Annotated in this window: 56 protein-coding genes (1 of these 56 running past the window's edge); 25 read left to right on the top strand and 31 right to left on the bottom strand. The window is 71.0% G+C overall.

Translation table 11 applies throughout. The features are described from left to right. Positions 1-70, bottom strand: the 5' end (the start) of a protein-coding gene (locus ABD691_RS06915; protein ID WP_344678604.1) for a hypothetical protein. The gene continues 203 nt to the left of window position 1, outside the view; only the first 70 of its 273 coding nucleotides appear in the window; it begins with the start codon at positions 68-70; its stop codon lies off the left edge, out of view. Positions 71-208: 138 nt separating this feature from the next. Then, complete coding sequence (locus ABD691_RS06910; RefSeq protein WP_344678603.1) at positions 209-1,129, bottom strand: aminoglycoside phosphotransferase family protein; 921 nt, start codon at positions 1,127-1,129, stop codon at positions 209-211. A 95-nt stretch (positions 1,130-1,224) separates the two neighbouring features. On the opposite strand from ABD691_RS06910, the gene ABD691_RS06905 reads away from it, so the two are divergent. Then, entirely contained in the window at positions 1,225-1,497 is a 273-nt protein-coding gene (locus ABD691_RS06905; RefSeq protein ID WP_344678601.1) for a hypothetical protein, read from the top strand. Here ABD691_RS06905 and mnhG read toward each other — a convergent pair. The 7 genes from mnhG to mbhE are packed head-to-tail and all read right to left on the bottom strand — an operon-like array spanning position 1,487 to position 7,468. Beyond that, a complete protein-coding gene (gene mnhG / locus ABD691_RS06900) occupies positions 1,487-1,840 on the bottom strand; it encodes a monovalent cation/H(+) antiporter subunit G (protein ID WP_344678600.1) in 354 nt (117 codons plus the stop codon). The genes ABD691_RS06905 and mnhG overlap by 11 nt on opposite strands. Beyond that, a complete protein-coding gene (locus tag ABD691_RS06895; protein ID WP_344678599.1) occupies positions 1,837-2,103 on the bottom strand; it encodes an MrpF/PhaF family protein in 267 nt (88 codons plus the stop codon). The genes mnhG and ABD691_RS06895 overlap by 4 nt, the downstream gene beginning before the upstream one ends. A gap of 3 nt (positions 2,104-2,106) precedes the next feature. Beyond that, positions 2,107-2,652 carry a Na+/H+ antiporter subunit E gene (locus ABD691_RS06890; protein ID WP_344678597.1) on the bottom strand — a complete coding sequence of 182 codons (546 nt, stop codon included), beginning with the start codon at positions 2,650-2,652 and terminating at the stop codon, positions 2,107-2,109. Then, positions 2,645-4,180 (bottom strand): Na+/H+ antiporter subunit D, encoded by a 1,536-nt coding sequence (locus ABD691_RS06885; protein ID WP_344678596.1) that lies wholly within the window; start codon positions 4,178-4,180, stop codon positions 2,645-2,647. The genes ABD691_RS06890 and ABD691_RS06885 overlap by 8 nt, the downstream gene beginning before the upstream one ends. Further along, complete coding sequence (locus ABD691_RS06880; RefSeq protein ID WP_344678595.1) at positions 4,177-4,590, bottom strand: Na(+)/H(+) antiporter subunit C; 414 nt, start codon at positions 4,588-4,590, stop codon at positions 4,177-4,179. The genes ABD691_RS06885 and ABD691_RS06880 overlap by 4 nt, the downstream gene beginning before the upstream one ends. Further along, entirely contained in the window at positions 4,587-5,129 is a 543-nt protein-coding gene (locus ABD691_RS06875) for an MnhB domain-containing protein (RefSeq protein WP_344678594.1), read from the bottom strand. The genes ABD691_RS06880 and ABD691_RS06875 overlap by 4 nt, the downstream gene beginning before the upstream one ends. Beyond that, on the bottom strand, positions 5,126-7,468 hold the full coding sequence (mbhE, locus tag ABD691_RS06870; protein WP_344678593.1) for a hydrogen gas-evolving membrane-bound hydrogenase subunit E: 2,343 nt from the start codon (positions 7,466-7,468) through the stop codon (positions 5,126-5,128). The genes ABD691_RS06875 and mbhE overlap by 4 nt, the downstream gene beginning before the upstream one ends. A 414-nt stretch (positions 7,469-7,882) precedes the next feature. Here mbhE and ABD691_RS06865 point away from each other — a divergent pair, with 414 nt between their 5' ends. From ABD691_RS06865 to ABD691_RS06855, 3 genes are read left to right on the top strand one after another with little or no spacing between them, the layout of a single operon-like run. After that, positions 7,883-9,592 (top strand): serine/threonine-protein kinase, encoded by a 1,710-nt coding sequence (locus ABD691_RS06865; protein ID WP_425565001.1) that lies wholly within the window; start codon positions 7,883-7,885, stop codon positions 9,590-9,592. Between the two features lie 45 nt (positions 9,593-9,637). Further along, positions 9,638-10,432: a purine-nucleoside phosphorylase gene (locus ABD691_RS06860; RefSeq protein WP_425565000.1), complete on the top strand. Its 795-nt coding sequence runs from the start codon at positions 9,638-9,640 to the stop codon at positions 10,430-10,432. A 1-nt stretch (position 10,433) separates the two neighbouring features. Next, the gene (locus ABD691_RS06855; protein WP_344678591.1) at positions 10,434-12,041 is read left to right on the top strand and encodes a phospho-sugar mutase; all 1,608 of its coding nucleotides are present in this window, start codon (positions 10,434-10,436) and stop codon (positions 12,039-12,041) included. 200 nt (positions 12,042-12,241) lie between these two features. Here the strand turns inward: ABD691_RS06855 and ABD691_RS06850 are convergent, their stop codons facing one another. After that, positions 12,242-13,042, bottom strand: a complete 801-nt coding sequence (locus tag ABD691_RS06850; RefSeq protein ID WP_344678590.1) for an SAM-dependent methyltransferase — start codon at positions 13,040-13,042, stop codon at positions 12,242-12,244. 132 nt (positions 13,043-13,174) lie between these two features. Here ABD691_RS06850 and ABD691_RS06845 point away from each other — a divergent pair, with 132 nt between their 5' ends. The 3 genes from ABD691_RS06845 to ABD691_RS06835 all read left to right on the top strand — a co-directional run bounded on the left by ABD691_RS06845 (position 13,175) and on the right by ABD691_RS06835 (position 15,924). Beyond that, entirely contained in the window at positions 13,175-13,627 is a 453-nt protein-coding gene (locus tag ABD691_RS06845) for a flavodoxin family protein (protein WP_344678589.1), read from the top strand. Positions 13,628-13,772: 145 nt separating this feature from the next. Then, positions 13,773-15,302, top strand: a complete 1,530-nt coding sequence (locus tag ABD691_RS06840) for a PstS family phosphate ABC transporter substrate-binding protein (protein WP_344678588.1) — start codon at positions 13,773-13,775, stop codon at positions 15,300-15,302. Between the two features lie 283 nt (positions 15,303-15,585). Beyond that, a complete protein-coding gene (locus ABD691_RS06835) occupies positions 15,586-15,924 on the top strand; it encodes a hypothetical protein (RefSeq protein WP_344678587.1) in 339 nt (112 codons plus the stop codon). A 142-nt stretch (positions 15,925-16,066) separates the two neighbouring features. On the opposite strand, the gene ABD691_RS06830 is transcribed toward ABD691_RS06835, so the two are convergent. The 6 genes from ABD691_RS06830 to ABD691_RS06805 all read right to left on the bottom strand — a co-directional run bounded on the left by ABD691_RS06830 (position 16,067) and on the right by ABD691_RS06805 (position 20,870). Then, the gene (locus tag ABD691_RS06830) at positions 16,067-17,206 is read right to left on the bottom strand and encodes a glycosyltransferase family 2 protein (RefSeq protein WP_344678586.1); all 1,140 of its coding nucleotides are present in this window, start codon (positions 17,204-17,206) and stop codon (positions 16,067-16,069) included. A gap of 85 nt (positions 17,207-17,291) precedes the next feature. After that, complete coding sequence (locus ABD691_RS06825) at positions 17,292-17,672, bottom strand: type II toxin-antitoxin system death-on-curing family toxin (protein WP_344678585.1); 381 nt, start codon at positions 17,670-17,672, stop codon at positions 17,292-17,294. A gap of 14 nt (positions 17,673-17,686) precedes the next feature. After that, a complete protein-coding gene (locus tag ABD691_RS06820; protein WP_344678584.1) occupies positions 17,687-17,893 on the bottom strand; it encodes a ribbon-helix-helix protein, CopG family in 207 nt (68 codons plus the stop codon). A gap of 106 nt (positions 17,894-17,999) precedes the next feature. After that, positions 18,000-19,277, bottom strand: a complete 1,278-nt coding sequence (locus ABD691_RS06815) for a glycoside hydrolase family 18 protein (protein WP_344678583.1) — start codon at positions 19,275-19,277, stop codon at positions 18,000-18,002. Positions 19,278-19,531: 254 nt separating this feature from the next. Next, a complete protein-coding gene (gene upp / locus ABD691_RS06810) occupies positions 19,532-20,155 on the bottom strand; it encodes a uracil phosphoribosyltransferase (protein ID WP_344678582.1) in 624 nt (207 codons plus the stop codon). A 19-nt stretch (positions 20,156-20,174) separates the two neighbouring features. Further along, positions 20,175-20,870, bottom strand: a complete 696-nt coding sequence (locus ABD691_RS06805; protein WP_344678580.1) for a TetR/AcrR family transcriptional regulator — start codon at positions 20,868-20,870, stop codon at positions 20,175-20,177. Between the two features lie 114 nt (positions 20,871-20,984). Here ABD691_RS06805 and ABD691_RS06800 point away from each other — a divergent pair, with 114 nt between their 5' ends. Then, positions 20,985-22,541, top strand: coding sequence for an FAD-dependent monooxygenase (locus ABD691_RS06800; protein WP_344678579.1), 1,557 nt, complete (start codon positions 20,985-20,987; stop codon positions 22,539-22,541). A 43-nt stretch (positions 22,542-22,584) separates the two neighbouring features. Here ABD691_RS06800 and ABD691_RS06795 read toward each other — a convergent pair whose 3' ends face one another. Then, a complete protein-coding gene (locus ABD691_RS06795) occupies positions 22,585-23,718 on the bottom strand; it encodes a glutathione-independent formaldehyde dehydrogenase (RefSeq protein WP_344678578.1) in 1,134 nt (377 codons plus the stop codon). A gap of 183 nt (positions 23,719-23,901) precedes the next feature. Between ABD691_RS06795 and ABD691_RS06790 the strand changes: the two genes are divergently transcribed. Then, positions 23,902-24,588: a hypothetical protein gene (locus ABD691_RS06790; RefSeq protein ID WP_344678577.1), complete on the top strand. Its 687-nt coding sequence runs from the start codon at positions 23,902-23,904 to the stop codon at positions 24,586-24,588. A 25-nt stretch (positions 24,589-24,613) separates the two neighbouring features. Here ABD691_RS06790 and ABD691_RS06785 read toward each other — a convergent pair whose 3' ends face one another. Next, positions 24,614-28,717, bottom strand: coding sequence for an nSTAND1 domain-containing NTPase (locus tag ABD691_RS06785; protein WP_344678576.1), 4,104 nt, complete (start codon positions 28,715-28,717; stop codon positions 24,614-24,616). A 130-nt stretch (positions 28,718-28,847) separates the two neighbouring features. On the opposite strand from ABD691_RS06785, the gene ABD691_RS06780 reads away from it, so the two are divergent. The 4 genes from ABD691_RS06780 to ABD691_RS06765 are packed head-to-tail and all read left to right on the top strand — an operon-like array spanning position 28,848 to position 32,468. Continuing rightward, complete coding sequence (locus ABD691_RS06780; protein WP_344678575.1) at positions 28,848-29,168, top strand: CU044_2847 family protein; 321 nt, start codon at positions 28,848-28,850, stop codon at positions 29,166-29,168. Between the two features lie 15 nt (positions 29,169-29,183). Beyond that, positions 29,184-30,164, top strand: coding sequence for a deoxyribose-phosphate aldolase (gene deoC / locus ABD691_RS06775; RefSeq protein ID WP_344678574.1), 981 nt, complete (start codon positions 29,184-29,186; stop codon positions 30,162-30,164). Further along, on the top strand, positions 30,164-31,603 hold the full coding sequence (locus ABD691_RS06770) for an aldehyde dehydrogenase family protein (RefSeq protein WP_344678573.1): 1,440 nt from the start codon (positions 30,164-30,166) through the stop codon (positions 31,601-31,603). Before deoC ends, ABD691_RS06770 begins: the two co-directional genes overlap by 1 nt. Beyond that, positions 31,596-32,468 (top strand): aldehyde dehydrogenase family protein, encoded by an 873-nt coding sequence (locus ABD691_RS06765; protein WP_344678572.1) that lies wholly within the window; start codon positions 31,596-31,598, stop codon positions 32,466-32,468. The genes ABD691_RS06770 and ABD691_RS06765 overlap by 8 nt, the downstream gene beginning before the upstream one ends. 3 nt (positions 32,469-32,471) lie before the next feature. Here ABD691_RS06765 and ABD691_RS06760 read toward each other — a convergent pair whose 3' ends face one another. After that, a complete protein-coding gene (locus tag ABD691_RS06760) occupies positions 32,472-33,077 on the bottom strand; it encodes an HAAS signaling domain-containing protein (RefSeq protein WP_344678571.1) in 606 nt (201 codons plus the stop codon). Next, complete coding sequence (locus ABD691_RS06755; RefSeq protein ID WP_344678570.1) at positions 33,074-33,427, bottom strand: PadR family transcriptional regulator; 354 nt, start codon at positions 33,425-33,427, stop codon at positions 33,074-33,076. The genes ABD691_RS06760 and ABD691_RS06755 overlap by 4 nt, the downstream gene beginning before the upstream one ends. Positions 33,428-33,549: 122 nt before the next feature. Here ABD691_RS06755 and ABD691_RS06750 point away from each other — a divergent pair, with 122 nt between their 5' ends. The 4 genes from ABD691_RS06750 to ABD691_RS06735 are packed head-to-tail and all read left to right on the top strand — an operon-like array spanning position 33,550 to position 36,072. Next, a complete protein-coding gene (locus tag ABD691_RS06750; RefSeq protein WP_344678569.1) occupies positions 33,550-34,170 on the top strand; it encodes a hypothetical protein in 621 nt (206 codons plus the stop codon). Then, positions 34,167-34,463 carry a transcriptional regulator gene (locus tag ABD691_RS06745; protein WP_344678568.1) on the top strand — a complete coding sequence of 99 codons (297 nt, stop codon included), beginning with the start codon at positions 34,167-34,169 and terminating at the stop codon, positions 34,461-34,463. The genes ABD691_RS06750 and ABD691_RS06745 overlap by 4 nt, the downstream gene beginning before the upstream one ends. Then, entirely contained in the window at positions 34,463-35,332 is an 870-nt protein-coding gene (locus ABD691_RS06740) for an ABC transporter ATP-binding protein (protein ID WP_344678567.1), read from the top strand. Before ABD691_RS06745 ends, ABD691_RS06740 begins: the two co-directional genes overlap by 1 nt. Further along, positions 35,329-36,072, top strand: coding sequence for an ABC transporter permease (locus ABD691_RS06735; RefSeq protein WP_344678566.1), 744 nt, complete (start codon positions 35,329-35,331; stop codon positions 36,070-36,072). Before ABD691_RS06740 ends, ABD691_RS06735 begins: the two co-directional genes overlap by 4 nt. 13 nt (positions 36,073-36,085) lie before the next feature. On the opposite strand, the gene ABD691_RS06730 is transcribed toward ABD691_RS06735, so the two are convergent. Next, a complete protein-coding gene (locus tag ABD691_RS06730) occupies positions 36,086-36,664 on the bottom strand; it encodes an SMI1/KNR4 family protein (protein ID WP_344678565.1) in 579 nt (192 codons plus the stop codon). A gap of 296 nt (positions 36,665-36,960) precedes the next feature. Between ABD691_RS06730 and ABD691_RS06725 the strand changes: the two genes are divergently transcribed. Then, positions 36,961-38,184 (top strand): primosomal protein, encoded by a 1,224-nt coding sequence (locus tag ABD691_RS06725; protein WP_344678564.1) that lies wholly within the window; start codon positions 36,961-36,963, stop codon positions 38,182-38,184. 4 nt (positions 38,185-38,188) lie between these two features. Here ABD691_RS06725 and ABD691_RS06720 read toward each other — a convergent pair whose 3' ends face one another. The 3 genes from ABD691_RS06720 to ABD691_RS06710 all read right to left on the bottom strand — a co-directional run bounded on the left by ABD691_RS06720 (position 38,189) and on the right by ABD691_RS06710 (position 40,846). Then, complete coding sequence (locus ABD691_RS06720; protein ID WP_344678562.1) at positions 38,189-38,773, bottom strand: RNA polymerase sigma factor; 585 nt, start codon at positions 38,771-38,773, stop codon at positions 38,189-38,191. A gap of 153 nt (positions 38,774-38,926) precedes the next feature. Further along, entirely contained in the window at positions 38,927-39,694 is a 768-nt protein-coding gene (locus ABD691_RS06715) for an IclR family transcriptional regulator (RefSeq protein WP_344678561.1), read from the bottom strand. 63 nt (positions 39,695-39,757) lie between these two features. Continuing rightward, positions 39,758-40,846, bottom strand: coding sequence for an adenosine deaminase (locus tag ABD691_RS06710; RefSeq protein WP_344678560.1), 1,089 nt, complete (start codon positions 40,844-40,846; stop codon positions 39,758-39,760). Between the two features lie 297 nt (positions 40,847-41,143). Between ABD691_RS06710 and ABD691_RS06705 the strand changes: the two genes are divergently transcribed. Continuing rightward, entirely contained in the window at positions 41,144-42,355 is a 1,212-nt protein-coding gene (locus ABD691_RS06705; protein WP_344678559.1) for a hypothetical protein, read from the top strand. 246 nt (positions 42,356-42,601) lie between these two features. Here the strand turns inward: ABD691_RS06705 and ABD691_RS06700 are convergent, their stop codons facing one another. The 6 genes from ABD691_RS06700 to ABD691_RS06675 all read right to left on the bottom strand — a co-directional run bounded on the left by ABD691_RS06700 (position 42,602) and on the right by ABD691_RS06675 (position 49,402). Then, entirely contained in the window at positions 42,602-43,885 is a 1,284-nt protein-coding gene (locus ABD691_RS06700; protein WP_344678558.1) for a thymidine phosphorylase, read from the bottom strand. An 11-nt stretch (positions 43,886-43,896) separates the two neighbouring features. Beyond that, on the bottom strand, positions 43,897-44,274 hold the full coding sequence (locus ABD691_RS06695; protein ID WP_344678557.1) for a cytidine deaminase: 378 nt from the start codon (positions 44,272-44,274) through the stop codon (positions 43,897-43,899). Between the two features lie 64 nt (positions 44,275-44,338). After that, positions 44,339-45,592 (bottom strand): ABC transporter permease, encoded by a 1,254-nt coding sequence (locus ABD691_RS06690; protein WP_344678556.1) that lies wholly within the window; start codon positions 45,590-45,592, stop codon positions 44,339-44,341. Next, positions 45,589-46,665, bottom strand: a complete 1,077-nt coding sequence (locus tag ABD691_RS06685; RefSeq protein WP_344678555.1) for an ABC transporter permease — start codon at positions 46,663-46,665, stop codon at positions 45,589-45,591. Before ABD691_RS06685 ends, ABD691_RS06690 begins: the two co-directional genes overlap by 4 nt. Beyond that, positions 46,662-48,182 (bottom strand): ABC transporter ATP-binding protein, encoded by a 1,521-nt coding sequence (locus ABD691_RS06680; protein ID WP_344678554.1) that lies wholly within the window; start codon positions 48,180-48,182, stop codon positions 46,662-46,664. The genes ABD691_RS06685 and ABD691_RS06680 overlap by 4 nt, the downstream gene beginning before the upstream one ends. 71 nt (positions 48,183-48,253) lie before the next feature. Continuing rightward, positions 48,254-49,402, bottom strand: coding sequence for a BMP family lipoprotein (locus tag ABD691_RS06675; RefSeq protein ID WP_344678553.1), 1,149 nt, complete (start codon positions 49,400-49,402; stop codon positions 48,254-48,256). Positions 49,403-49,822: 420 nt separating this feature from the next. Between ABD691_RS06675 and sdhC the strand changes: the two genes are divergently transcribed. From sdhC to ABD691_RS06650, 5 genes are all read left to right on the top strand, one after another. Further along, positions 49,823-50,257, top strand: coding sequence for a succinate dehydrogenase, cytochrome b556 subunit (sdhC, locus tag ABD691_RS06670; protein WP_344678551.1), 435 nt, complete (start codon positions 49,823-49,825; stop codon positions 50,255-50,257). A gap of 2 nt (positions 50,258-50,259) precedes the next feature. Then, positions 50,260-50,679, top strand: coding sequence for a succinate dehydrogenase hydrophobic membrane anchor subunit (locus ABD691_RS06665; RefSeq protein WP_344678549.1), 420 nt, complete (start codon positions 50,260-50,262; stop codon positions 50,677-50,679). A gap of 67 nt (positions 50,680-50,746) precedes the next feature. Then, positions 50,747-52,534 (top strand): succinate dehydrogenase flavoprotein subunit, encoded by a 1,788-nt coding sequence (sdhA, locus tag ABD691_RS06660; protein ID WP_344678548.1) that lies wholly within the window; start codon positions 50,747-50,749, stop codon positions 52,532-52,534. Then, complete coding sequence (locus ABD691_RS06655) at positions 52,534-53,313, top strand: succinate dehydrogenase iron-sulfur subunit (RefSeq protein ID WP_344678547.1); 780 nt, start codon at positions 52,534-52,536, stop codon at positions 53,311-53,313. Before sdhA ends, ABD691_RS06655 begins: the two co-directional genes overlap by 1 nt. Positions 53,314-53,420: 107 nt before the next feature. Further along, positions 53,421-53,939: a DinB family protein gene (locus ABD691_RS06650; RefSeq protein WP_344678546.1), complete on the top strand. Its 519-nt coding sequence runs from the start codon at positions 53,421-53,423 to the stop codon at positions 53,937-53,939. Here the strand turns inward: ABD691_RS06650 and ABD691_RS06645 are convergent. Beyond that, positions 53,928-54,155 (bottom strand): SCO4848 family membrane protein, encoded by a 228-nt coding sequence (locus ABD691_RS06645; RefSeq protein ID WP_344678545.1) that lies wholly within the window; start codon positions 54,153-54,155, stop codon positions 53,928-53,930. The genes ABD691_RS06650 and ABD691_RS06645 overlap by 12 nt on opposite strands. A gap of 105 nt (positions 54,156-54,260) precedes the next feature. Here ABD691_RS06645 and ABD691_RS06640 point away from each other — a divergent pair. Continuing rightward, the coding region (locus tag ABD691_RS06640; RefSeq protein ID WP_344678645.1) for a D-alanyl-D-alanine carboxypeptidase family protein at positions 54,261-55,410 on the top strand (1,150 nt) is incomplete at its 3' end.

Below are 55,410 nucleotides of genomic sequence, written 5' to 3'. Positions count from 1 at the left end.
GCGCCGGAGGCGCGAAGACCAGCAGCCACCCGATCAGCAGGACTGCGAGCGCATGGCCTGTTCGCCGCATGGTGGTTCCACACCCTTCCGCGAGCACAGCGTTGCCCAGTAACACCGACGTGGTCACCCTTACCGGGTTCATTTGATCATACGAGGGTCGGCCGGTAACCGAATGCGTCCGAATTGTCCCGGAACGTTGCAACGACTCTCACACCCCTGCCAGGTCGGCGAGCAGCCGGCCCGACTCCATCGCCTCCACCGCGCCGTCGGCTTCGCCGTGCTCGACGCACCAGAGGGCGTTCTCGATGTCGCGCGCCGCCGCCCACGCCTGGAGCCGCCGCGGGTCCTCGCCGAGGACGTCGGCGACCAGCGCGAACCGGTTCCGGAGGACCTGCTCGGGATCGTCGTGCTCGAACGGGTCGTCGATCTGCTCGACCAGCGGCCACGGGTCGTAGGCGGGGTCGCCGACCATCGGCTTGGGGTCGATGGCCAGCCAGCCGCCCCGCCCGGACGCGAGCACGTTGCCCGGGTTGAAGTCGCCGTGCACGACGACCTCGCGCGCGGCGGTGCGCGGGAGATCGCGGAGCAGACCGGCGCCCAGCGCGACCAGACCGGGATCGAGGTCCGGGCGGTGGCGGTCCATCCGCTCCTCGATCAGATCCGCCCATTCGGCCGCGACGTCGGCCACCCGCTCCAGCCGCGCCTCCGGCGACGGCGGGCACCAGAGGCCGCGCAGCACCTGGGCGCCGGCGATCAGGCGGTCCTCGGCCGGACCCGGGTCCTCGCCCAGCTCCGTTCCCGGTTCGCAGCGCTCGATGAGCAGCGCGTAGCGCTCCCGGTCGTGGTCAAGCAGCCGGACCGCTCCCGCGCCGTCCCACACCTCCAGCGCGTCGGCCTCGCCCGCGGCTTCGCGGTGCGGCCAGGTGATCTTCAGGACGGCCCGCGCGCCGTCGCGCCGCTCGACCGGGGCGACCCACGAGCAGCTACCGCCCTGGAACGGCGGCCCGAGCCGCAGCGACCAGGTCCGCCGCAGGTCCCGGATCATTCCGGGCAGCGCTTCCAGCCAGTCCCGTTGGGAATCGTTGCGCCGCATCTCGGACAGGAGCCCGGCGGGCAGGAGATCATGCACGACACCACTCTGCCCGAAACCGCGCGGGACTTTCTCCCCTTCCAGCCGAAGGGGCGCCCGGCTCCCCTGGACAGGGACAGGCGAGGAGCGGGCACATGAACATGTCGATCGATGCGCTCACCGCGCTGCGGCGGCGGCACCCGTTGAACCTGATCCCCGCGCGCAACGGCCACCCGCTCACGCGGGAAGGGCGCAGCAACCGGGTAATGGAGCACCTCCAGGCACTCCGCGCTCCGCTCGCCGGGCTCGACCTCGACAACCGGGACCAGGACACGCTGACCTGGCTGGCCGACCGGGACGCCGAAGCGGTCGACGCCGTCCGGGCGCTGCTGGAGCGCGCGCGGGCGGCACCGCCGCTCAGCGGTTGAGCTGCTTGCCCTCCCTGGCCAGCCGCTCGCCCAGCTCGTCGATGACGAGCGTGTCGCGGCGGATCGCGCCGGTGCTGTAAGCGCTGCGGCCCGCCAGCTGGGCGACCACCGGCGCGGTCAGCGTCTGGAACAGCCCGACCAGCGCGAGCGCCAGCGCGTCCGGGAAACCCAGCTGCACGGCGGTGCCGATCAGGATGAGGATCAGCCCCAGGGTCTGCGGCTTGGTGGCGGCCTGGAGACGGGCGGCGACGTCCGGGAAGCTCAGCAGCCCGATCGCGCCGAGCAGGCAGGACAGCGCGCCGCCGATCATCAGCACCGCGGAGATCACGTCGGTCCAGCTCACCGGTACGGCTCCTTCCGCTCGACCAGGCGGGTCGCGCTGACCGAGCCGATGAAGGCCAGCAGCGCGAAGGTCAGCAGCAGCGCCAGGTTCGAGCCGTCCCGCAGGTAGCCCATCCCGACGCAGGCCGCCGCCACGATCAGCGTCACGAACACGTCCACCGACACGATCCGGTCCAATGTGGACTTTCCTCGTAGCAGCCGGACGAGCACCAGCATCCCGGCCACCGCCAGCAGTCCGAAGGTCACGGCGAACACCACCGCCACGGCTCAGCCCTCCCCTCTCCGGTGCGCCTCGACCAGCGCGACGTCGGCCGCCGAACCGACCGCGCGCACGACCTTCGCCTCCAGGCGGAGGGTTTCGCGGCGCACCGTTTCGGCGTCCTCGGCGCGCATGCCGAGCGCGTAGACGTAGCAGATGCGGTTGGCGCGGTCGATCTGCATGACGAACTTGCCCGGCGCCAGCGAGATCGCGTTGGCGGTCATCGCGACCAGGTGGTCGGAGTCGGTCAGCATGGTCACCGCGACGATGCCCGCCCTGGTTCCCGGACCGTGGCGGACCGCCTGCCAGGCCACCCGGAGCGTGGAGATCAGCAGGTCCCAGGCCAGGTAGAGCGCCAGGTTCAGCACCCGCAGCGGCCGGACCACGATGTTGGTGGTGATCGACGGCATCGGGAACAGCACGATCACGAGCAGCGCCACGACAACGCCGAAGAACACCGTGCCCGGATCGAGGGTGCCCCAGAGCATCACCCAGACCACGGTCAGCCAGCCGACGAGCGGCAGCTTGCGGATCAAGCGGCTGCGCCTACTCATGGGCGACACCTCCCAGCACGGCCGTCCGGTACGCCTCGCCGTGCATGAGATCGGTCGCCGCGCGTTCGCTGACCTCGGCCAGCGGTCCGGCGAGCACCGCGATCACCACGCTGGCCACCACCAGCACGCCGCTGGCCACCACCATCGGGGGCGACGAGGTGCCGGTGCCCACCACGAGCTCGTCGGTCGGGTCCGGGTCGGGCTCGGGCGCGCGGACCTGGCCCCAGAACGCCCGCGTCCACACCCGCGCCATCGCGTACACCGTCAGCAGGCTGGTGAACACCGCCCCGGCGGTGACGGCGTACGCCGCGATCGTCCCGGCCCCGACGCCCGCCTGGAGCAGTGCCAGCTTGGCGACGAAGCCGGAGAACGGCGGCACCCCGGACAGCGCCAGCGCAGGCAGCGCGAACAGCACCGCCACCAGCGGCGACGCCTTGGCCAGGCCGCCCATCCGGCTCAGCGCCACCGTGCCGGTGTGCCGCGTGATCAGACCGCTGACCAGGAACAGCGTCGCCTGCACGGTGATGTGGTGGACGACGTAGAGGATCACGCCGGTCAGCCCGACCACGTTGTAGACGCCGAGGCCGAACAGCATGTAGCCGATGTGGCTGACCAGCAGGAAGGACAGCATCCGGTTGAGGTCGTTCTGGGCCAGCGCGCCGAGCGCGCCGACGATCATGGTCACCAGCGCGATGCCCAGCATCAGCTTCCAGCTCTCGTGGTGGTGGAACACCAGCGTCTGGGTGCGGATCAGCGCGTAGATGCCGACCTTGGTCAGCAGGCCGGCGAACACGGCGGTGACCGGCGCCGGTGCGGTCGGGTAGCTGTCGGGCAGCCAGAAGTGCAGCGGCACCATCGCGGCCTTGACCCCGAAGACGATCACCACCAGCAGGCCCAGCGCCACGGTCAGGCCCTCCGGCAGCCTGCCGACCTTGGTGCCCAGGTCGGCCAGGTTGATCGTGCCGGTCGAGGCGTAGACCAGCGCGATCATCGTGATGAACAGCAGCGACGAGACCAGGCTGACGATCGTGTAGGTCATGCCCGCGCGGATCCGCACGCTCGTGGTGCGCCGCGTGATCAGCACGTACGACGAGGACAGCATGATCTCGAAGGCGACGAACAGGTTGAACAGGTCGCCCGTGAGGTAGGCCAGCGACACCCCGGCGCACAGCATCAGGTACATCGGGTGGAACGTGGTGCTGGAGCGCTCCCGGCCGTAGTCGGCGACGCGCTGGCCGATCGAGTAGATCAGCACCGCGAACGTCACCACCGACGAGACCAGCAGCAGCAGCGCCGAGAGCCGGTCGGCGACCAGGCTGATCCCGATCGGCGCCGGCCAGCCGCCCATCTGCAGGACCAGCGGGCCCTGCGTGTCGGCGGCGTGCAGCAGGACGCCCGCGTCGACGATGATCGCGCCGAGCACGACGATGCCGAGCACCCGCTGCACGTCGGCGAAGCGGCCCAGCGCCATCGACAGCGCGGCGGCGGCCAGCGGCAGCAGCACCGGCAGGGCGACCAGGACGGTCATCGGGTCGCCTCCGTCTCCAGCTCTTCCTCGGACTCCTCGGACTCGGCGAGCCTGCGCTCCAGCCGCATGATCCGGCGGTCCTCGATGTCGTCCTGGACCTCGTCGTGGCCGAGCAGCATCCAGGACCGGTAGGCCAGGGCGAGCAGGAACGTGGTGAGCGCGAAGGTGATCACGATCGCGGTCAGCGCGAGCGCCTGCGGCAGCGGGTCGGCCATCTGCTCCGGCGGGGCGGTGCCGATCATCACCGGGTAGCCGGGCGGGCCGCCGACGGTCTGCAGCATCAGGTTCGCGCCGTGGCCGAGGATCACGATGCCGATCAGGATCCGCATCAGCGACCGCTGCATGATCAGGTAGAAGCCGACCGAGTACAGCACCGCCAGCACGACGGTCATCGTCAGGTTGATCGTCATCGGACCCCCCTGGCGGCGGCCAGGGCGTCGGCCTCGACGCCCGAGCCCAGCGTGCGCAGCAGGTCCAGCACCACACCGATGATCAGCAGGAACACCCCGACGTCGAGCACGATGCTGGTGACGACCTTGATCTGGCCGAGCACCGGGACGGTGAACTTGTAGATCGCGCTCTCCAGCAGGCCGCCGCCGAACAGCAGCGGCATGAAGCTGGCCAGGACCGCGATGGTCAGGCCGATCCCGATGAGCACCGGCGGGCGCAGCGGGATCCGGGCGCTGTCGTCGAGCCGGCCACCGGCCAGGTAGCGCAGCACGAACGCCTGCCCGGCCACCAGGCCGCCGCTGAACCCGCCGCCCGCGCGGTCGTGCCCGGCGAACAGCAGGTAGAGCGACAGCACCAGCACGGTCGGGAACACGATCCGGGCGGTCAGCTCCAGCAGCACGGTCCGCTCCTGCCCGGCCCGCAGGTGGCCGGAGAGCAGGAACCGCTCGCTCGGCACGTCCCAGCTGGTCCAGGGGACGGTCTTGGTGTCGGGGGTCAATCGCGCACCTCCTCCTTCTGCTGGGGCTCCGCCCGCCGCGGTGCGACCGCGACGGGCGCCCGGGTGCTGCGCTTCCGGCGTTCGAAGCGGGACGCGAGGATCAGGCTGGCCACGCCGGTGGCGGCGACGGCCAGGACCGAGATCTCGCCGACGGTGTCGAAGGCGCGGAAGTCGACGATGATCGCGTTGACGACGTTGGTCGCCCCGGCCCCGTGCTCGGCGCCCGCGACGTACTCGGCACTGACCGGCGGTGCCTGGCGGGCCGAGCTGAAGATCATCGCGGCGAAGGCCATGAACGTCCCGGCGGCGACGGCGATGAGCACCTTCGGCAGCCGCAGGGTCCGCTCGGTCTCCGAGAACCGGGCGGGCAGCCTGCGCAGCACGAACACGAACGCGACCAGGGTCAGCGTCTCGACCAGGAACTGCGCCAGCGCCAGGTCCGGGCCGCCGTCGACGATGAACACGCCGCCGATGCCGTAACCGACGACGCCGACCATCAGCACCGCGGTCAGCCTGCGCCGGGACCGCAGCGCGGCGACGGCGGCGACGATCACCACGATCCCCAGCGGGATCTGCAGGAGGTCGTCGTAGAGGCGCAGGTCCTCCGGGATGCTCGCGCCCACGAGCAGCGCCGATCCGGGTACCGCCAGCACCGTGAGCAGGATGATCCCGACGTAGGTCGGCAGCGAACCGACCTGGAGACGACCGGTGACGCCGACCGCGACTCGCTCCAGCAGCGCCATGATCCGCTCGTAGCCGCGCTGCGCGTTCAGCGGTTTCGGCAGACCGTCGCGCAGCACGGTCAGGCGGGCACGCTGGGCGTGCACCAGCAGACCGCCCACGACCGCGATCGCCGAGCACAGCAGCGGGAACTCGAAGCCGTGCCACAGCGCCAGGTGGTAGTCGCCCGGGCCGTAGGACTTGGCGTACGCGGCGGTCAGGGCGTCGGTGACCTGGTACGCGACACCGAACACGACGCCCACCGCAGCGGGGACCGCGGCGGGGATCACCAGACCGGGACCGGCGGGCGCGGCCTTGGTCGGGCGCATCCCGGGCTTGTCCGCGAACGCGCCCCAAAGCAGGCGGGCGGTGTAGCCGACGGTGAACACCGAGCCGACGACCAGTCCGGTCAGCGCCCAGCCGTCGTCCAGGAACGCGCTGAACGCGGCCTCCTTGCCGAGGAATCCCAGCATCGGCGGCAGACCCGCCATCGACACCGCGGCGACCACCGCGGTGGCCGCGACCCACGGCAGCTTCCGCCGCAGACCGGACAGCTCCCGGATGTTGCGAGTGCCCGCCTGGTGGTCGACGATGCCGACGACCAGGAACAGCGCGGCCTTGAACATGCCGTGCGCGAGCAGCATCTCCGCGCCCGCGATCGCCGCTGTGTAGGTGCCGCCGCCGACCAGCACCATCACGAAGCCGAGCTGGCTGATCGTGCCGTAGGCGAGCAGCTTCTTGAGGTCGTCCTCGAACAGCGCCCGCCAGCCGCCGACGATCATCGTCACCAGGCCGAACACCAGGGTCGGCACCGACCACTGCGGCACCCCGACGAACACCGGTCCGAGCCGGGCGACCAGGAACACGCCCGCCTTGACCATCGACGCGGCGTGCAGGTAGGCGCTGATCGGCGTCGGCGCGACCATCGCGGCAGGCAGCCAGTTGTGGAACGGGATCTGCGCGGACTTGGTGAACGCGCCGACCAGGACCAGCATCGCGGCGACCCCGGCCGCCGGTCCGCCAGGCGGGTTCGCGACCAGGTCGGAGATCCGGTAGGTGCCCGCGGTCTCGCCGAGGACGACGAAGCCCAGCAGCATCACCAGCCCGCCGAGGGTGGTGATCATCAGCGCCTGCAGCGCCGAGCGCCGCGACTCGCGGCTCACGCCCGCCTGCCCGACCAGCAGGAAGGAGCAGATCGTGGTCAGTTCCCAGAAGACGTAGACGGTGATCAGGTCGTCGGCGAGCACCAGCCCGAGCATCGCGGCGGCGAAGGCCAGCAGCAGCGGGGCCGAGCGGCGGGCGTCACCGCTGCCGGACTGGAAGTACCAGGTGGAGTAGACGAGGACCAGCGCGCCGATGCCCGAGACCAGGATCGTCATCAGCAGCGCGAGCGCGTCGAGCCGGAAGTGGAACTCCAGCCCGATCGCCGGTGCCCACGCGAGCGTCTCGGAGATCACCTGCCCGGACACCACCGGCCCCGCCTGGGCCAGCACCCAGACCAGCGCGCCGGCCGGGGGAAGCGCGGCGACCAGGAAAGCGGTCCTGGTGCTGCGGCGGGCCACGAGCGGCAGAGCCAGGGCCACCAGCAGGTGCACGACGACGAACGCGAGCAAGGGCACCTCCTCAAGGTCCGTCGGGAGCACGGCGACCAGTCCGCTACCCCGGCCACCGGGATTGTTCGTCACCGTTCCCGGTGGCGCACCGTGACGACCGCGGTCCGGGATGCACCGACGAGCGCGACGGCGGCGCGTGCGAATCGCCTGAGAAGGCTCGGGCCAGACGTCCAGCGCGGTCCGATCGGCGCCCAAGTTATCCGAAAAGCGCGAGTTGAAGCCAACTCGCGTCCGGTCGGCCGGGGCGGATGTCGGAGCCGGTCAGGCGGGTTTTTTCGTTGCGGCGAAATGACCTTCGCCCGGAGTCGGCGGCGCGGGCCGAACCTGGCCTCGGTGGGGAACTTCACTACCTGTAACGCGACTGACCGGACTGATCGACACGGTGGGTGATCACCGGCCGCCCCTTTAGGGATTCTCCACATGAGACCCGTGCTTCGCGTGGAGAATGGCCACGTGTCCACGCCTGACGACAACAAGACGCTCACCGGCGCAGGCCGGCTGATCGCGGACCGCTACCGGTTGGAGAGCGAACTCGGCGGCGGCGCGATGGGCACAGTCTGGTCCGCGGTGGACGAACTGCTCCGCCGCCCGGTCGCGGTCAAGGAGGTCCGGCTGCCTCCCGGCATGCCCGAGGAGGAGGCCGCCGAGCTCCGCGAGCGCGCCCTGCGCGAGGCCCGCGCGATCGCGGTGGTGACCCATCCCAACGTGGTCACGCTCTACGACGTGGCCCGCGAGGCGGGCGAACCGTTCGTCGTCATGGAACTCGTGCCCTCGCAGAGCCTCGCCGCGATCCTGGCCGAGCACGGCGCGCTCGACGACGAGCAGCTCGCGGTGATCACCGACGGCGTCGCCGCGGCGCTGGAAGCCGCCCACCGGGCCGGGATCGTGCACCGCGACGTCAAGCCCGGCAACGTGCTCATCGGCGACGACGGCCGGATCAAGCTCAGCGACTTCGGCATCTCCCGCAACATCTCCGAGCACACGATCACCCGCACCGGGATCATGCTCGGCACCCCGGCGTTCATCGCGCCCGAGATCGCCTCCGGCGAAGCCGTCACCGACTCCGCCGACCTGTGGGGGCTGGGCGCCACGCTGTTCGCCGCTGCCGAGGGCCGCACCCCCTACGACGCGGGAGACGACCCGGTGGCCACGGTGACCGAGGTGGTCCGCGGGCCGGTACCGGTCACCACCCGCACCGGGCCCGTCGGCGAGGTCATCGCCGGGCTGATGGTCAAGGACCCGGCGGAGCGGATGACGCTGACCGAAGCGCGCAGGCGCATCCGCCACCTCATGCCCGAACCCGGCGTCCGGCCGTTCTCGATGCTGCTCGACCCGGAAGCGCCGACGGTCAAGGTCCGGCGGCCGGTCAAGAGCACCCCGCCGCGCGGCGGCACCCAGCGCGCCGAACCGCAGCCCGCGCCGCTGGCCAGCGAGCCGGGGCTGCTGCCGTTCATGGTCAACGCCGCGCCGCCGCCCGCGAAGCGGTCGCCGTGGCCCGCGATCGCGCTCGGCGTCGTCGCGGTCGTGCTCTTCGCCGCCGCGCTCACCGGCGGGTTCTTCACCGCGCGGACCGTGGCCGACCGGTGGTCGCCGCCGACCGCGCAGCCGCCTGCCGGGCGGAGCGAACCGTGGACCCCGCTGCGGTACGAGACCAGGCACAGCCGCGACAGCGGCACCGGCCTGTTCCAGATCGCGGTCCCCGGCGGCTGGAACGTGTTCCAGGGCGAGCGGGACGAGCTGTCCAACAGCAAGGCGGTGTCGTTCGTCTCGCCGGACGGCCGGGAGGAGGTCGTGGTCGAGCGCTTCGGCGGTTTCGTCAAGCACGGCTACGGCGTCGAGCAGTACCTGGAGGCGCTGCCGGAGATGGCCGCGGGCTCGGAGGGCGAGTTCACGATGGACTCCGACACGCCGTTCCCGAACCCCGACTCCGAGAACCACAGGCTGAACTACACGACGACCGAGACCGCGCTGGCCGGTGGCCCCGGCCGGATCAGCCGCCACACCGCGTCGAGCGTGCTGCCCGGCACCACCGATCTCTGGATCGTCCGGGTGACCGTCCCGTCCGAGAACCCGGGGCGGGCGAACGAGCTGTCCGATCTGGTGCTGCCGACCTTCAAGCAGCTGGGCTGATCTTCGGCGCTTCGCGGACCCGCGGCAGCCCCTAAGATCGCGCGTGTGACGACTACTGCTTCCGACGCGACAGCGGCGGCCGGGGCGATCGCCCAGGCCACCGGGACCGAACGCCACGACCTGGCGGTCGTGCTGGGATCGGGCTGGCAGCCCGCCGCCGAGGAGATCGGCACCCCGGCCCACGAGCTGAGCATGTCCGAGCTGCCTGGCTTCACCCCGCCCGGAGCCATCGGCCACAGCGGGAAGATCTGGTCGGTCCCGGTCGGCGAGAAGCGGGTGCTGGTGCTGCTCGGGCGCACCCACCTCTACGAGGGCAAGGGCATCGAGCCGGTCGCGCACGGGGTGCGGACCGCCGCCGCGGCCGGTTGCCGGACCGTGGTGCTGACCAACGCCGCCGGTGGGCTGCGCGAGGGCATGTCGGTCGGGCAGCCGGTGTTGATCAGCGACCACGTGAACATGACGGCCCGATCCCCGCTGGTGGGCGCGGACTTCGTCGACCTCACCGACCTGTACTCGCCGCGCCTGCGCGAGCTCGCGCGGGCGATCGACCCGTCGCTGGAGGAGGGCGTGTACGCGGGGCTGCCCGGTCCGCACTTCGAGACCCCGGCCGAGATCCGGATGCTGCGCGGGCTGGGCGTGGACCTGGTGGGCATGTCGACCGTGCTGGAGGCGATCGCCGCGCGGGCGGCCGGTGCCGAGGTGTTCGGCCTGTCGCTGGTGACGAACCTGGCGGCCGGTCTCAGCGGTCAGCCGCTGAACCACCAGGAGGTGCTGGACGCGGGCCGGGCCTCGGCGACCCGCATGGGCGCGCTGCTGCGCTCGCTCGTGGAACGGGCCTGAGTTGGACGGGCTGCGGGAGGCCGCCGAGCGCTGGATCGCCGGGGACGTCGACCCGGCGGCCCGCGCCGAGCTGCGGGCGCTGCTCGACTCCCCCGAACTCGCCGACCGCATGTCGGGCATGCCGACCTTCGGCACCGCCGGTCTGCGCGGTCCGGTGCGCGCGGGCGCGAACGGGATGAACCGCGCGGTCGTCATCCGCACCACCGCCGGGGTCGCGGAATGGCTGTCGGCGCAGGGCAACGGCGGCGGGATCGTGGTCGTCGGCCGGGACGCGCGGCGCGGTTCGGAGGACTTCGCCGCGGACGCGGCCGGGGTGCTGGCCGCGGCGGGCTTCGACGTCCGGGTCATGCCGGAGCCGTTGCCGACGCCGGTGGTCGCGTTCGCGACGCGGGCGCTGGACGCGGTGGCGGGGATCCAGATCACCGCGTCGCACAATCCCCCGCAGGACAACGGCTACAAGCTCTACCTGCGCGGCGGCATCCACCTGGTCGGCCCGAGCGACACCGAGATCGAGGCGGCCATCGCGCGCACGCCGGACGCGGCCTCGGTTCCCCGGAGCCGGGACTGGTCGGTGCTGGACAACGCGCTCGACGAGTACCTGACGCGGGTCTCGTCGCTCGCACGTCCGCCGGCCGGTCCACTGCGGATCGCGGCGACGGCGCTGCACGGGGTCGGTGCGCGGCCGTTGCGGGAAGCGTTGCGCCGCGCGGGATTCGACGACGTGCACTTCGTCGCGTCGCAGTCCGAACCGGACCCGGACTTCCCGACGGTGGGCTTCCCGAATCCGGAGGAGCCCGGCGCGACCGACGCGCTGCTGGAGCTGGCCGAGGAGATCGACGCGGACCTCGCGATCGCGCTGGACCCCGACGCCGACCGCTGCGCGCTGGGCATCCGCGAGGACGGCAGTTGGCGGATGCTGCGCGGGGACGAGACCGGGGTGCTGCTCGCGCAGCACGTGCTGTCCGGTTTGGACCGCGAGGAGCACCCGGATCCGCTGGTGGCGACGACGATCGTGTCGGCGACGATGCTGCGCTCGCTGGCCGCGGAGCACGGTGTCCGCTACGACGAGACGCTGACCGGCTTCAAGTGGCTGGTGCGTGCGGGCGACGGCGCGGGGACCGGACTGGTCTACGCCTACGAAGAGGCGCTGGGCCACTGCGTGGACCCGGACCACGTGCGCGACAAGGACGGCATCTCGACCGCGGTGCTCGCGTGCGACCTGGCCGCGCGCGGCCGGTCCCTGTCCGGGATGCTCGACGAGCTCTCGATCGCCCACGGCGTGCACCGGACCGGCCAGGTGTCGGTCCGGGTCACCGACCTCGCGGTGATCGCCGAGACCATGCGGCGGCTGCGGGCGGACCCGCCGGAGGAGCTGGCCGGTTCCCCGGTGGCGGTGCGTGATCTGCTGCCCGGCACCGACGCGCTGGTGTTGACCGGAGCGGGCGGGCTGCGCGTGGTCATCCGCCCGTCCGGCACCGAACCCAAGCTGAAGTGCTACCTGCAGGTCGTGGAAGCCGCTGCCGATGACACCCTCGACACCGCGAAACGCGTTGCGGCACAACGGCTTTCCGAACTGGAGGACGCCGTTGCCGACCTCGTCCGCGACTAGGCTCCGAGCGTTGTCTTCAAGCGGCGCAGCCGCTTAGCCCACCCCAGCAACCGGCACCGCCGCGGGTTCTCAGGCGTTCGCTGGCGAGGACAGCTTTTTCGCTCGTATTGGCATACGTGCGAAAAAGATTCCGGAGCCAGCGGACGCCTGAGGTTCCGCCACCCGCACCGCCACGCAAAAGGAATCTGGCAAACAGGAACTCAGGGCTTGCGGCCGACGCCGACGTAGACGCCTTCCTGAACGGCGAGATCGTCCCAGTCGGGGTTGCGCCACGCCGGGGCGCTGACGATGCCGGGCTCGACCAGGTCCAGGCCGGCGAAGAGCGCGGAAACCTCGGCGAAGCTGCGGAAGTACATGGGGTCGCGGCTGTTGCGCATCGCTTCGACCACGCCCGCCATCTCGGCGGGCATCTGGTCGGCGGTCAGGTGGGAGAGGGCGACCAGGCTGCCGGACGGCAGCTCGTCGCGGTAGCGGGCGAGGATGGCCGCGGGGTTCCGCTCGTCCGCCACGAAGTGGAAGATCGCGACGGTTAACAGGCCGATCGGCCGGGTGAAGTCCAGGACTTCGCGGACCACCGGGGAGTCCAGCACGTTGCCGGGCTCACGGAGGTCGGCGTCGATGACGGTCGCGTTCGGGTTGTCCCTGAGCAGCAGCCGGCTGTGCGCGACCGCGACCGGGTCGTAGTCGACGTAGACCACGCGGGCGTCCGGATTGGTGCGCTGCGCGACCTCGTGGACGTTGCCCGCGGTGGGGATTCCCGAGCCGAGGTCGAGGAACTGGTCGATCCCCTGCGACATCATGTACTCGACCGCGCGGTTCAGGAACGCCCGGTTCGACGTCGCGATCTGGCGCCCCTGCGGCTGCACTTCGAGGACCCGCTGGCCGACCGACCGGTCGATCGCGAAGTTGTGCCCGCCGCCCAGCAGGAAGTCGTAGATGCGGGCGGCGCTGGGGGCCTCGACGTCGATGTTCGGCGGCACCCATTCGGCGCGTTCTGGCATGGCTGACCTCGCCTTTCGTCGTCGCAGCCCGCCACCTCAGCGTCGCTGCCGTGATCAGGGGAAACCACCGTACAACCGGGGACAACAGGCGTTCACTTGCACGATCGGGTCACCGGGCGGCAGGCTCGGGGCGTGCCCAGGCTGCTGATCGTGCACCACACGCCCTCGCCGAACCTCCAGGCGATGTTCGAGGCGGTCGTGGCCGGTGCAACCACCGACGAGATCGAGGACGTCGAGGTCGTCCGCCGTGCGGCGCTGGAGGCCACCCCGGCCGACGCGCTGGCCGCCGACGGCTACGTGCTGGGCACCCCGGCGAACCTGGGCATGATGAGCGGCGCGCTGAAGGTCTTCTTCGACCTCGCCTACTACCCGTGCCTGGACTCGACCCGGGGCCGCCCGTACGGGCTCTACGTGCACGGCAACAACGACACCACCGGCGCGATCCGCGGCGTCGAGTCGATCACCACCGGCATGGGCTGGGAGAAGGCGGCCGAACACGTGTCGGTGACCGGCGAGCCCGGCAAGGAAGACCTCGAGAAGTGCTGGGAGCTCGGTGCCACCGTCGCGGCGGGCCTGATGCCGTAGTTCCCACCGCACCGAGCGATGCCGCGTTCGGCCAACGGTGGGTGAACAGTGGTCGACGGCTCCTCGCAAGCGGATCTGGTCTCCCGGGCGGGCTCGTATGTTCTTGCCACCTGGGAGTTGATCAGCGGCGAGGGGGAGTTCGGGCATGGACGGGATTCCCTGGGAAATCATCTTCGCGGTCCTCGGTGTCGTCGTCCCGATCATCGCCGCGCTCTACGAGTTCGTGTTCATCGGCCGCAAACGCCTCGGCTACCGGGTGCAGATGGACACCACCGCCACCGACGTGGACTCCTCCCAGTACGCCGGAGCCCTCCAGCAGTTCCCGCTCAGCGAGAACGAGCGGCTGATCGCGCCGTCGTTCGTGCTGCTGCGCATCGAGAACATCGGCGCGAGCCCCATCGACGCCGACGACTACGCCGCGCCGGAGAACGTCGACGCCGGCATCGCCGTGGAGTTCCCCGGCCGCCGGGTGGTCGGGATGATGGTGACCGAGCTCAGCGACGAGTTCCTGCGCGACTCGTTCCGCGAGAACTCGGGGCTGCGGGTCAAGGACAACGTCATCGAACTGCCCAAGGTGTCGCTGAACCGCAAGCAGCACTACAAGGTCCTGGCCGCCCTCGACCGCGTGCCGGACAAGACCGGGGCGGTGCGCAAGGCCCAGCCGCCCAAGGTCGTCGGCGGGATCAAGGGCGGGGTCGGGCGCGGCCGGATCAGGGAGACCAAGAACCAGATCGGCACCCCGCGCAACGCGGTCGCGCTGATCGGGTTCCTGGTGGCCGTCATCCTCGCTCAGGTCTCCGTTTCGGTGGCCACGCAGGACACCCCGCTCGACTGCGCGCAGGGCAAGCTCACCGTCGTCGGATCCACCGCGTTCCGGCCGGTGCTCGACGAGGCCGCCGCGTCGTACGTGCGGACCTGCCCCGGCGCGCAGATCGAAGTCCAGGCCACCGGCAGCACCGAGGGGCTCGACCGGCTCGACGCCGCCGGGAAGCAGGGCGAGAACCCCGAGGTGGTGGCGTTCTCCGACGGCATGAAAACCGACCGGTACCCGAGGCTGCTGCCACGGCCCATCGCGTTCTCGCTGTTCACCATGGTGAGCAACAAGGAGTCCGGGGTGCAGGACCTGTCCGCGGACCGGATCCGGCAGCTCTACGCCGGGCAGATCACCAACTGGAACCAGCTCAACGGCAACGACGTGCCGGTCCGCCTGGTCAGCAGGTACGCGAACTCCGGCACCCGCCGGACCTTCGAGCAGCACCTGCTGCTGGGTGCCCGCGAACCGGTCAACACCTCCGACGACTGCCGGGACCGCGCGCCCGGCGCGGCCCCCGGGGCGGTGCGCTGCGAGCGGGGCTCGACCGAGGACGTGCTGAACACGGTGGCGACGACGCCCGGCGCGTTCGGCTACGTCGAGGCCGGCGCCGCCGAGCAGCGCGCCGACGTGTTCCCGGTGCGCATCGACGGCCAGCCGGCCACTTTGGAGGGCGCCGACCAGGGTTCGTACCCGTTCTGGGAGACCGAGTACGCCTACACCTACGGGGAACCGAAGGCGCACTCGCTGACCGCCGGTTTCCTGCGGTACCTGGTCAACGAGGTCGGCAGGGACATCGTCCGCTCGCACAGGCACAAGCCGTGCGCGGAGCTGGCGAACCCGATGCTGTGCCGTCCCGCGTGAAGCCGGCCGGGCGCAGGCGGAACCGACCCAGTTGATCTTGCTGGGCGGTGTCGCGTTAGGCTGACCGGGTCGTCGGGGCGCGCCCCCGGACGACGCGCCGGGCGCCCTGAGCAGAGCCCGCCTTCCCTCATCACGTGCAATGTTCAGGGCGCCCCCGAAATCGAATGGTATATGCCACAGGATGTTCCCGGTGTAGGCCGGGGCGTACCGCTGCGTCAATCCGGTATCAATTCGGTCACCGCATTGTTCGACCTGGTCAGGGCACAGGGGTTACGCTTCGGAGGTGAGTGAGGAAACGATCGAACTCGAACTCAACGAATCCGGCGTCTCTGTGGATCTCCCCCAGCCCTCCGATCCGAACGATCAGGTCCAGGGCGTCCCCTATCGGCCGGTCGAGTTCCGCGACGACGATCTACCGACCGCCTTGGAACGGTCCGCCCGCTGGCTCCGCGAAGCCCAGTCCTGGCTGGGTGAACCCGTGGATGTCATCGCCGTCCACCTGGACTACGACGACCGCAAGGGCAAGCCCTACTACGACCTGAAGTTGCTCTGCAACGAGGAAGATCTGGCCGGGGCACCGGTGGCGCTGCGCAAGCACGGCACCGCACAGGCAGCGAGCTGAAGGCCGGACTCCGGACTCGCCTCACGCGGGTGAGCTCCGCCGGGGGCGGACCGGAACCGGATCCGTCCCACCTCTGACCGCAACTTCGAACCGGGCGAGCCGTGGTCCGTCGGCGACGGGCCACGGCCGACTCCCGGTGTGTTCAGGCTCTTCCCTTCCAGGTGCTCGCGCCGCGCAGCGCGCGCACCGCGCCGTCCAGCAGCACCCCGCCGAACAGCGCGCCGGTCAGCGGCGCGAGCGGCGCCAGCAGCCGGTTCGCGCGCATCAGCCGCGCGGCCCGCTCGTGGGCCAGCCCCTGCGCCGCCCATCCCAGCAGGCCCAGCCCGGCCAGTGCGGGCGTCCGGGTCCGCACTCCGGTCAGCACCGCCGCGGGCGCGGCCAGCGACAGCGCGATCTGCCCCAGACCACCGCCGACCAGCACCGGGACCGAGTTCCCGGCTCCGGCCACGAAGCTCTTCCGGAACGAGGCCCAGCCGCGCGCGAACGGGTCCATCCCGCTGGTGGTGACGTGGTCCAGGCCGTCGACGACCCGGGTGGTGCCGCCGTGGTCGCGGACCGCGGTCGCGATCGCGACGTCCTCGTTGCGCCGCGCGGCCAACGCCGCCCAGCCGCCGGTCTTCTCGTAGTACGAGCGGCGGATCAGGATGCAGTGGCCGATCGCGAACGCCCGGCGGCCCCGCCCGTCCGGCGCCGCGTTCTCCCCGATCAGCTGCAACCCCGGCGGCATCAGCAGCGGCCACGTCACCGAGTGCCCGGCGGGCGGTCCGGCCGGCGTGGAGACCAGGTCGGCGTCCACCGCTTCGGCCGTGGCGAGCAGCCGTTCGAGCAGGTCGGGAGCGGGCACGGTGTCCGCGTCGACGAACAGCAGCCATTCCCCGGACGTGCCCGCGTGCTCGACGCCGGTGTGCATCGCGTGCACCTTCCCGGTCCAGCCCGGTGGCGGTCCGTCGACCCGGACGACGGCGAGCCGGGGGTCCACCGCCGCATGCGCGCGGGCGATGTCGCCGGTGCCGTCGGTGGAGCCGTCGTCGACGAGCACGATCCGCAGCTCGCCGCCATGCGTCTGGCGCCGGATGCCGCGCAGGCACGCGTCCAGCACGGCGGCCTCGTCGCGGGCGGGGACGACCGCGGTCACCGGAGGCGGAAAGTCCCGTCCAGGGGCCGCCCGGTGCAGCGGGACGACGAGGCGGGTGCGGCTGACCGTCCGAGCGCTGCGGTACGCCGAACCGGCGACTGCCAGGGCCAGGGCGCCGCACAGGAACCGGGAACTGCGTGAAGCCACGCGATCGAGCGTCGCACGAAACGGGCCGCAGCGACCACGGTTGCGCACGCGAACTCCGGGCGAACAGCCGGTTCCGCGAGATCTCTCAGACCTTGGGGTGGGACCAACTCTCCAGCCGCTCGGCGACCTCCGGGAGTTCCACCCGCTCGCGGCCGACATCGCGGACCAGGTCGAGCGCGGCGTCCTCGTCGGCGTCGACCGACCAGCCGTTGATGTCGCACATGGTCACCGCGGCGATCCAGCCCAGCCGCCAGTTGCCCTCGACGAGCGGACGGGTGCGCACGATCGAGTCGAGCAGCGCGGCGGACTTCAACCAGAGCGTGTCGTAGGCCGGAGCCCCCAGCACCTCGGCTCTCGGCCGGTACGCGGCGGAGTCGAGCAGTCCGCTGTCGCGAACCACCAGGTCACCGTTGGTGACAGCGGTCGCGAGCAGCAGCAGATCGGAAGCGTCGAGGTAAACGATCACCGATCAATGGTCGATCATGCCGGGCCCAGGCGGTCCAGCAATCCCCGATAACGCGGCAGCACCCGGTGCACGACCTCGTCGAGCTGCTGTTCCTTCTGCTGGCGCGCCCAGCGCTCGGCCAGCGCGACCCGGACGACGTCCTGCTTGGAGCGGCCCTCGGCGGCGGCGAGCTCGGCCAGCCGCCGGTTCTCTTCCTCGGTCAGACGCAACGTCATCGCCATGGCCACAGATGGTATCTGCCTGATACCACCGGTGGCCATACCGCGGAGAAGGGGCCGTCCCCGCGCAACGGGGGAACGCGGGAACGGCCCTGGGCTCGCGGACCGATCAGCCGCCGAGCCCCTCGTGGACGGCGGTCATGAGTTCACCCTCGGGGGTGTCGCCGTCCAAGGACCAGATCATCGCCCCGCCGAGCGCCTTCTGCTTGGCGTAGGCCAGCTTGCGCTTGAGCTCGGCCGGGTCGTCGTAGGTCCAGAACGTGGTGCCGTCGAAGAGCCAGGCGAACCCGGCCTTCTCGTCGCGGTGCAGCGTGAACTGGCCCGCCTTCGACTTGAGCACCTTGTAGTCCTCGAACCCGGCTTCCCAGGTGCCGGGAGCCGCGCCGGTGGAGGTCTGGAACAGGCCGTTGTTCTGGTTCGGCACGCCGATCCAGCCGCGGCCGTAGAACGGCACGCCCAGCACCATCTTGTCCGCCGGTGCGCCGCGGTCGAGCCAGGTGTTCACGGTCTGGTCGATGCTCCACTTCTCCGGGGACGGGTCGCCCTCCGGGGAGTGGATCGCCGACTGGTGGTTGGTGGTCGGCTCGTAGGCGCCGTGCAGGTCGTAGCCCTGGATCGTGCCGAAGGTGAGCAGGTCGAAGACCTTCGGCACCTCGAACCCGGCGTCGATCTTCTTCGGGTCGGCGGGCAGGAACGCCGAGATGTCGTAGGGCCTGCCGGTCTCCTTGCCGACGGCGTCGAGCTGGGTGCGCCACTCCTGGAGCAGCGCGGTGTAGTTCTGCTTGTCGGCCGGGTCGACGACGTTGCCGGGGCCGCCCTCCGAAGCGGGCCACTCCCAGTCCAGGTCGACCCCGTCGAAGATGCCCGCGGCGACGCCGTCACCGCCCTGCGGTTCGCCGATCTTGGGCAGGTTGCCGCGGATCCACATGTCGATGCAGGACTTCACGTGCGCCGTCCGCGATTCGGGCGTCGCGGCGGCGGTGTGGAAGTTCTTCGACCAGGTCCAGCCGCCGAAGGAGATGTAGACCTTCAGGTGCGGGTGCTTCTGCTTGAGCTGCTTGAGCTGGTTGAGGTTGCCCGCCAGCGGCTGGTCGTAGGCGTCGGCCTGGCCGCTGACGGTCTGCTCGGCGGTGAACCGCCGCTGGTAGTCGGCCCAGGCGTCACCCTCGCCGAGCTGGTTGACCTGGAAGCACCTGCCGGACGCGTCGAGGTTTCCGAACGCGTAGTTGAGGTGGGTGAGCTTGGCCGCGGTGCCGGAGGTGTCGAGGTTCTTGACGAAGAAGTTCCGGTCGTAGATCGACCACTGCGTGAAGTAGCCGACCTTGCGGGCCGCCGCCTGCGGCGCCGCGTCGGGGGCGGCGGCAGCGGGGACCAGCGCGGACAACATCAGTGCGAGGACACCGGCGACGAGCGCCGGTAACCGCCATCGGGCTGGAGACAACCGGGCTCGGGACAACGGGGCCGGGGACGTTCGAGTTGGGGACATAGCGCAACTCCTGGGTCATCGGGGATGACCTCGCCCGCGGGGATCGCGGACTGTGGTCTGGACCATAGTCCGACAAGGTCTAGACCACGGGTACCGCCCGTTCGGCGTCTCTGCGTTGCTCGCGGGGGCCGAGGGGAAACCGCCCCGGCGGAGCCTCAGACGGCCCCGTACTCCCGGTCCCCGGCATCGCCCAGCCCGGGAACGATGAACCCGGACTCGTTCAACCGCTCGTCGACGCTCGCGGTCACGACCCGCACGGGCAGCCCGGACTTCTCCAGCCGGTCCAGCCCCTCCGGCGCGGCGAGCGTGCAGATGGCCGTCACGTCGGTGGCGCCGCGGCCGGTGAGCAGGTCGATCGTGTGCACCATCGAGCCGCCGGTGGCCAGCATCGGGTCGAGCACGAACACCGGGCGACCGGACAGGTCCGCGGGCAGCGACTCCAGGTACGGCGTGGGCTGGAGGGTCTTCTCGTCCCTGGCCAGGCCGACGAAGCCCATCTGCGCCTCGGGGATCAGCTTGTGCGCCTGGTCGGCCATGCCAAGCCCGGCGCGCAGCACGGGGACCAGCAGCGGCGGATGCGCCAGCCGGTAGCCGGTGGTGCGCGCGACCGGGGTGTGGATCATCTCCTCGGCCACCTCGGCGTCCCGGGTCGCCTCGTAGATCAGCATGAGGGTGAGCTCCTGCAACGCGGCCCGGAACGCGGCGCTGCCGGTGCGCGCGTCGCGCATCGTGGACAGCCTCGACTTGGCGAGCGGATGCTCTACGACCCGAATATCCATGGGGAACAACAGTAACCGCTCACTCCACCCAGGACCGGAGCCCGCGCATGATCAGCTCCAGGCCGAACTCGAACCGCTCCTCGCCCTCGTCGCTCATCATCACCGGCAGGATCGCCAGCAGGTTCGGGAACCGCTCCGCGGGCAGCGCCGCGAAGTAGTCCTCCACCTGGGACATCCGCTCGTCCCTTTCCCCGTCCGTCAAAGCGAAATCGGCGGTGCGCTCCAGCGCGATCGCGTTCGGGTACAGCGCGAGCAGATCGACCGCGAAGGCCGCGATCCGGTCCGGGAGACCGGCCCCGCGCAGCAGCGTGAGCATCGTCTCGGTGACCTGCAACGCATTCGGTCCGGTCGGCGCCGGGGTGCGGGCCACCACCTGCGCCATGCCGGGGTGGGCGGTGAACACCCGCAGCTGGTCGCGGGCGAACTGCTTGAGCTGCTCCTCCCAGCGCGCCGGGTCCGGCTCCGGCAGCGGTACTTCGCCGATCACCAGGTCGAGCATCAGCTCCTGGAGCTCGCTCTTGTTGCGCACGTAGGCGTACAGCGACGCCGCGCCGGTGCCGAGCTCCTGCGCCACCCGCCGCATGCTCACCGCGTCCAGCCCTTCGCGGTCGGTCAGCTCCAGCGCGGTGCGCACGATGACGTCGGTGTCCAGCGGCCGCTTCGCCGAACGCTTCCGCGCGGCGCGCTGCTGCCACGGCGGATCGGGCACGGACATCTCGGACACCTCCAGCTCGCGGGGACCGGCGAACACTGTACTTGACACGAACGCCGTTCGCACTTAGAACGGTGTTCGTAGTTGCGAACAGTGTTCGTCCAGATTGGGGAGATCATGACCCGCACACCCGTGCTCGTCGCAGGCGCCGGCCTCTCCGGCCTGTCCACCGCCGTGTTCCTGGGCATGCACGGCACGCCCGCGCTCGTCGTCGAACGGCACGAGAGCACCTCGACGCATCCGAAAGCGCGCGGCCAGCAAACGCACACGATGGAGGCGCTGCGACTCGTCGGCCTGGAGGACGCGTTCGTCGCCGCCTCGCCGAAGAGCCGCGGCTTCGCCCTGCGGATAGCCGCCTCCGCCAGCGGCCCGGTGTTCCACGAGATCCTGCACGACACGTTCGTGCCGATGGGCCACCTCTCGCCCGCCGCCTCCGCCGACGCCAGCCAGGAGGCCGCCGAGCGGCTGCTCCTCGGCCGTGCCCGCGAACTCGGCGCCGACGTGCGCTTCTCCACCGAACTGGTCAGCTTCGAGCAGGACAGCGACGGCGTGACCGCAGTCCTGCGAGACCTGCGCACCGGCGAGGAAAGCACCGTCGAAGCCGAATACCTCGTCGGCGCCGACGGTCACCGCAGCCCCGTGCGCACCGCGCTGGGCATCGGCACCCACGGCAGCGGATCGATCGCGCACAACGTCCTCTGGGGGATCCGCGCGGACCTCGGGCACGTAGTCGGCGAGGAGCAGGTCCTCTACTACCTGCAGAACCCGGAGCTTTCCGGCGGAACCGGCGTCCTGGTCAGCACCGACGACGCGGACCGGTTCGTCGTCGGGGTCGGCTTCGACCCGGACACCCAGCACCTCGACGACTTCACCCCGGAGCGGGCCGTCGAGCAGATCCGGATCGCGACCGGCGTCCCGGACCTGGAGGTGGAGATCCTGGACCGGGCTCCGGTCGAGACCGGGATGTACGTGGCCGACCGGTTCAGCTCCGGCCGGGCGCACCTGGTCGGCGACGCCGCGCACACCATGCCGCCGCAGGGCGGTATGGGCGGCAACACCGCGATCCTCGACGGCTTCTACCTGGCGTGGAAGCTCGCGGCGGTGCTGCGCGGCGAGGCGGGCCCGGGTCTGCTGGACAGCCACGACGCCGAACGCCGCCCGGTCGGCGAGTGGATCGCGACCAACCAGTACCGGAACGCCATGGTGCGCACGGGCGCGCGGTACGACGGCCCGCCTCCGGTCGAGGACCCCGCGACCCTGTTCTTCGGCTACCGGCATAACGGCGCGGTCGTGTCCGAACCGGGCGATGAGCACGAACTGCTGGAGGACCCGAACGCGCCCACCGGGCGGCCGGGTTCCCGCGCACCGCACGTCGTCCTGGACTCGCCGGACGGGCCGCTGTCCACGATCGAGCTGTTCGGTCGCGAGTTCGTCGTGCTGACCGGCTCCGAGGAGTGGGAGCGCGCGGCGAAGTCGGTCGCCGCCGACCTCGGCGTGCGGCTCACCGCGCACCGGATCGGAGACGGCCTGACCGGACCGTGGGCGGAGCCGTACGGCGTCTCCGATGATGGCGCGGTGCTCGTCCGGCCGGACCGCTTCATCGCCTGGCGCAGCCCCGGCCCCGGCCCCGCCACCGACCTGGAACGAGCACTCCGCTCAGTTCTTGCCCGCTGAGTCGCGAAGACACGCCCGCGCGCCCGCGGGCGTGTCACAAGACTCACGGGTGCAGGACGACCTTGGTGTATCCCTCCACGCGCTGGTCGAACTTCCGGTACGCGTCAGGGGCCTCCGACAGCGACAGCTCGTGCGAGACCACGAAGCTCGGGGTCGCCCGGCCCGTCGTGATCATGTCCCGCAGCTGCCGGTTGTAGCGCTTGACGTTGCATTGGCCAGTTCCGATTACCTGCCCCTTCTCGAACATCCGCCCGATGGACACCAGCAGCTTGCCCTGCTTGGCCTGCTCGTCCGGCCCGCCCGGGTCGGACGGCACGTACAGGCCGGGCACGCCCAGCCGTCCGGTCGGCCGCACGGTCTCGATCAGCGAGTTCAGCACGACCGCGGGCTCCTCCTTGGAGGCGTCGCCGACCTGCGCCTGGTAGCCGACGGCGTCCACGCCCTTGTCGGTGCCCTCGCCGTCGGTCATCTCCTTGATCTGCGCGATCGGGTCGCCCTTGCTGAAGTCGATCGGCTCCGCACCGATCTCCTCCGCCTTGGCCAGCCGCTCCGGGATCCGGTCCACGCTGAACACGCGGGACGCCCCGCGCAGCATCGCCGAATAGGCCGCCATCAGGCCGACCGGGCCCGCACCGTAGACCGCGACCGTCTCGCCCGGCGAGACCTGGGCGAGCTCGCAGCCGTGGTAGCCGGTCGGGAAGATGTCGGCGAGCAGGACGTAGTCGGACTCCTTGCTGGAGTCCGCGGGCAGCTTCAGGCAGTTGAAGTCGGCGAACGGGACGCGCAGGTACTCGGCCTGGCCACCGGTGTACGGGCCCATCGCCACGTAGCCGTAAGCGCCGCCCGCGAAGCCCGGGTTGACCGTCAGGCAGAACCCGGTGTTGCCCGCCAGGCAGTTCTTGCAGAAGCCGCAGGCGACGTTGAACGGCATCACCACCCGGTCACCGCGGCTGAGACCGGTCACTCCGGAACCGACCTCGTCGACGATGCCGAGGTTCTCGTGCCCGAACACGATGCCCGGCTCGGCCGCTGTGCGGCCCTCGTACATGTGCAGGTCGGAACCGCAGATCGCGGTCGAGGTGATGCGCACGATCACATCGTTGGGGTGTTCGATGCGCGGTGCGTCAACCTCGTTCACCGCGACCGAGAACGGCTCCTGGTACACGACAGCCTTCATCACCAACCACCTCCGTGGGTGTCGAGTCCGTTGGCCTTCGGCTACCCCGGCCGACCGCGTTCCAAGCTGGCCGCCGGACGCCCCTCAACGCGACCTTGCGAACCGACCGGTCGGTTGCGGCCGTTCGGTGACCGTTGCGCGAAACCCGCCCCGGGCCGGTCCACCCGCCCCTAGCCTGGCGCGATGTTCAGACGGACGACGCGCCGGAAAGTGATCAGTCCCGCCGGATTCCTGTTGGCACTGCTGTGCTTCTCCTTGCCGTTCTTCACCGTGTCCTGCGAGAGCCCGATGGGGTCGGTCAGCGCTGACTTCTCCGGGTGGACCCTGACCTTCGGCGGTGAACCCACCGTGACCGCCACCGGTGACTTCGCCGGATCCCAGCAGCCGGAGGAGGCCGGCGAAGTGGAGCAGCAGCTGGACTCGTTCCCGCACCAGCCGCTGATGATCGTCGCGCTCCTGGTCGTCCTCGCCGGGATCGCGGCCTCCGCGTGGCGCTGGTGGCTCGGTCTCGTGCTCGGGGTCGCGGCGGCCCTGCTGCTGATGATCAGTCAGGGCCTGCTGCGCCGCGCGGTGGTGACCGAGTTCGAGAAGTCCGGGTTCATCACGGACTCGATCGCCGACAGCATGCTCCACTCGCGGTTCGGCTACTGGCTGACGGTGCTGCTGCTGTTCGGGGTAGGCGCGTACAACCTGGTCGAGTTCTTCCTGAGCCGCCGCACGCCACCCGCGCCGCTGCCCCAGAACCCACCGGAAACCCAGAACCCACCGGAAACCCAGAACCCACCGGGAACCCAGCACCCACCGGGAACCCAGCACCCACCGGGAACCCAGTACCCGCCGGGAGCCCAGCCGCCGCAGTCGCCGAACTAGGCACCCCCGGGGGCGGCCGCGTGATTCATTTGCCCAGCCCCCGGCACGGTGGGTCGGTGTCCACGCCCGCAGGCAGCACGTCGATCTCGTCGGGGGTGAACCCCCGGTCGCTGATCCGGCACAGGGCCTCGGCCATCGTCCGCGCGTCGAGCGGGATCGTCAGCGGCGGTTGGCCCGGACGGAAGGCGATGATCTGCTCCGGGCTGGTCACCTGGTTCTGGACCGGGGGCAGGGACACCGATCCGATCCGGATCCTCCGCCGCCAGTCCCACACCTCCATGGACTGGGGACCGGCGGTGACCAGTCGCTCCGGGCCGATGAGAGCCGGCCCCTCGCCGGTCGCCACGCCGGTCACGTTCCTGCCGGTTTCCAGGTCGAGGACGCTGATGTTTCCCCAGTCGTCGCTGTAGGCGAACACCGCGCCGTCGTTGCTGACCATCACCGCGTCGGCGCCGGACCTCGTGCTGATCTCGTACGCGGCGATCTTGCGGCGGTCGGGCACGCTCCACACCGCGGTCGTCCACCCGGCCGACACGACGACCTGCCCGGGATGTCCTGATCGCTCGTAGAGGCTTGCGTTGCGGACCAGGTTGTCGATCTCGGCCCGATCGGTGGAGAGCGGGATCGGCTCCGAACGCTGCTGCCAGGTCCCGGGATCCCAGTAGCTGAGCACACCGGCGTGCAGCACCACGACCTCCGTGGGCGAGAGGTATCCGACGTAGGAGTAGCCGTCCTGTTCGTAGTCCAGCCACGGGTAGTCGGGCTGCGGGATCGGCACCTCCCGTTCCAGGTGCAGGTCCGGAAGCCGGTAGACCAGCACCTTCTGCGGTGTTGCCACGAACAGCTGCCGACCATTGCGGTTGAACTCCAGGGTGGTGTTCTCCGCAGGTTTCGGAATCCGCGCGAGCAGCCGCGTGTAGGTCTCGTCGAGCAGGACGATCTCACCGGTGGTGGTCGTGGCCGCGATGGTGTTGGCCCGAACGAACCCGGTGGTCACGCTCGATTCCAGCTCGCCCCAGTCACCTGCGGCGGGCGGCAGCGGCTCGGCCATCGCTATCCGGAAAACGTTGTTGAAGCTCCGCAGCACCACGTCGGGAGAGCTGCCGTCAGCCCCCGGTACGACCGCCAGGACGTCGCTCGATCCGAGCACGGATTCCGGGTGCGCGTACTGGAATCGCCGACCACTGGGGATGTGGATGGCGAGAAGGGTCTCGACATTGGTGAAGGTCGTGGGGTCGTCGGTCTTCGGCGGTGGTTCCGTCGCGGAACCGACCAGGTAGTCCCCGATTCTCTTGGCGTAGCAGTCGATTCCCGAGAAAGTGGCCTTCGGCGCCTTCGACGCCCGGTCCACGATCTCGACAACACCCTCCGACAGGCATCGGAGCACCTCGTCTCCGTTGGAGATGATGCGACCCATTCCGAATTCGTGGCCCGTACCGGGCCTGTCCTGGGGAAGCTCGACGACGCGCGTGGACAGCGGTGCATCGGCGTCTCCGGCGTTGATCTCTCCCAGGCGAACGTTGGGATCCCGGGTCGGCGACAACTCGTTGACCGATATCTCGGACGCGGGGCCCTGCGGCTCGTCCACCGACTTGAGCGTCCGCGTGTCGAAGGTTTCGATGATCTTGTTCTCCGGTCGTCCCTGCGGGAGCACCCCGGGGAGCACCGAGAGGAATCGGCCGTCGCCGCTGAAGGTCATGTGCGGCAGGACGACGCGGTAGTCCACCGGTATGTCGGCGATCGGCGGCTTCAGCTCCGCGATCCGGTCCAGGGTCCGCGTGCTCCACAGCTCGACCGCGCCGAAGACGTTCACCGTGGCGACGGTCTGGCCGTCCGGGCTCATCGTCGCGTTGATCGCGTTGGTGATCGGAAGCCTGCCGATCACCGGCTCCGGCCGGTCCAGCTCCGTCCAGAGCTGCACCGGAACCCGCGAGTCGTCGTCGACCACGACGAACGAGAGCCCGTCCGCCGAGGTGGAGGTGTGGTGGACATCGGTCCCGTCCGGCACCCGGTACACGCGTTCAGCCTGCTGCCACTTGATGTAGTGCATCAGCAGTCCGCCGTACGCGGCAGCGCTTCCCGGGTCCTCCCGCCACGCGGTCAGGGCGAACTGCAACGAACTCCCGTAGTCGTTGTCGTCATCGGCCCGTTCCACCTGCTGCGCCAGCAGATCCGCGTTCGTCGCGTCGAGCTGGCGGTTGACTTCGGCGTTGCGCTGCACCACGACCGCCGCGAGGAGGCCGACCACCAGGGCGACCACCACGGCCAGCACCGTGATCGCCCTCCCCATCCGGGCGCGGGACCGTTCGGCCCGCTTGCTGCGCTGGACGAAGTCGCGCTGCTCGGGCGTCAGCGCCTCGTCGTGCTGCTGCGCCCACTCGGTCGCCCTGGCCAACGTGGTTCCGCGCAGGAGGCTGCCGGGATCGCGATCGGCCTGCTCCCACTGGTCCACGGCCTGCCGCAGATCTGCCTGCCAGGTCAGGAACTCCTCGTCCTCCCGGAGCCAGCCCTGCAGTTCGGACCACTGGTCGATCAACGCCTGGTGCACCAGATCGACCCGCTGGCCGCCGTCCTCCTGGTGCGCCACGACGACGAGCCGCTCGTGCGCGAGCGTGAGCACCACCGGGTGCAGGTCGGGATGCAGCTCGGCCATCCGCAGCGAACGCCGCGCGAAACCTCCTTCGCCGTCCGGCCGGGTGAGCTGGACCAGCAGTCGACGCGCGAGCCGCTGGTCGGTCTCGCTCAGCGACCGGTAGACCTCCTCCGCCCGGTGGCTGAGCGCGCCCGCCACCCGGCCAAGCCGCTCGTACGCCTGGTGCGTGAACCAGCCGCCGTGCCGGTTCTCCCACAGCAGGTCCAGGGTCAGCGCGACCAGCGGCAGCGCACCCGGCTGATCGACGGTGTCGGCGACGATGCGCTCCGCCAGCGCGTCCTCGAACGCCAGCCCGCCGACGACCCGCGCCGGGCCGGTGATCACCTCGCTGAACTGCTCCTGCGACATCGTGCTGACCAGGCACATCGCATCCTTGAGCTGCTGCGTGGTGGCAGGGGTGACGAGCTCGTCCAGCGACCGCGAACGCAGCGTCAGCACCACTCGCAGCGGCGGTGGCCCGCCGACGGTGCGCGGCTGGGCGGAAGTCACCTCGGTGATCCGCTCGACGATCCGCCGGGCAGCGGCCGGGTCGGCGATCACCAGTTCCTCGAACTGGTCCAGGAAAAGCACAGTCGGACGCTCGGGAACGACCAGGTGCGCTTCCAGCCGCGCGAGGTCGTCCGGGTCCGGCCGGAGGTCCACGATGTCGACGCCGTCGGCGCGCAGCGCGGGCAGCAGTCCCGCCCGCACCAGCGACGACTTGCCGCTGCCGGACGGCCCGGCGACCGCGACGAGGTCCCTGTCCCGGACCAGCGCGGCCAGCCGCGCGACGTCGTCGTCGCGCCCGTGGAACAGCCTCGCGTCGGCCTCCTCGAACGACCTGAGCCCGAGGTAGGGGTTGACGGGGTCGGTGTTCCAGGCGTCGCCGAGCGCGGTGGTCGGCAGGAGGTACGCCGTCCACGGGTCGTCGAGGGCGTGCGTGACCACCATGCCCACGACACCGCCGAGTTCGTCGTCCCACACCGGGGCACCGCTGAAGCCCTGCTCGATGCTGCGCTGCCCGCTTCCGGAACGGAGCTGGATCCACCCGGTCCCCTGCTTGGCGAGCAGTTCACCGGTCACCCACGTGCCGTCGTCCTGCCCCTGCGGGAACCCCATCACCCGGAACGGGTGCTGCCACACGTCGTCGCGGACCAGCGTCGGCGCGGGCAGCGCACCCGGCGGTGCCGGATCGAGCAGCCGCAGGACGGCGATGTCACCGGTTCCGTCCGCGCCGATCGGCCACCAGTCGGCGACCTCCACCCGGGTCGCGAGCACGATTCCGTCGACGTCGCGGAGCATCGGGAACTCGACGACGAACGTCGTGGTCGGCGGCTCTGACTGGTCGCGGGGCAACCCGAGGACGTCGGCCACCACGTGCGCGCACGTGGCGATCCGGTCGGGCGAAAGGAGAAATCCCGCCCCGACTCGGGCCCCACCCGCGCTGAACCGCACGAGTGCCGAGCCGATTAGGTCGTGCTTCTGCGGTAACCCCATGTCCTTGACCATTCGAGTGATCGGAAGGAACAGCGCAACAGTACAGATTTCCCCTGCGCCGCATGCGGAATTCCGGTGCCTTTGCTCCGATCACCGCAGCAGGGCGGGATTTCTGTGGTTCACTGCGGCCATGACACTGGTCAGCATGCCGCTCGACGGCGGCGGCGAGATCCTGATCGAGGCGGCCGACGAGCAGCACGGCAACGCGCGGGTCGGCAGGCGCAACGGCGTCGAGCAGGCCACCGAGACCGTGCAGGCGGCGATGGGCGCGACCCGGCCCGCCGCCGAGGCGGTGCTCGGCGAGCTGCGGAGCATGGAGCAGCCGCCGGCCAGGATCAGCCTGCAGTTCGGCATCAAGGTCACCGGCGAGGCGAACCTCGCGGTGGCCAAGTCCGCGGGCGAGGCGAACTTCACCGTCAGCGTCGAGTGGAGCGCTCCGAAGGAGGGCTGACCTAGACTCCCCGGTATGGCCAACCCGCCACCCACAACGCCGTCGGTGACGTCCGAGCTGCCCGCCGAGCTCGCCGAGGCGACCAAGGACGACAGCACGCTGCGCCGGTTCCTGCACGGGCTCCCCGGTGTCGACCAGGTCGGGCTCGAACAGCGAGCGGCCGGCCTGGCCACCCGCAGCATCAAGAAGGCCGCCAAGCTGTGGGCGATCGACACCGCCATCGGCATGGTCGACCTCACCACGCTGGAAGGCGCCGACACCGAGGGCAAGGTCCGCGCGCTGTGCGCGAAGGCCCGCAGGCCCGACCCGGACCGCCCGGAGACGCCGCGGGTCGCGGCGGTCTGCGTGTACCCGGACATGGCGGCGACCGCGGTCGAGGCGCTGCGCGGCAGCGGCGTCGGGGTCGCCTCGGTCGCGACCGCGTTCCCGTCGGGCCGGTCGTCGCGGCAGGTCAAGCTCGCCGACGTCGAGCTCGCGGTGTCCGCCGGGGTGGACGAGGTCGACATGGTGATCGACCGGGGCGCGTTCCTGTCCGGCCGCTACGGCCAGGTCTTCGACGAGATCCAGGCGATCAAAGCGGCCTGCGGCGAGGCGCACCTCAAGGTCATCCTGGAGACCGGCGAGCTGGCCACCTACGACAACGTGCGGCGCGCGTCCTGGCTCGCGCTGCTCGCGGGCGGCGACTTCATCAAGACCTCCACCGGCAAGGTCTCGCCCGCCGCGACGCTGCCGGTCACGCACCTGATGCTGCAGGCGGTCCGGGACTGGCGGGACCGCACCGGCGACCTGCGCGGCGTCAAGCCCGCGGGCGGCATCCGCACCACCAAGGACGCGGTCCGCTACCTGGTCGCCGTGCACGAGGTCGCCGGTCCGGAGTGGCTGACCCCGGGGCTGTTCCGCTTCGGCGCGTCCAGCCTGCTCAACGACCTGCTGATGCAGCGGCGCACCCAGCTCGAAGGCCACTACAGCGGCCCCGACTACGTGGCGGTGGACTGATGACCGAAAGCCCCTGGGAATACGCACCCGCCCCCGAGTCCCGGGCGATCGCCAACCTCAAGCCGAGCTACCGGATGTTCGTCGACGGCGAGTTCACCGACGGCGCGGGTGAGCCGCTCAAGAGCGTCAACCCGGCGACCGAGGAGATCCTCGCCGAGGTCTCCGGCGCTGCTCCCTCCGATGTGGACACCGCGGTCCGCGCGGCGCGCACGGCGTTCGACCGGACCTGGGGCCGGATGCCCGGATCCGAGCGGGCGAAGTACCTGTTCCGCATCGCGCGGCTGATCCAGGAGCGCGGGCGCGAGCTCGCGGTGCTGGAGACCCTGGACAACGGCAAGCCGATCAAGGAGTCGCGCGACGCCGACATCCCCACCGCCGCCGCGCACTTCTTCCACCACGCGGGCTGGGCCGACAAGCTCGGCTACGCCGGTTACGGCCCCGACCCGCGGCCGGTCGGCGTGGCGGGCCAGGTCATCCCGTGGAACTTCCCGCTGCTGATGCTCGCGTGGAAGATCGCTCCCGCGCTGGCCTGCGGCAACACCGTGGTCCTCAAGCCCGCCGAGACCACGCCGCTGACCGCGCTGGTCTTCGCCGAGATCTGCCAGCAGGCCGGGCTGCCGCCGGGCGTGGTCAACATCGTCCCCGGCGCCGGGGACATCGGCGCGGAGCTGGTCGGCCACCCCGGCGTGGACAAGGTCGCCTTCACCGGTTCGACCGAGGTCGGCAAGCAGATCCAGGGCAGGCTGGCGGGCACCGGCAAGCGGCTGACGCTGGAGCTCGGCGGCAAGGCCGCCAACGTCGTGTTCGACGACGCCCCGCTGGACCAGGCGGTCGAGGGCATCGTCAACGGGATCTTCTTCAACCAGGGCCACGTCTGCTGCGCCGGCTCCCGGCTGCTGGTGCAGGAGTCGGTCGCCGAGGAGCTGCTGGACAAGCTGCGCTCGCGGATCACGACGCTGCGGGTCGGCGACCCGCTGGACAAGAACACCGACGTCGGGGCGATCAACTCGGCCGAGCAGCTCGCGAAGATCACCGAGCTGAGCGCCGCCGGGGACACCGAGGGCGCGAGCCGCTGGACCAGCCCGTGCCCGCTGCCCGAGCGGGGTTTCTTCTTCTCCCCCACGGTGTTCTCCAACGTGCACCAGTCGATGCGCATCGCCCGCGAGGAGATCTTCGGCCCGGTGCTGTCGGTGCTGACGTTCCGCACGCCGGACGAGGCGGTGGCCACGGCCAACAACACGCCCTACGGGCTGTCGGCGGGGATCTGGACCGAGAAGGGTTCGCGGATCCTGTGGGCCGCGCAGCAGATGCGAGCCGGGGTGGTGTGGGCCAACACCTTCAACCGGTTCGACCCGACCGCGCCGTTCGGCGGTTACCAGGAGTCCGGTTTCGGCCGCGAGGGCGGTCGCGCAGGTCTGGAGGCGTACCTCGATGTCTGACAGCCCGTCCCGGCTGGCCGTGGCCAAGACCTACAAGCTCTACGTGGGCGGGAAGTTCCCGCGTTCGGAGTCGGGCCGCTCCTACCCGGTGCACGACGCGGACGGCGCCTTCCTCGCCAACGCCGCGCAGGCGTCGCGCAAGGACGCGCGGGACGCGGTTTCGGCCGCGCGCAAGGCGTTCGGCGGCTGGTCCGGCGCGACCGCCTACAACCGGGGCCAGGTGCTGTTCCGGGTGGCCGAGGTGATGGAGGGCCGCCGGGAGCAGTTCGCCGCCGAGGTCCGCGCCGCGGAGGGGGTCTCCCAGCGGGACGCGGAGTCCACTGTGGATTCCGCGGTGGACCGGATGGTGTGGTACGCGGGCTGGACCGACAAGATCGCCGCCGTGCTCGGCGCGGCGAACCCGGTCGCCGGGCCGTACTTCTCGTTCAGCGTGCCGGAACCGACCGGTGTCGTCGGCGTGCTCGCGCCGCAGGAGTCGTCGCTGCTCGGCCTGGTCGGCGTGGTCGCGCCGGTGATCGCGGCGGGCAACACCTGCGTGGTGGTCTCCAGCTCCGACCGGCCGCTGCCCGCCATCACCTTCGCCGAGGTGCTGGCCACCTCCGACGTGCCGGGCGGGGTGGTCAACCTGCTGACCGGCCACGCCGCGGAGCTCGGCCCCTGGCTGGCCTCGCACGCCGACGTCAACGCCCTGGACCCGGTCGGCGCGCCGGAGGAGCTGCGCGCCGAGCTGGAGCGGGCGGCGGCCGGGACGGTCAAGCGGGTGCTGCCGGTGCGCGGGGCACCGGACTGGACCCGCGAGCCCGACATCCAGCGCCTCCGCGCGTTCACCGAGACCAAGACCGTCTGGCACCCCGTCGGCACGTAGCGGTCACCGCGGGTCGACGACCCGGCCGCGCTTGATCGCGCGCGCGAGCATGACCAGCGAACCGGCGACCAGCACCGCGCCGAGGCCGATGGAGACCCAGCTCGACAGCACGAACAGCGGGGCCGAGTCGTCGAGCACCTGCTTGATCAGGATCGACGATCCGATCGCCACGCCGAAGCTGACCAGCGCCGCGACGCCGAGCACGGCGCGGCCGGACAACGCCGTGGCGGCGCGCAACCCCAGGAACACCGCCACCAGGATCAGCACGAGCCGCAGCACCTCGCTCACCGCGTCCGCCAGCGTCACGACCGCGTCCCCGCGCAGGCCGTCGAGCAGGAACACCAGCCCGAAGAACACCAGCACACCGGTGGCCGCCGCACCGGCTGTCTTCTCCAGGTTGGACGGGTTGCCGGTCCTGCGGTCGAGCTGCGCGGCGACCCGCGCCGCGTACTCGCGCGGGCTGCCGAACGCCTCGGCCGGGTCCTCACCGGTCTCGGCGACGTGGGCCTCCACCTCGGCCAGCACCTCGCCGACCCGCGCGCCGGAGATGTCGTGCAGCCGCAGCGCGACCAGCAGCTCGTCCCGGTACTTCTTCTCCAACGTCATCATGCCTGCACCCCTCGGTTGACCACCGCGATCGCGTTCGTCGCGAATTCCGTCCACTTCGGACCCTGTTCGGCCAGCACCGCCCTGCCCTCCTCGGTCAGGGCGAAGAACTTGCGGCCGGGCCCGCCTTCGCCCGCGCGCCACTCGGCGCGCACCAGCCCGTCCCCGGCGAGCCGGTTGAGCAGCGGGTAGAGCGTCCCCGCCTTCATGTCCGGCAGCCCGGCCTCGGCCAGGCGCTGCAACAACGTGTAGCCGTAGTCCTCACCGCTCTCGGCCAGCAGCGCCAGCACCGCGAGGTCGAGCACGCCGCGCAGCCACTGCGCCTGGCGCGCGGCCACCGCCTTGTCCGCCATGCCGAGAACGTAACACCAACTAGTGTGCGTCGCCAAGTAGTAGGTGAGACCGCGTTGCCCCGGCGATCAACTTTGCGGTACAAAGTCCACGGCTACTTTGTCCGGCAAAGTTGAGGAAGGTCATGTCGGAACGACCCGCTTCACCGGCGGAAATGCTGGCTCTGGCCGAGCAGCAGCAGAAGCACGCCGAACGGCACCTCGCAGGTCGCCCCGGGCTGCTGCCCGGCGCGTGGGGCCTGGCCTGGCTGCTCGCGTTCGGCGAGCTGTACCTCACCGTCGGCCCGGATCCGGTGATCCCGGTCCCGACGCCGATCCCGCTGGTGCTGTTCTTCGGAATCCTCGCGTGCGCCGGGGTCGCCACCGGCGTCCACTTCGCACGGACCACCCGGGGGCTGCGCGGGCCCGGTCCGACCGGCGGCGCGATGCACGGCTGGACCTGGACGCTCGGGTTCCTCTGCCTGGGCGCGATGGCCGGGGCGATGGCCAAGCTCGGCATCCCGCCCGAGGCGTACGCACTGCTGTGGTCGGCGGGCGCGGGGCTGCTGACCGGGGTGCTGTTCATGTCCGGCGCCGCGCTGGCGGCCGACCCCCGCCAGTACCTCATCGGCGGCTGGATCCTGCTGGTCAACGCTATCGGCGCGTTCGCGGGGATCCCCGGCCACTACCTGGTTATGTCGCTGGGCTGCGGCGGCGGGCTGCTGCTGCTCGCCCTGGTCTCCTCAATGCGCCGGAGGCGGGCATGACCGAGCTCGACCCGGTGATCCACGCCCAGGCCCGGCTCCGGGTCGTCACCACCCTCGCCGCGCTGCGGCCGGGCGACCGGATCACCTTCAGCCGCTTGCAGGAACTGCTGTCGATGACTCCCGGAAACCTGATCACCCACCTGCGCAAGCTCGACGAAGCCGGTTACACGACCACCGAGAAGTCCCGCTCCAGCACCTCCATCGCGCTGACCAGCCGCGGGCGCGCGGCGTTCGAGACCTACGTCGCCGACCTCCGCGCGCTGCTGGGGCCGGCCACCGGTGAGGAGTCCTGATGCACGCACGCGCCATCTCCGCCTCCCGCGCCTTCGGCGGCCGGACCGCGCTCGACGCCGTGGACCTCGACGTCCCGGCAGGCCAGAGCATCGGCCTGCTCGGCCCCAACGGCGCGGGCAAGACCACCCTGCTCAGCCTGATCACCGGCCTGCGCAGGCCGACCGGCGGCCGGGTCGAGCTCTTCGGCGGCGACCCGCGCGACCCGCGGAACCGGCTGCGGCTGGGCGTGACCCCGCAGCGGACCGGCCTGCCCGAGGCGCTGCGGGTGTCCGAGATCGTGAACTTCGCCCGGCGGCACCACCGGAACCCGATGCCCGCCGGGGAACTGCTGGAGCGCTTCGGCCTGACCGGCGCGGCCCGCCGCCAGGCCGGTTCGCTGTCCGGCGGCCAGCAGCGCAGCCTCACCGTCGCGCTCGCCTTCGCGGGCCGCCCGGACCTCGTCGTGCTCGACGAACCGACCACCGGGCTCGACGTCGACGCCCGCCGCAGGCTGTGGGACGGCCTGCACGCCTACCGCGAACAGGGCGGAACGCTGCTGCTGACCAGCCACTACCTGGAGGAGGTGGAGGCGCTGGCGGGACGGGTGGTCGTGCTGTCGCGGGGCCGGGTGCTCGCCGACGGCAGCCCGGCGGCGATCAAGTCCAGAGTGGACGTCCGCGCGGTGAGCATGCTGGCCGACGGCGTGCCGGACCTGCCCGGGATCGTCGGCCACGACCGGGACGGTGACCGGATCCGGTTGCTCACCAACGATTCCGACCGGCTGGTGCGCGACCTGATCGCCTCCGGTCACCCGTTCCGCGACCTGCGGATCGCCACCACGAGCCTCGAAGACGCGTTCCGCGCGCTGACCACCGGGAGCCCGGCATGACCCTCCTGCTGCACCACGCCCGGTTCCGGTTCCTGGAAAGCATCCGGGAACCCGTGGCCACGGTGAGCTCGCTGCTGTTCCCCGCGCTGTTCATGGTGATGTTCTCCGTGGCCAGCAGCGCCGTGCGGGACAGCGCCGAGCACGCGACCGCTTCGGCCGGGCAGATGGCGTTTTTCGCCCTGGCGTCGGCATTCGCGTTCAACCTCGGCATCGGGGTCGCGGTCGACCGGGACAAGCCGTGGGAGCTCTACGTCCGCGCGCTGCCGGTGGGAGCGGGCGCGGTGCTCGGCGGCAGGCTGCTCAACGCCGCCGCGATCGCGGTGCTCTCGCTGGTGCCGGTCGCGCTGGTCGCCGGGCTGCTCACCGAAGCGCACGCGACGCCCCCGCGGCTCGTGGCCGCGCTGCCGGTCCTGCTCGGGTGCGGGCTGCCGTTCGTGTTCCTTGGCCTGGCGATCGGGCATTCGCTGCCGATGAAAGCCGCGATCCCGGTCGTGCAGCTGATCATGCTGCCGGGCTCGTTCCTCGGCGGGCTGTGGATGCCGCCGAGCGCGTTCCCGGCATGGCTCGACCCGGTCTCGCAGGCGCTGCCGACCCGCGCGGGCCGGGAACTGGTGCTGGGCGCCCTCACCGGAACCGACCCGGGACCGGTCGCGCTGCCGGTCGCGATCGGGTGGACGGTGCTGCTCGGCGCCCTCGCCGTGGCCGCCTACCGCCGGGACGAAGGACGCCGCTTCCGGTGAAATTCCCCGGACGTCACCGGATCTGCCAGTCCAGGCGGCCGTCCTCGGTGACCGTCGGATGGCTGTGACCGGCAGGGCTCCCCTCGGTCAGCGAGCGGTGCACCGCGGCGAGCATGTCCGAAACCCCGCGCCACTCCGGGCGGTCCACGTGCCCGGCCTCCTGCTCCCACTCCAGTACGCAGCCGTGCAGCGGCCCCGGCCGCAGATCGACCACGAGCTCGTCGGAGAAGCCGTCGCCCGCGATCGGGATCCACGCCGGGTGGAAGCTCGAACCGGCCGAACCCGCGTAGTAGGCGCAGGCCGGGCGCTCCCACTTCGCGGCCCAGAGCTCGCGGTGCCCGCGCCAGGCTTCCAGCGCGCCGCGCGGGCTGTAGGGCGTGTAGAAGGGCGGAAGCACGTCGGCGAGCACGCCGGTGTCGGTGCCGCCGCAGCACGACCACCACTCCCGCAGATCGGCGGGCAGCTGAACGTCGAGCTCCGATTCCAGTTCCGCGAGGTCCAGCGGTGCGGGGGGTTTGAGCGCCGCTGCGGTGACGGGGGCGTGGTTTCGCAGCCACACCACGATGTTCGTCCACAGCTCTGTGACGTCCATTCCACTCATGATCGCCTCGTACCGTGGCCACCGGTACCGCCAACCGTGAGCGGCGCACCCGATCAATCCGGCAAACCACTCCGGAACCGGCTACCTCCGCGAGCTGCGCTCGGCCGAACGGGCGATCCGGATAGGCCGAGGCGAACCCGGGCCGACCTGCGAATCGTTATCGGGAATTCGGCTTGCGGTCGCCCACCGCAGGCTCGATACGGTGACAACCCGACCGGTGCACGGGGCGTGGTCGGGCAACCCGTAGGCTTCGGCGACGTCTGGTTCGGCGACCGGAGGTAGAAGAGATGGCGCAGGACATCGTCCCCATCGAGCTTGGCCTGCCGCAGGGCGACGTCGTCACCCTGTGGGCGCCGCGCTGGCGGGAGGACGGCGAGGAGTGGGAAGCGTTCCTCGGGCACGAGGACGACCTGTACGCCTTCCCGGACTCCGCCCGGCTCGCCGCGTTCGTGCGCACCGCGGTGGAGCACGACCTCGACGACCACCCCGCCTGGCACGTGGTGCCCGCGCTGTCGGCCGTCGAGCTCAACCCCGACGAGGACCACCAGTTCGACCTGGTGGGCGTGCCCGAGCTGGTCGCCGAACCGCCGGACACCTGGACCATCAGCGAGCTCGCCGACATCGTCGACATCGCCCGCTCGCTGGCCGACGTCTGCGAGCTGGACAAGGTCCACGACGTGCTCGACGCCGCGGACGGCTTCGCGCTGCTGGACCAGGGCACGATGGTCTTCTCCGGCAAGGACGGCCAGCGCCGCTGGACCGAGCTGTGCAAGGTCGTCGCCGAGCGCTGGGACGAGCTGCTCGACGCCATCGACGAGGTGGTCACCAGCCCGGAGGTGCCCGCGGAGGCGGTCGCCACCGCCGAGGCGGAGCTGGCCGAGGCGCTGGAGACCGACGACGAGCCCGCCACCGACGACACCGAGATCGACGAGGTCGACGACGAGGAGATCGAGCCCGGCTTCTGGGGCGAGATCGGCATCGACCCGATCCGGATCATCACCAGCGGCGGCGAGTACTACTCGCTGCGCTGCTACCTCGACGACGACCCGATCTTCCTCGGCACCGACGGCAGGATCGACGCGTTCTCCTCGCCGCGCGCGCTGGCCCGGCACCTCGCCGACGAGCAGGCGGTCGCGGACAACGACCTGGCCAGGGTCGCCACCTGGCCGCAGGTCACCGAGAAGGCCACCGCGGGCGAGCTGACCGTCGAGGTCGACGACGACAACACCTACGTGCTCAGCGGCCTGGACGCCGACCTCGCCGCCGGACCGTCCGAAGTGGACCCGGCGCAGCTGGACCTGGCCGAGGAGCTGCTGCTGGACGCCGCGGCGTGGGCCGACGACAAGTCGGTGGACGAGGCGCTCCAGCCCTCCGAGCGGCTGGGCTGGCTGGTGTCGTTCGTGCTGCGCCCCAGCCCGAACCGGCTGCCCCCGAGCCCGCCGTTCGACGCCGAGGTCACCGCCTGGCGCGAACTCGTCGAAGCCTTCGAGGAACGCCTCCGCGTCCACTGACCGCTCAGGCCGCGGTGTCCAGCGCGGGCTCGGTGCAGTCGCCCACCTGCAGGTACGCCTCGCGGAGCCCCTTGCGCGCCCGGTAGGCCAGCGCGGAGACGCCGTTGCGGGTCATCCCGAAGCGGACCGCGACGTCCGCCGCCGGGAGGCCCTCGACCTCCAGCAGCCAGAGCACGGCCCGCCACCGCCTCGGCAGCGTCCCGAACGCCTCCGCGACCAGCGAGCGCTCCACCTCCGGCAGCACCGTGTCCACGAACGGCACCTGGAGCTCGGCACCGTGCAGCGCGTCGATGTCGGCGGCCAGGTGGAACCGGCGCTCGTGGTTGTTCGAGCTCATCGCGAGGTTGCGGATCGTGGTGAGCAGGTACGCGCGGAACGCCAGGGTCGGACCGCCGCCGCGGCGCAGCACGTCGAGGATCTTGGCGAACGCCTCGGCGACCAGGTCCTCGGCGTCGGTGACCGTGCGGGCGACCTGCCTGGCCATGGTGTGCGCCGCCGCCGCGTGCCGCGCGTAGAGCTCGCCGAAGGCGGCGGTGGAACCGCGCCGCGCGGCGTCGAGAAGTGCTTTCTCGTCGGCGATCAGGACCACCTCCTCGTTCGGCGCGCATCGCGGCCCGGCGGATCGGCCGGCGGGGGTTCCCGCCCACGGCGACGATGCTGTCCGGCTGTCCGGAAACGAACAAGACACGGCTTTTCACATAGTGATTACCCGCCGGGAAACATCGGCCCCACCCGGTCGAACTCACTCCCCGGTGGGAAAATCTCCGGGAACGGCGAGCATCCGGGAGATCACGCCGGCGGCCTTCCCGAGGGGCCGCGCGAACTCGGACCGGTCGGCGAGCCTGCGCGTGGGGAAGGAGATCGCGAGCGTCGCCGGGACGTCGCCAAGCGCGACCGGCGCGGCCATGCACGCGGTACCGAGCGCGTACTCCTCGACGTCGTGCACGAGTCCGGGCGGATCGCCGTGCACCAGGTCGCGGACGCGGGTGATCGTGCGCGGGGTCAGGTCCGCGGGCGGGTGGCGGCTGAAGTGGTCGGCGCGTTCGCTGGGGCTCAGCCCGGCCAGCAGGCACTTGCCGATCGCGGTGGCGTGCGCGGCCTGCCGGAAGTCCGCCCAGGTGTCCACCCGCGGGCTGCGCGGGCAGTCGACGACCTCGACCACCTCCACCTCGCCGTCGTGGTAGCGGGCCAGGTAGATCGCGGCGTTGAGGTCGTCGCGCAGCGTGGTCATCGCGTCCCGGACCCGGCCCCACGTCCGGTGCTCCCGCCCCGCCGCGTGCAGCCCCTCGACCCCGCTGCCCACGACGAAGGCGCCGTCGTCGAGCTTGGCCAGATAGCCTTCGTGCACCAGCGTGCGCAGCAGGTGGTAGGTGGTCGGCAGCGCGATCCCGGTGCGCCGGGACAGCGACTTGGCCGTGATGCCCACCGGATGTTCGCCGACTACCTCCAGCAGGCGAAGAGCGCGCTGCACCGAGGTGATGAGGGTGGGTTCGCCGTCGCCCCGTGCCACCGTTCCCCCCTGACTACTACTCCGTCCGTGTCAGTATCCGTCTCGGACGGGAGCGAGGACAGCTCAACGCATGAGACGGGCGTAGCCGGGCTTGATGACGTCTTCGATCACGGCCAGCCGCTCGTCGAAGCCGAGGAACGCCGACTTCATGGCGTTGACCGTGAACCACCGCAGGTCGTCCCAGCCGTAGCCGAAGGTCTCGTGCAGCGCGGCGAACTCGCTGCTCATCGAGCAGTGGCTCATCAACCGGTTGTCGGTGTTGACGGTGACCCGGAACCGCAGCCGCGCGAGCAGCCCGATGGGGTGCTCGGCCAGCGACGCCGCCGCCCCGGTCTGCAGGTTCGACGACGGGCACAGCTCCAGCGGGATCCGCCGGTCGCGGACGTAGGAGGCGAGCCTGCCCAGCCGCGCGGTGCCGTCTTCGCCGACCTCGATGTCGTCGACGATGCGCACCCCGTGGCCCAGGCGTTCCGCTCCGCAGTGCTGGATCGCCTCCCAGATCGACGGCAGTCCGAACGCCTCACCGGCGTGAATCGTGAAATGCGCGTTCTGGCGGCGCAAATACTCGAATGCGTCCAGGTTTCGGGTGGGTGGAAAGCCCGCCTCCGGCCCGGCGATGTCGAATCCCACGACCTCCGAGTCGCGATAGCCGACGGCCAGTTCCGCGATTTCGGACGCCCTGGCGTTCTGCCGCATCGCGCACAGCAACGTACCGATTCGGATACGATTTCCGGCGGTCTCGGCACGACGTTCGCCTTCGCGGAATCCGTCCTGCACGGCCCGCACGACTTCGTCGATCGACAGGCCGCCTTCCTGGAACAGTTCGGGCGCGTAGCGCACCTCCGCGTACACCACCCCGTCGGCGGCCAGGTCCTCCGCGCACTCGGCCGCCACGCGCACCAGGGCGTCCCGGTTCTGCATGACGCCGACCGTGTGCGAAAACGTTTCGAGGTAGCGTTCGAGCGAGCCGGAGTCGGCCGACCGGCGGAACCAGTCCGCGAGCTCCCGGGCGTCCGTGTGCGGCAGTTCGGAGTAGCCCGCCGCTGCCGCGAGGTCGATCACCGTCTGTGGGCGCAGGCCGCCGTCCAGGTGGTCGTGCAGCAGGACCTTGGGAGCCGAGCGGATCGTCTCGAAGCGGACCGGGGTCACCATGGCCCCACGTTACTCGTCGCACCGCGCGGACCTCGGTGAAGCGGACCGCGGGACCGGTCTCCGCACCGCACAGCGGAATGCGCGGCCCACCGCTCTCGTCCGTTCGGGTGTTGTTGCTTCTCTTAGGTCATTCGATTCCGGAGTTGCTGCGCCGTTCAGCCCAATGACCTGAGTGCGAACAGCGGAACAAAAAGGAGGGTCCTAACGGAAAGTATCGGGGGGTGCCTGGGAACACGCAGAGCGAGTAGCTAGGCTCCTGGAGTCCTCACCTCCCCTCGACGAAGGACGCCCCTAGCCGTGACCGAGAACATGTCGTTCGACCGCATGCGCAACATGCTCACGCGTGCGGCTGAGATCCGCGAGAGCGAACAGCAGCAGATTTTCGACGCACTGGACGAGATCCACGCCCGGATGTCCCCGCTGGAGTCGCTGGGCTCCGTGCGCAAACGACTCTCCGAGCTGCCGGACCGCACCGAGGTCGGCGTGCTCGCCGAACGGCTCGACGAGGCACTGGCCAAGCTGGAGGCGCAGGACGGCGCGATCACCGAGATCCGCGGTTCCGTCGACGGGCTGGTCGACAAGCTCGCCAAGCCGTTCGCCCAGCTCGACGGGCGGCTCGACGGCGTGGCGGGCCGGTTCGACGGCGTCGCGGGCCGGATGGACGGCCTGGAGGACAAGCTCGCCCACATCCACAAGCGGCTCGACGAGCTGGGCGCGCACCTCGACAAGCAGGACGGCAGGCTGGAAGCGCTGCCCGCCGCGGTCCACGGCCCGGTGCGCGAGCGCGTCGACTCGCTGGAGACCAGCCTGCGCGGCCGGTTCGCCGAGATCGACGAGGGCGTGCACGAGCACCTCGACGGCACCCGCGAGGCGTTGCAGCGCTCGCTGACCGAGACCACCGCGGGCGTGCAGAGCTCGCTGGCCGACGCCGTCACCGGCAGCCGGGACCAGCTGCAGGGCAAGCTGGAGTCGGTGGACCCGACCGAGCGGCTGACCAAGCTGGGCGACCGGCTGGAGAAGCTGGCCGAGCGGCTGGACCAGGTCTCCGGCAGGCTCGACGCGGTCGAGGACAACGTCAACACCCGCATCGAGAACGTCGAGCAGGGCGTCAGCAACCGCCTGGACACCGTGGAGCAGGGCGTCAGCAGCCGGCTCGACACGGTCGAGGAGGGCGTCAAGACCGGGCTCGGCGAGCTCGGCGGCAACCTGGCCAAGAACCTGTCGCAGATCAGCGGCACGCTCTCGCAGCGCCCCGACGCCGAGCAGCTCGGCTCGCTGGTGCGCGAGGCCAACTCCGAGACCGAGCGGCGGCACGCGGGCCAGCTCGACGAGGCGATGGCCACCTTCGCGGAGCTGATCCTCGGCGGCAGCGGCCAGTCCGCCCCGCCGCCGCCCACGACGCTGCCGCGCCAGCAGCGCCGCGGCCGGTCCAAGAGCGCCAAGCGCGAGACCGACAAGGCGCTGACCTCCGAGGAGGGTGAAGACGGCTTCGCCGCCGAGAGCGCGTAGTTGGTGAGTATTCGGCTCGTCTTGCTTGGCGGGTCGGGTGGCGGAACCTCAGGCGCCGCCTCGCTGCGGGATCTTTTTCCGACGTATGTCCAATACGACGGAAAAAGCTGTCCTCGCGAGACGACGCCTGAGAACCCGCGGTGGTGCCGGTTGGTCGGGTGGGCTAAGCGGCTCCGCCGCTTGAGGACGATGGCTGGGTTGCGGCTGGCGCCGCTTGAGGACGATGGCTGGGTTGCGGCTTCGGCGTTACCGGACGGCCTCCAGGATGAGTCGGCGTGGGGCGGATTCCTCCCTGCTGCCAACGGAAAACGCGCCCTCCAGCGCCTCCAGGGCGGCGGGGACGGCCTCCGGCGTGTCGGTGTGCAGTTCCAGCAGCGGGTCGCCCGCGCTGACCTCGTCGCCCGGTTTGGCGCGGCAGAGCACGCCTGCCGCGTGCTGGACAGAGTCCTCCTTGCGGGAGCGCCCCGCGCCGAGCCGCCACGCCGCGATGCCGACCGCGTACGCGTCCAGCGACGTGAGCACTCCGCTCTCCGGGGCCGGGACGACTTCCCGGTGCGCGGCCACCGGGAGCGGTGCGTCGACGTCCCCGCCCTGGGCCCTGATCATCCGCTCCCAGGTCTCGTAGGCGCCGCCGGTGGACAGGACCTCGGCCGGGTCCACATCGGACAGACCGACGAGGGCGAGCATCTCCCGCGCCAGGGCCACCGTCAGCTCGACCACGTCCGCCGGTCCACCGCCCCGCAGTACCTCGACCGACTCCGCGACCTCCAGGGCGTTGCCGACCGCGTTGCCCAGCGGGACCGACATGTCGGTGATCAGGGCGCTGGTGCGCAGGCCGTTGGCCGCGCCGATCCCGACCAGCGCGGTCGCGAGTTCCCGCGCCTGGGCGGGATCCTTCATGAACGCGCCCGATCCGCACTTGACGTCCAGCACCAGGCAGCGCACGCCCTCGGCGATCTTCTTGCTCATGATCGAGCTGGCGATCAGCGGGACCGACTCGACCGTGCCGGTGACGTCGCGCAGGGCGTAGAGCCTGCGGTCGGCCGGGGCCAGGTCCTCGGTCGCCGCGCACACCACCGCCCCGACGTCGGCCAGCTGCTCGCGGATCCGCTCCGCCGACAGGTGCGCCCGCCAGCCCGGGATCGACTCCAGCTTGTCCAGCGTGCCGCCGGTGTGCCCGAGCCCGCGGCCGGACAGCTGCGGCACCGCCGCGCCGCAGGCGGCGACCAGCGGGGTCAGCGGCAGCGTGATCTTGTCGCCCACCCCGCCGGTGGAGTGCTTGTCCACCGTGGGCCGGGACAGCTCGCCCAGGTCGAGCGTGCCGCCGGAGGCGACCATCGCGGCGGTCCAGCGCGCCGTCTCCGCCGCGTCCATGCCGCGCAGCAGGATCGCCATCGCCAGCGCCGACATCTGCTCCTCGGCGACCTCACCTCGGGTGTAGGCGTCCACCACCCAGTCGATCTGGTCCGGCGTCAGCCGCCCGCCGTCCCGCTTCGCCCGGATCACATCGATCGCGGAGTGGGCCATCATCGCCTCCTCGCTCAGAGTTCGAACGCGTCCGGCAGGACCTCGCGCACCGGCAGCACCCCGCGCGGCGTGTCGACCAGGCAGTCCGGCCCGCCGAGCTCGTGCAGCACCTGCCTGCACCGGCCGCACGGCATCAGCAGCTCACCGCTGCCGCTGCGGCAGGCGACCGCGACGAACCGGCCGCCGCCGGTCATCCGCAGCTGCCCGGCCATCGTGCACTCGGCGCACAGCGCCAGGCCGTAGGAGGCGTTCTCCACGTTGCAGCCCGTCACGATCCGGCCGTCGTCGCACACCGCGGCGGCACCGACCTGGAGCTTCGAGTACGGGCAGTACGCGTTGGCCGCGGCTTCCACCGCCGCCTGGCGCAGCGCTTCCCAGTCCACTGCGGTCATTCCGGTTCTCCTGTCCCCGCCCGGCGGAAGCGGCCGGGTCCGGTCGTGGTGCTGTCGTCGCGGCTCAGTCCGCGCCCCGGCGGAACTGGAGGCCGTTCGCCGCGGGCGGCCGGAGCCGTTGCGACGCGGCGGCGAGCACGACCAACGTGACCAGGTGCGGCGTGTAGGCGGTGAGCTCCTCCGGCAGCTCGTCGGTGAACCAGTACACCGAGTACATCGCCGCCGCGAAAACCGCCGCCATGCCGGCGAAGAACCACTTCCGCCGCCAGATCTGCACCGCCACCACGGCGAGCAGGAACAGCGCCGCCGCGTAGAACAGCGCGTGCACGGTGATCTCGCCGCTGCGCAGCTGGAGTCCGTCGGAGTAGCCGAACAGCGCCGCGCCGCCCAGCACGCCGCCGGGGCGCCAGTTGCCGAACAGCATGGCCGCCAAGCCGATGTAACCGCGGTTGTTGGTCTGGTTCTCCAGGTATCCGGCCTGCCCCGGGTTGAGGATCAGCGCCGCGCCACCGATCCCGGCGAGCGCACCGGACGCGATCACCGCGAGGTACTTGTACCGGTAGACGTTGACGCCCAGCGACTCCGCCGCGACCGGGTTCTCCCCGCACGAACGCAGCCGCAGGCCGAACGCCGAGCGCCACAGCACCAGGTAGCTCACCGGCACCAGCAGGAAGGCCAGCACGGTCAGCGGCGACAGCCCGGTGACCAGGCCGCCGAGGATGCCCGCGACGTCGGAGATCCCGACCCGCTGGGCGTCCTCCAGCTGCTGCAACCAGTCCCCGAGCGGCTGCACCGAGTAGGTGTCGAACTTGGGCACCGGTGGCGACTCCCGCGGGTTCTTCGAGATCGGCTCGAACACCAGCGTCGACAGGTACTTCGCGGTGCCCGCGCCGAGCAGGTTGATCGCGACGCCGGAGACGATGTGGTTGACCCCGAAGGTCACCGTCGCCACCGCGTGCAGCAGGCCGCCGAGCGCGCCGAAGACGGCCGCGGCGATCAGTCCCGCCAGCGGGCCCCACTGGTAACCGGCCCAGGCCCCGCCCCAGGTACCCAGGATCATCATGCCTTCGAGGCCGATGTTGATGACCCCGGCGCGTTCGGCCCACAGCCCGCCGAGACCGGCGAGCAGGATCGGCACGCCCAGCCGCACCGCGGCCTGCACCGTGCCGGACGCGGTCAGCTCCGGCAGCCCGGTCTGGTACGAGGTCAGCGAGACCGCGACCACGGCCACCGCCACCCACAGCGCGGCGCGGGCCCAGCCCGGCATCGCCCGCCGCGCGGGCTCCACGACCGGTTCGTGCATCGCAGTGGCGGTCATGCCTTCGCACCTCCCGGTACCGCGGCGGTGCCCAGCGCCCGGCCGACGCGCCGCTGCTCGGCCGCCAGCTCGCGGCGGCGGACCAGTTCGTAGGCGATGACCACCGACAGCACGATCGCCCCCTGCAGGATCGTCACGATCTCCTTCGGGACGCCGATGTTGTCCAGCGTCAGCGAGCTCTTGTCCAGGAACGACCACAGCAGCGCGCCGAACGCGACGCCCAGCGGGTGGTTGCGGCCCAGCAGCGCGATGGCCAGCCCGGCGAAGCCGTAGCCGCTGGAGAAGTTGATGGTGAAGGTGTGGTCGCGGCCCAGGATCTCGGGCAGCCCTGCCAGCCCGGCGATGGCGCCGGAGAGCAGCATCGCGGTCAGCACCATCCGCCTGGAGTTCACGCCGCCCGCCAGCGCCGCCGTCGGCGACAGGCCGGAGGCGCGCAGTTCGAAGCCGTAGCGGGTGCGGTCCATCATCGCCGCGTAGCCGACGCCGACCGCGACCGCGAGCAGCACCAGGCCGAACACCGTGCCGCCGCCGAGCGGGATTCCCGGAACCCAGCCGGTTTCCGGGATCAGCGCGGTGCCCTGGGTGTTGCCGCGGAACTCGCCGAAGACCCGGACCAGGTAGGCGATGAGCCCGATCGACAGCGTGTTGAGCATGATCGTGGAGATCACCTCGGACACCCCGCGGTAGACCTTGAGCAGCGCCGCGATGCCGCTCCACGCCGCGCCGACCAGGGCACCGGTGAGGACCACGACCAGCGCGTGCAGCCCGGACGGCAGCGACAGCGAGCCGCCGACGATCGCCGCCGCGCAGGCGCCCAGCCGGAACTGGCCCTCGATGCCGATGTTGAGCAGGTTCATCTGGAACCCGATCGCGGCGGCGATCGCGACCAGGTAGTAGGCGCCCGCGGTGTTGAGGATGTCGGCCACCGTGGAACCGCGGCCGACCTGGAGGACCATCTCGGCCAGCGCCTGCGCCGGGTTCGCCCCGGACACCACCAGCACCAGGCTGCACAGGACCACGGAGAACGCGATCGCCAGCGCCGGCGGCAGGAGTCTCGCGCGCCAGGTGTTCACTCGCCCTCACCTCCGGCCGCACCGGTCATCGCGGCGCCCAGTTCCTCGGGGGTGACGGTGGCGGGGTCGGCGTCGGCGACCAACCTGCCGCGCAGCATCACCCGGATCGTGTCCGACAGGCCGATCAGCTCGTCCAGGTCGGCCGAGATCAGCAGCACCGCGAGGCCCTGCGACCGGGCGGCGCGCAGGTGGTCCCAGATGCCCGCCTGCGCACCTACGTCGACGCCGCGCGTCGGGTGGGCGGCCACGAGCAGCACCGGATCGCCCGCGAGCTCGCGGCCGACGACCAGCTTCTGCTGGTTGCCGCCGGACAGCGCCGCCGCGTCGACGTCGATGCCCGGGGTGCGGACGTCGAACCGCTCGACGATCCGCTCGGTGTCGGCCTTGGCCCCCGGCAGGTCCAGCAGCGCTCCGCGCGCGGAGGGCCTGCGGGTCTGGTGGCCGAGGATCCGGTTGAACCACAGCGGGGCGTCCAGCAGCAGGCCGTGCCGGTGGCGGTCCTCCGGCACGTAGCCGATGCCCGCCTCCCGGCGGGCCAGCGTGCTCGCGGCGGTGACGTCCCGGTCGCCCAGCCGCACCTCGCCGCGCAGCACCGGGCGCATGCCCATGATCGCCTCGACCAGCTCGGTCTGGCCGTTGCCCTCGACGCCCGCGATGCCGACGACCTCGCCCGCGCGCACCGTCAGGTCGATGCCGGACAGCACCTCTCGCCCGTCCTCGGCGGCGACCAGCCCGCGCACTTCGAGCACCGCGCGGTCGGTGACCGTGGACGCGCCGTGCTCGGGCACCGGCAGCTCGCTGCCGACCATCATCTCGGCGAGCTTGCGGGAGCTGACCTCGCCGGGCGCCACGGTGCCGACGGTGGTGCCCCGGCGCAGCACCGTGATCGTGTCGGCGATCGCGCGGACCTCGTCGAGCTTGTGCGAGATGAACAGGAACGTGTAGCCCTGCTCGCGCATGGTGCGCAGGGTCGCGAACAGCTCGTCGACCTCCTGCGGCACCAGCACCGCGGTCGGCTCGTCCAGGATGATGATCTTCGCGCCGCGGTAGAGGACCTTGAGGATCTCCACCCGCTGCCGGTCGGCCACGCCCAGGCTCTCCACCAGCGCGTCCTGCCGGACGTCCAGGCCCACCCGCTCGGCGAGCGCCCGGACCTGGGCGCGGGCCTTCGCGCCGATTCCGCGCTCGCCCTCGGCGCCCAGCACGATGTTCTCCAGCACCGTGAGGTTGTCGGCGAGCATGAAGTGCTGGTGCACCATGCCGACCCCGGCGCGGATCGCGTCGGCCGGGGTGCGGAACCGGACCTGCTCGCCGCCGATCCGGATGGTCCCGGAGTCGGGCGCCTGCATGCCGTAGAGGATCTTCATCAGGGTGGACTTGCCCGCCCCGTTCTCCCCGCACAGCGCGTGCACCTCGCCCGCGCGGACCCGCAGGTTCACGTCGGAGTTGGCGACCACGCCGGGGAAGGTCTTGGTGATGCCGGTCAGCTCGACGGCCGGCTGGCTGGAGTTGTTCATGTGACTCCGTGGGGATGGCGCCCGCCCCGGCGGGCGGGCGCCGGTGGAAGGTTCCCCGGGCGATGGGTCGGTCAGCCGCCCGGCTTGTCCTGGACCTGGATCTGACCCGAGGCGATCGCGGCCTTGTAGGCGTCGGCGACCGGGACCAGGTCCTGGATCTTCCCGCCGGAGGTGGAGTAGCCGACGCCGTCCAGCGACAGGTCGAACTTCCTCGGCACGGTGCTCAGGTCGTTGCGCGCGACCGCGGCCACGTAGTCGTAGACCGCGAGGTCGACCCGCTTGAGCATGGACGTGATGATCACGTCCTTGTACTGCGCCACGGTCGGCTGGCTGTACTGGTCGGAGTCGACGCCGATGGCCATCGCCCCGGCCGAGTGCACCGACGAGAACACGCCCTTACCGGAGGCGCCCGCCGCGTGGTAGATCACGTCGGCCCCACCGTCGAGCTGGCCCTGGGCGACCTCGGCTCCCTTGTTCGGGTCCTGGAAACCGCTGCTGTCGCCTGCCGGGGTCAGGTACTCGGACTCCACCGCGATGTCCGGCGCGGCGGTCTTGGCGCCCTGCTCGAACCCGGCCTGGAACTTCTGGATCAGCGGTGTCCCCACCCCGCCGACGAAGCCGACCTTGCAGTTCTTCGAGCGGTGCGCGGCGATGACGCCGACCAGGAACGAGCCCTGCTCCTCGGCGAAGACCAGCGGCGTGACGTTGGGCACGCCCTGCACCTCCTCGTCGACGATCGCGAACTTGGTGCCGGGGAACTCCGGGGCGACGAGCTTGACCGCGTCGGCGTAGGCGTAGCCGACGGCGATCACCGGGTTGAAGCCCTCCTGCGCCAGCTGGCGGAGCCGGGTCTGCTTGGCGTCCTCGGGCTCACCCGCGCCCGCGTCCAGCGACTTGATCTCGGCCAGCCCCATCTCGGCCTTGGCCCGTTCGAGCCCGGCCACCGAGGCGTCGTTGAAGGAGGCGTCGCCGCGACCGCCGATGTCGAAGGCCAGACCCACCTTCATGTTCGAGGCGTTGGGCGGTGCCTGCTGCTGGGTCGGCGCGTTGTCCACCGGGGCCGCCGCGGGCGGCGGCGCGGTCTTGCACCCCTGGCCGCCGGCGTTGTCCCCGCCGCCGCCACCGCTGTCCTTGGCGCAGCCCGCCAGCGCGAGCGCGCTGGTCAGCACCACCGCGACCGCGGTCGCGCCGGAACCCGAGCGCTTGGGCGTTCGCCGCATGCCGTACCCCTTTCATCCGGTGTCGCCGCATGCCCCTCAGGCACCGGGTGAATTGTTGGCCCGGCCCGCAGCGCACGCCATTCGTGACGTGATCTCGAAATTTAGGAGACGACACCGCCACCCCGAGGTGCATTCGGTGTCACGACTTGGTTACTGGATCGATCAATCGGCGTCCCGGGGCGCGACCGGACGCGAACGCGCTTCTAGATCGATCCACCGTGATCGGCCGATTTGTCTGGTCGATCACAGAGAGCACCGGCGAGTAGGCCGCGCCGTGGGCGGCGGTCTAGCATCCGAGAAGTCAAGGCCCCAGTTCAGGTGGCCGGTCGCGGGCGTACGCATCAACGACTCGGAGCCGGTCGCCCGGTGTTCCCGAGATTGGGGCTGTCAGTCCACCAGCGACGTTGGAGGCCTTCCACCATGGCCAGCACCACCGCCTCCGCGGCGGAGGCCCCCCAACGCGAGGCGAAGCCTCGCGCCAAGGGCTTCTACCGCGGCGATCTGGGCATGTGGTCGTGGGTCGCGCACCGCATCACGGGCGTACTCACTTTCTTCTTCCTGTTCGTGCACGTCCTGGACACCGCCCTGGTCCGGGTCTCGCCGAACGCCTACGACACCACCATCGAGACCTACAAGCACCCGATCATGATCCTGTTCGAGCTGGGTCTGCTGGCCGCGGTGCTGTTCCACGGGTTCAACGGCATCCGCGTGATGCTGGTCGACTTCTGGGCCAGGGGCCCGAAGTTCCAGAAGCCGATGCTGTGGACCGTCGTGGTGCTGTGGCTCGTGCTGATGGTGCCCGCGGCGATCAGCCTGCTCAGCAAGGCCGCCACAATCGTGTTCGGGGGGCACTGACCATGACGACCACCGAAGCACCGCTGTCGGTCGACAAGCCGCGCTCCTCGTCGCGGCCGGCCGCGCGTCGCAGCAACTTCGAGCTCTACAGCTGGCTGTTCATGCGGTTCTCCGGCGTGCTGCTGCTGTTCCTCGTCCTCGGACACCTGCTGATCATGCTGTTCCTGGACGGTGGCGTGCACCGGGTCAACTTCGCCTTCGTCGCGGGCCGCTGGGCCTCGCCGTTCTGGCAGTTCTGGGACCTGACCATGCTCTGGCTGGCGGGCCTGCACGGCGGCAACGGCCTGCGCACCGTCATCAACGACTACTCCCGCAAGGACGGCACCCGCTTCTGGCTGAAGATGCTGTTGTACGCCTCGGTGCTGCTCATCGTCGGGCTGGGGACCTTCGTGGTCTTCACCTTCGACCCGAGCATCGGCTGACCACCACCGCAGCATTCGAGACCCGCCTGCGCGACGGACGTCTCGGCACCAGCCCCAGGAGGCGACCATGCAGTTCCACAAGTACGACGTAGTCATCGTCGGCGCCGGCGGCGCCGGGATGCGCGCCGCGATCGAGTCCGGGCAGCGCGCCCGCACCGCGGTGCTCACCAAGCTCTACCCCACCCGCTCCCACACCGGCGCGGCGCAGGGCGGCATGTGCGCCGCGCTGGCCAACGTCGAGGAGGACAACTGGGAGTGGCACACCTTCGACACCATCAAGGGCGGCGACTACCTGGTCGACCAGGACGCCGCCGAGGTGATGGCGAAGGAGGCCATCGACGCGGTCCTCGACCTGGAGAAGATGGGCCTGCCCTTCAACCGGACCCCGGAGGGCAAGATCGACCAGCGCCGGTTCGGCGGTCACACCCGCGACCACGGCAAGGCCCCGGTGCGCCGGGCCTGCTACGCGGCCGACCGCACCGGCCACATGATCCTGCAGACGCTGTACCAGAACTGCGTCAAGCACGGCGTGGAGTTCTACAACGAGTTCTACGTGCTCGACATCGTCATGAGCGAGGGCGAGAACGGCCCGGTCTGCACCGGTGCGATCGCCTACGAGCTGGCGACCGGCGAGATCCACGTCTTCCAGGCCAAGTCGGTCGTGTTCGCCACCGGCGGTTTCGGCAAGGTCTTCAAGACCACGTCCAACGCCCACACCCTCACCGGTGACGGCATGGGCATCATCTACCGCAAGGGCCTGCCGCTGGAGGACATGGAGTTCTACCAGTTCCACCCGACCGGCCTGGCCGGCCTGGGCATCCTCATCACCGAGGGCGTCCGGGGCGAGGGCGGCATCCTGCGCAACGCCGACGGCGAACGGTTCATGGAGCGCTACGCCCCGACGATCAAGGACCTCGCGCCGCGCGACATCGTCGCCCGGTCGATGGCCCTGGAGGTCCTGGAGGGCCGCGGCGCGGGCCCGAACAAGGACTACGTGCTGCTCGACGTGACCCACCTCGGCGAAGAGCTGCTGGAGACCAAGCTCCCGGACATCATGGAGTTCTCCCGCACCTACCTGGGCGTGGAGCCGACCAAGGAGCCGGTGCCGGTCTACCCGACCGCGCACTACGCGATGGGCGGCATCCCGACCAACATCACCGGCCAGGTGCTGCGGGACAACGAGAACCTGGTCCCGGGCCTGTACGCGGCCGGTGAGTGCGCGTGCGTGTCGGTGCACGGCTCGAACCGGCTGGGCACCAACTCGCTGCTCGACATCAACGTCTTCGGCCGCCGCGCGGGCATCGCCGCCGCGGAGTACGCGCTGGGAGCCGAGCACGTCGACATCCCCGAGGACGCCACCAAGCTGGTCGAGGGCATGGTCGACCACCTGCGGACCAACACCGGTGGCGAGCGGGTGGCCACCATCCGCAACGAACTGCAGCAGACGATGGACGCCAACGCCTCGGTGTACCGCACCGAGGAGACGCTGAAGACCGCGCTGTCGGACGTGCAGGCGCTCAAGGAGCGCTACGGCCGGATCGCCGTGCACGACAAGGGCAAGCGGTTCAACTCCGACCTGCTGGAGGCGATCGAGCTGGGCTTCCTGCTCGACCTCGCCGAGACGCTGGTCAACGCCGCACTCGCCCGCAAGGAGTCCCGCGGCGGGCACGCCCGCGAGGACTACACCGCGCGCGACGACGTGAACTTCATGCGGCACAGCATGTCCTACAAGGTGCTGCCGGACGCCGAGGACCCGGACGCGCCGCTGGGGCTGACCGGGTTCACCGCCGACATCCGGTTGGACTACAAGCCCGTCGTCGTCACCCGGTACCAGCCGATGGAGCGTAAGTACTGATGACCACCGCCACCAAGAACGAGACCACCGAAATTCCGGAAGACGCGCCGCCGATCCCGGACGGCGCGACGATGGTCACCGTCAAGATCCAGCGGTACAACCCCGAGGTCGACGAGGACCTGCACTGGGAGTCCTACCGGGTCCCGGCGCTGCCGACCGACCGCGTGCTCAACCTGCTGCACTACATCAAGTGGTACGTCGACGGCACGCTGACCTTCCGCCGGTCCTGCGCGCACGGCGTGTGCGGCTCGGACGCCATGCGGATCAACGGGGTCAACCGGCTGGCCTGCAAGGTCCTGATGAAGGACATGTTCGCCAAGAGCGGCGAGACCACCCTGACCATCGAGCCGATCAGGGGCCTGCCGGTCGAGAAGGACCTGCTGGTCGACATGGAGCCGTTCTTCGAGGCGTACCGGGCCGTCAAGCCGTACCTGATCACCACCGGCAACGAGCCGACCCGCGAGCGGCTCCAGTCGGTGGCCGACCGGGCCCGGTTCGACGACACCACCAAGTGCATCCTGTGCGCGGCGTGCACCACGTCGTGCCCGGTGTACTGGTCGGAGGGCAGCTACTTCGGCCCGGCGGCGATCGTCAACGCCCACCGGTTCATCTTCGACAGCCGGGACGAGGGCTCCGAGGAGCGCCTGGACATCCTCAACGACGTGGACGGCGTGTGGCGCTGCCGCACGACCTTCAACTGCACGGACGCCTGCCCGCGCGGCATCCAGGTGACCAAGGCGATCCAGGAGGTCAAGCGCGCGCTGATGTTCCGCCGCTGACCGATCGCAGCACCGACCGGCGCTCGCCCTCCGGGGCGGGCGCCGGTTCGCTTTCGGGGGCGGAAAAACCGGCTGCCCGCCGGGCGGTCGGCTGGCAGGATCGCGGCATGTCCGCACCGCTGCTGCGCTGGCAGTTCGACCTGACCTGGTCCCTGTTCGAGGTCCACCTGCAACGGCTGGAGCCGGAGGACTTCCGCTGGGAGCCCGCCGCGCACTGCTGGACCATGCATCCGGACGGCGACGGCTGGACACCGGACTTCGCCGAGGTGGAGCCGGATCCGGTGCCCGTCCCCACTCTGGGCTGGGTGACCTGGCACATCGGCTGGTGGTGGTCGGTCACCCTCGACCACCTGCAGGGGCGCACGCCCCGCGCCGAAGTCGCGTGGCCCGGTCCCGGGCAGGCCACCGTCGAGTGGCTGCGGGCCCTGCGGGCGGAGTGGCTGACCGTGCTGGACCGGCTCACCGACACCGATCTCGCCGCCCCGGCGCCGTTCCCCTGGCGCGACGATCCGGAGATGACCGTGGCGCACACGGTCGGCTGGGTCAACGCCGAGCTGATGAAGAACGCCGCCGAGATCGGCCAGCTGCGGATGCTGCGCGCCGCCGGCGCGGGCTCAGCGCCGTGACGCTCGGTAACCGCGCCAGCCGAGCACCCCGATGATCGTTCCGAGCACCAGCGACACCACCGCGATCACCACGTGGACGATCAGGTAGCCGGTCGGCGAACCGGCTGCCCAGGAGCGGTCGCTGCTCCAGATGTTGCGGATGAAGTTGGGCCACAGGAGATAGGACCAGACGCCGAACGCGAGCAGGAACAGCGCCCAACCACGGGAAAGTCTCACCCTCCCAGTATCAGCTGTGCGCTGCCGCACTCACCCGCCCGGGGGCGGTCTGGCCGTCGCTACGCACCGAATTTGGCTAGCCTGCAACGTGTGCCCGTGAGAGCCATGCAGGGTCCGGCGCCTCGTCTGGCGACGGCGTTGTTCGTCCTCGCCACAGCCATCATCGGCCCGGGGGTCGCCGCCGCGGCTCCACCGCCACCTCCGCCACCGGCGCCGTGCTCCAACGAGACGGCTCCGCCGCCACCCGTCGACACCTCCGAGGTGCCCAAGCCCGGTGCGCCGTCGCCGGATCCGCTGCCGGTTCCGGAGGAGCCGGTCGGCGGCAGCAGGCTCGGCGACTGCGAGGGCGCGCTGGTGCCCGAGGGCGCGTCCGCGCCGCCCGCGGAGGTCGGCGCCGCGTCCTGGCTGGTGGCCGACCTGGACAGCGGAGCGGTGCTGGCGGCCAAGGACCCGCACGCCCGGCACCGGCCCGCATCGACGATCAAGGTGCTGACCGCGCTGGTCGCGATCCGCGAGCTGCGCATGGACGACACCGTCGTGGCGACCCAGGCCGACGCCGACCAGGAGGGCAGCAAGGTCGGTCTCGCCGCGGGCGTGACCTACACCGTCGAGCAGGTGCTCACGGGTCTGGTGATGCAGTCCGGCAACGACGCGGCGCACGCGCTGGCGATGAAGGTCGGCGGCCCGGAGGCCATGGTCGCCAAGATGAACGCGCTGGCCGCGCAGCTCGGCGCGCTGGACACCCGCGCCGCGACGCCGTCCGGGCTGGACGGGCCGGGCATGAGCGCGTCGGCCTACGACCTCGGCCTGATCTTCCGCGCGGCGGTCCGGGAACCGGCGTTCGCCCGCGCCATCGCGACGCAGCACACGGTCCTGCCCGGCGCGGCCGGTCAGCCGCTGGAGGTGTGGAGCGACAACGCGGTGCTGCTCAACTACCCGGGCGCGCTGGGCGGCAAGACCGGGTTCACCGACGACGCGCGGCACACGTTCATCGCCGCCGCCGAACGCGACGGCCGCCGGATCGCGGCCGTGCTGCTGCGCGGCGAGAACCAGCCGGCCCGGCTGTCCAAGCAGACCATGCACCTGCTCGACTACGGCTTCTCCCTCCAGGGCCAGGTCGGCGAGCTGGTGCCGGAGGGCTTCCAGCAGCGGACGGCCGAGCAGACGGCTCCGGTCACCCCGGTGCAGAACGCCGCTCCGCCGGAGCAGCGCTCGCCGTTCGGCACCGTCGGCGGCCCGCTGACGCTGGCGGGTG

The organism is Saccharopolyspora taberi (genome assembly GCF_039534165.1).
Lineage (GTDB): Bacteria > Actinomycetota > Actinomycetes > Mycobacteriales > Pseudonocardiaceae > Saccharopolyspora_D > Saccharopolyspora_D taberi.
This window is presented reverse-complemented; position numbering and strand designations above follow the sequence as displayed.

Bases quoted from the DNA above. Each gene is read 5' to 3' on its own strand.
- ABD691_RS06840 (WP_344678588.1), top strand. From the start codon at position 13,773: ATGGACGGGATTCCCTGGGAAATCATCTTCGCGGTCCTCGGTGTCGTC.
- ABD691_RS06690 (WP_344678556.1), bottom strand. From the start codon at position 45,592: ATGACCGCCACTGCGATGCACGAACCGGTCGTGGAGCCCGCGCGGCGG.
- ABD691_RS06885 (WP_344678596.1), bottom strand. From the start codon at position 4,180: ATGACCGTCCTGGTCGCCCTGCCGGTGCTGCTGCCGCTGGCCGCCGCC.
- ABD691_RS06880 (WP_344678595.1), bottom strand. From the start codon at position 4,590: ATGACGATCAACCTGACGATGACCGTCGTGCTGGCGGTGCTGTACTCG.
- ABD691_RS06755 (WP_344678570.1), bottom strand. From the start codon at position 33,427: ATGGCGGACAAGGCGGTGGCCGCGCGCCAGGCGCAGTGGCTGCGCGGC.
- ABD691_RS06785 (WP_344678576.1), bottom strand. From the start codon at position 28,717: ATGGGGTTACCGCAGAAGCACGACCTAATCGGCTCGGCACTCGTGCGG.
- ABD691_RS06735 (WP_344678566.1), top strand. From the start codon at position 35,329: ATGACCCTCCTGCTGCACCACGCCCGGTTCCGGTTCCTGGAAAGCATC.
- ABD691_RS06710 (WP_344678560.1), bottom strand. From the start codon at position 40,846: ATGGTGACCCCGGTCCGCTTCGAGACGATCCGCTCGGCTCCCAAGGTC.
- upp (WP_344678582.1), bottom strand. From the start codon at position 20,155: ATGGATATTCGGGTCGTAGAGCATCCGCTCGCCAAGTCGAGGCTGTCC.
- ABD691_RS06750 (WP_344678569.1), top strand. From the start codon at position 33,550: ATGTCGGAACGACCCGCTTCACCGGCGGAAATGCTGGCTCTGGCCGAG.
- ABD691_RS06665 (WP_344678549.1), top strand. From the start codon at position 50,260: ATGACGACCACCGAAGCACCGCTGTCGGTCGACAAGCCGCGCTCCTCG.
- ABD691_RS06650 (WP_344678546.1), top strand. From the start codon at position 53,421: ATGTCCGCACCGCTGCTGCGCTGGCAGTTCGACCTGACCTGGTCCCTG.
- ABD691_RS06800 (WP_344678579.1), top strand. From the start codon at position 20,985: ATGACCCGCACACCCGTGCTCGTCGCAGGCGCCGGCCTCTCCGGCCTG.
- ABD691_RS06765 (WP_344678572.1), top strand. From the start codon at position 31,596: ATGTCTGACAGCCCGTCCCGGCTGGCCGTGGCCAAGACCTACAAGCTC.
- ABD691_RS06745 (WP_344678568.1), top strand. From the start codon at position 34,167: ATGACCGAGCTCGACCCGGTGATCCACGCCCAGGCCCGGCTCCGGGTC.
- ABD691_RS06780 (WP_344678575.1), top strand. From the start codon at position 28,848: ATGACACTGGTCAGCATGCCGCTCGACGGCGGCGGCGAGATCCTGATC.
- ABD691_RS06820 (WP_344678584.1), bottom strand. From the start codon at position 17,893: ATGGCGATGACGTTGCGTCTGACCGAGGAAGAGAACCGGCGGCTGGCC.
- ABD691_RS06815 (WP_344678583.1), bottom strand. From the start codon at position 19,277: ATGTTGTCCGCGCTGGTCCCCGCTGCCGCCGCCCCCGACGCGGCGCCG.
- sdhA (WP_344678548.1), top strand. From the start codon at position 50,747: ATGCAGTTCCACAAGTACGACGTAGTCATCGTCGGCGCCGGCGGCGCC.
- ABD691_RS06865 (WP_425565001.1), top strand. From the start codon at position 7,883: ATGAGACCCGTGCTTCGCGTGGAGAATGGCCACGTGTCCACGCCTGAC.
- ABD691_RS06725 (WP_344678564.1), top strand. From the start codon at position 36,961: ATGGCGCAGGACATCGTCCCCATCGAGCTTGGCCTGCCGCAGGGCGAC.
- ABD691_RS06740 (WP_344678567.1), top strand. From the start codon at position 34,463: ATGCACGCACGCGCCATCTCCGCCTCCCGCGCCTTCGGCGGCCGGACC.
- ABD691_RS06695 (WP_344678557.1), bottom strand. From the start codon at position 44,274: ATGACCGCAGTGGACTGGGAAGCGCTGCGCCAGGCGGCGGTGGAAGCC.
- ABD691_RS06805 (WP_344678580.1), bottom strand. From the start codon at position 20,870: ATGTCCGTGCCCGATCCGCCGTGGCAGCAGCGCGCCGCGCGGAAGCGT.
- ABD691_RS06730 (WP_344678565.1), bottom strand. From the start codon at position 36,664: ATGGACGTCACAGAGCTGTGGACGAACATCGTGGTGTGGCTGCGAAAC.
- ABD691_RS06655 (WP_344678547.1), top strand. From the start codon at position 52,534: ATGACCACCGCCACCAAGAACGAGACCACCGAAATTCCGGAAGACGCG.
- sdhC (WP_344678551.1), top strand. From the start codon at position 49,823: ATGGCCAGCACCACCGCCTCCGCGGCGGAGGCCCCCCAACGCGAGGCG.
- deoC (WP_344678574.1), top strand. From the start codon at position 29,184: ATGGCCAACCCGCCACCCACAACGCCGTCGGTGACGTCCGAGCTGCCC.
- ABD691_RS06770 (WP_344678573.1), top strand. From the start codon at position 30,164: ATGACCGAAAGCCCCTGGGAATACGCACCCGCCCCCGAGTCCCGGGCG.
- ABD691_RS06760 (WP_344678571.1), bottom strand. From the start codon at position 33,077: ATGATGACGTTGGAGAAGAAGTACCGGGACGAGCTGCTGGTCGCGCTG.
- ABD691_RS06675 (WP_344678553.1), bottom strand. From the start codon at position 49,402: ATGCGGCGAACGCCCAAGCGCTCGGGTTCCGGCGCGACCGCGGTCGCG.
- ABD691_RS06700 (WP_344678558.1), bottom strand. From the start codon at position 43,885: ATGATGGCCCACTCCGCGATCGATGTGATCCGGGCGAAGCGGGACGGC.
- ABD691_RS06850 (WP_344678590.1), bottom strand. From the start codon at position 13,042: ATGCCAGAACGCGCCGAATGGGTGCCGCCGAACATCGACGTCGAGGCC.
- ABD691_RS06905 (WP_344678601.1), top strand. From the start codon at position 1,225: ATGAACATGTCGATCGATGCGCTCACCGCGCTGCGGCGGCGGCACCCG.
- ABD691_RS06890 (WP_344678597.1), bottom strand. From the start codon at position 2,652: ATGAGTAGGCGCAGCCGCTTGATCCGCAAGCTGCCGCTCGTCGGCTGG.
- ABD691_RS06795 (WP_344678578.1), bottom strand. From the start codon at position 23,718: ATGAAGGCTGTCGTGTACCAGGAGCCGTTCTCGGTCGCGGTGAACGAG.
- ABD691_RS06790 (WP_344678577.1), top strand. From the start codon at position 23,902: ATGTTCAGACGGACGACGCGCCGGAAAGTGATCAGTCCCGCCGGATTC.
- ABD691_RS06680 (WP_344678554.1), bottom strand. From the start codon at position 48,182: ATGAACAACTCCAGCCAGCCGGCCGTCGAGCTGACCGGCATCACCAAG.